Raw genomic sequence first — 56176 nt, 5'->3', positions numbered from 1 at the left:
ACCCTTCGAGCAACGCGCCGATCACGGGAGATGTCTCGGCGATGCGAGGCAGGGCGGAGTTCGCCTCGCCGCTGGCGTTCACGTCACCAGCTCCCCGGGCGCCGTGTTCACGGCATCGAAGAAATACGCGATGCGCGCCCGCGGGTTGAGGTATTCCAGCGCCGCGCGCGGCAACTGCTGGGGCTTCAGGCTGCGCCGGATGCCGAGGTCGGGCATGTCCTCGAGGTTCAGCACCAAGGCATCGTCCTGGTGAATCTTCGGGTCATGCACCATCACACGCGGCTTCAGCGGCCGCGCGGAATTGACCGACACCACCAGCGCGTAGCGGTCGTCGGTGAGCTGCACGGTGGAGCCCGGCGGATACACGCCCATCATGCGGATGAAGGCGTTCAACATCGTCGCGTCGAAACGGTTGCGGCCCTGCGCGAACATCAGCGACAGCGCCTCGTGCGGCGTCATGGCCTTGGAGCTGATCAACGGGTTGCACAGGCCATCGAAGCGGTTCACCAGCGCAACGATGCGGGCGCCGGTGCTCATGCGGTCCATGTTGATGCGCTGCGGGAAGCCGCTGCCGTCGGCGTGCTCATGGTGCTGCGCAATGATGAGCAGCGGCGCCGGCGCCAGCCCCATGTTCTGCCCGATGGCCACGCCCTTGGCCACGTGCTGCTGGTAGGCCTGGGTCTCGGCCGCCGTGAAGCTCTCGTCACGATGCCTCAGCCGCGCGGCGACCTCCAGCTTGCCGACGTCGTGCAGCAGCGAGCCAACGCCCAGGTCCATCATCTCATCGCGGCTCAGCCCGAAGGCTCGGCCGAGCAGCAGCGCGATGATGCAGACATTGAGCGCGTGCGCGGTGCTGCGGTCGCCCGCCGCCTCGTTGAGCAGGCGCATGTTCAGGTCACCCTCGACCAGCATCTTGTCGAGCAGCGCGGCCGTCAGCGCCTCGGCTTCGGCGCGGGCGCGGTGAGGGTCGGTCGGGACGGCATCCATGACGACGCGAAAACCTGCGGCGGCCTCGCCGTACTGCGCCTCGCACAGCCGCAGGGCTTCACGCTGCGCCAGGAGCGCCTGGCGATGGGCTTCGCGGGCGATCTCCTCGGGGCTGGGCCCAGGGCCGGGCTCGGCAGCGGCCGACGTGGCGGCGGGCGCCTCGGCGGCCGGTGCGGGGGGCAGTGACAGGTCGCTTTTGGCGGGGCTCCAACGCACCTGCGTCAGCCCGAGCCGACGCAGGATCAGCAACTGGTCACTGGACGCGATCTTGAAGCTGGACAGCGGAAACGGATGCGACATCCAACCCAGATCCAGGTGGATGAACATCCCCACGGTCAGTTGGCTGACGTCGATCAGCGGATCGGTTGTTCTGTCCTGCATGCACTCAAACCCGCGCCCGGGCACTCTTTGGCATGACTCCTGTTTTCGGCGCGGCGACCGAAGAACCTGAGCCTGCCTTCTGCTCTGTACGTCGTATTGGCCGATAAGACGCCCCCTCCCGTGCGGGAAAAATTCCCCTGGGGCGACACAAGGCAGAGCTTAGCGCCTGAATGCAACCGCTCACTCGAGCCTGAGTCGGGGCAAACGAGGAGGAATGCCGAGCGAGCGCCCGACGCAGCCAGCCCGAGGCGGCTCAGCGGCGCGCGCGGTGGAGGTCGATGAAGTCGCGATACCAACGGGCGCTGTCCTTGGGCAGGCGCGCCAGCGTCTCGTAGTCGACATGGATCAGCCCGAAGCGCTTGTCGTAGCCGGAGTTCCACTCGAAGTTATCGAGCAGGCTCCAATAGAAATAGCCACGCACATCGACACCCATCTGCAGCGCGGTTGCCAGCGCCCGCAAATGAGCCGACAGGTAGCTGATGCGGGCGTGGTCCGGCACGCGGCCGTCGACGACGCGATCGGCGTTGGCCATGCCGTTCTCGGTGATGAACATCGGCGGCGGGTTGTACTCGCGTGCCAGCCGCACGAGATGCGCGGAGAACACCTCCGGCACGATCTCCCAGCCCATGTCGGTGAAGCCTCGTTTGCCGGGCCCCTTGACCGTCGTGCCGTCCGCCGCAAAGAGCGTGCGGGTATAGAAGTTGATGCCCAGAAAATCCAGCGGCTGCCGGATGCGCGCGAGATCGCCGGCCTCGATCTTGGGGGCATCGGCCCCCACATGGTCGATCGCGTCCTGCGGATAGGCGCCGCGGAAGATCGGGTCCATGTACCAGCGCACGTTCAAGCCGTCGTCGATGCGTGCGGCACGGCGGGCGGCCTCGGTCGGTGTCGCGGGGAAGGCCGGCGTGTGGTTAAGGACGATGCCCAGGGGCGTCTTGGTCTCGGCGCGCATGGCCTGGATGGCGTCGCCGTGCGACAGCATCAGGTGGTGAGACACCTGCAGGCTCTCGGCCCGGCTGCGGTGGCCGGGCGCGAACTGCGCGGTCTCATAGCCCAGCGTCGCCGTGCACCAGGGCTCGTTGTGCGTGGCGATGCTGGCCAGGCGGTCGCCGAATCGGCGGGCGATCTCGGCGCCATAGTCGGCGAAGCGGGCCACGACGTCGCGAGACAGCCAGCCACCCAGACCTTCGTCCAGCGCCTGCGGCAGGTCCCAGTGATAGAGCGTGGCATGCGGCTGCAGCCCGGCCTGCAGCAGCTCGTCGATGAGCCGGTCATAGAAGCCGAAGCCGGCCTCGTTCCAGGCGCCCTGGCCGAGCGGCTGCACGCGCGGCCACGCGAAGCTGAAACGGTAGCAGTCCAGGCCCAGGCCTTTCATCAGCGACACGTCTTCACGGTAGCGGTGATAGTGGTCGCAGGCAACGTCGATGTTGGAGCCATCGTTGATGCGGCCAGGCTGGCGGCAGAACTGGTCCCAGATCGACGGCCCCTTGCCGTCCACGGCGCCGGCGCCCTCGATCTGCGCGGCACTGGTGGCCACGCCCCACAGGAAGTCGGGCGGAAATGCCTGCGCGAGGGCGGCGGAATCGACACGGTCGAGATCGGGAAGCGTCATGGCGGCAAAGGGCTTGGGGCGCGCTGGCGATGCAGCTTCGTAGGCCAGCGCGCCGGTTGATGAAGTTGCAGGCCCATGTTGCTCGAGAAAAGACAGCGTTGTCAATCAAAATGACAGCGGTGTCTTTCCGAACTTGGTTTCTGGCTCGGGCTCAGACTCGGGAAGCCTTGCGCGCCCGCTGCGGGGCGAACGGCGGGTCAGCGCGCCCGCGTCGAGTCGCGCACGATCAGTTCGTGCGCCAGCACCTTGTGCAGGTCGGCATCGTCGGCGGGCACCTCGGCGCGATGCCCCTGCACCAGCATTTCCACCGCGGTGCGCGCCATTTCAGCGACGGGCTGACGCACGGTGGTCAGCGGTGGCCAGACGAGCGCCGCGGTCGGGGAGTCGTCGAAACCGACGACCGACAGTTCGGCGGGCACATTCAGCCCCAGGCGATGCGCCGCGGCCAGCACACCCAACGCCATGTCGTCGTTGCTGGCGAACACCGCCGTGGGCGGCTTTGGGCCGCTCAGCAACTGCTGGGCGGCGTCCCGGCCGCTGGCAAAGCTGAAATCACCCGGCTGGACGAGTTCAAGATCGGGCTCGAGGCCGTGGGCGCGCATCGCGCTGACAAAGCCCTGATAACGCGCCGCGCTGGCGGACTGGTCCGGCGGGCCTTTGATGAACGCGATGCGCTCATGCCCGAGCTTGATCAGCAGGCTCGTCAGCTCTTCGGCCGCATGGACGTCATCCATGCGCACCGAGGGCACGCCGCGGATGTCACGCTCCGGGGACATCAGCACGCACGGCGTGCCACTTTCCCGCAGCGCCGCGAGCACCTCGGGGTTGTCGCACAGCGGCGGCGTGAGGATCATGCCGTCGGGCCGCAGGGCCAACACCATGCGGTCGATCTGCTGGCGCAGGTCGGGCGCATCGTTGTGCAAGGACTCGACGACGAGGTGATAACCCAGCTCGCGGCATCGCAGCGTGGCGCCCTGCTGGACGCTGCCGACGAAGATCGCACTGGGGTCGTAATACAGCAGGCCGATCAGGAAAGACCGACCGCCTGCGAGGCTGCGAGCCGACTGCTTGGGTCGGTAGCGCAGCGCCTCCACCACCTTGAGCACCTGTTCCCGGGTGCTCTCGTGCACGCCGGGCTCATGGTTGAGCACGCGCGACACAGTCTTGATGGACACGCCCGCTTCGCGAGCGACATCAACGATGGTGGGGCTGCTGCCGCGCGCGCTCACAGCGGGGTCTTACTTCTTCTTGGCCTTGGCAGCAGGCTTGGCGGCCGGCTTGGCAGCAGCCTTCTTGGCAGCGGCCTTGGGGTCCACGGCAGCCTTGAAGCCGGCACCCGGGGTGAACTTCGGCAGCTTGGCAGCGGCGATCTTGATCTTCGCGCCAGTGCTGGGGTTCACGCCGTTACGGGCGGCGCGGGCGTGCTGCTTGAAGGAGCCGAAGCCCGGGATCGAGACGGCGCCACCCTTCTTGACGGTGGTGACGACGGCGTCCAGCAGGGTCTCGAGGATGCGGCCAGCTTCAGCCTTGCTCAGTTCATGCTCGGCAGCCAGGTGTTCGATCAGATCGGTCTTGTTCATTGCGGGAGGGTCTCGTCGAAAAACTCGCCCGAACGACTCGGGCGGCCGAGATTGTGGCGCATACCGTCGACGCGAAGCCCCGTGTTCATCGCCGATGCATCCGCATGCACGGTTTGTGTGCAGGGCCTAAACCGACATCTGCGGGCATCCCGAAGACCCTGCCACTGAAGAAAACGCGGCAAGTGCCGCCATGGCGCCGAAGTCATGCCTCGGCGCCAGCAAGGCCGTGCGACGAACACTTTGCAGACCGTTACCCACCCGCTGCCTCGCCGGCGCGAGGCACAAAGCAAAAAGGCCAGCACTTGCGTGCTGGCCTTTGCTTGTTTGGTGCCCAGGAGAGGACTCGAACCTCCACGGAGTTACCCGCTAGTACCTGAAACTAGTGCGTCTACCAATTCCGCCACCTGGGCTTTCAGGAGCCTCGCAGTATAGCCTGAATTTTCAGGCCTTCCAAGAAAATTCGCTTAAATATCGAACTTCACGCCTTGGGCCAGCGGCAGTTCGCTGGAGTAGTTCACCGTGTTGGTCGTGCGGCGCATGTAGGCCTTCCAGGCATCCGACCCGCTCTCGCGGCCGCCACCTGTCTCCTTCTCGCCGCCGAACGCGCCGCCGATCTCGGCGCCAGAGGTGCCGATGTTGACGTTGGCGATACCGCAATCGCTGCCCGCGGCACCCATGAAGCGCTCGGCCTCGCGCAGGTCGGTCGTGAAGATCGCGCTCGACAGCCCCTGCGGCACGCCGTTCTGCAGCTCGACGGCCTCCTCCAGCGTGCGGTACTTCAGCGTGTAGAGGATGGGGGCGAAGGTTTCGTGGCAGACGACCGCCGTCTGCGCGGGCATGCGCACCAGCGCGGGCACCGCGTAGAAGGCGCCGGGGAAGCGGTCGGCCAGCGCACGTTCGCCGCCCGACACCTGACCGCCCTGCTCGCGCGCAGCGGCCAGCGCGGCCTGCATCGCCTCGAAGGCCTGGGCGTCGATCAACGGCCCGATCAACGTGCCGGCCTCCAGCGGCGACCCGATGGGCAGCTGCGCGCGGGCGCGGTCAAGCCGCTCGACGAGGGCGTCATGGATGCTCTCGTGCGCGATGACGCGGCGTGTCGTCGTGCAGCGCTGGCCGGCCGTGCCGTAGGCGCCGAACAGGATGCCGCGCACCGCCAGGTCCAGGTCGGCGCTGGGCGTCACGATGATGGCGTTGTTGCCGCCCAGCTCCAGCAGGCAGCGGCCGAAGCGCGCCGCCACGCGCGGGCCCACGGCCCGGCCCATGCGCGTGGAGCCCGTGGCGGACACGAGCGCCACGCGGGCATCGTCCACCAGCGCCTCGCCCACATCAGCACGGCCGATGATCAGCTCGGACAGGCCGTCAGGCGCCGCATGGCCGGCGGCGCGATAGGCCTTCACGGCGCGCTCGAACAGCGCTTGCGTGGCCAGCGCGGTGAGCGGCGTCTTCTCCGACGGCTTCCAGACGCAGGCGTCGCCGGCGACCAGCGCCAGCGCCGAGTTCCAGGCCCACACGGCGACAGGGAAGTTGAACGCCGAGATGATGCCGACGACGCCCAGCGGCAACCACTGCTCCATCATGCGGTGGCCCGGGCGCTCGCTGGCGATGGTCAGGCCGTGCAGCTGCCGGCTCAGGCCGACGGCGAACTCGCAGATGTCGATCATTTCCTGGACTTCACCCAGGCCTTCGCTGGTCACCTTGCCGGCTTCGATCGACACGAGCTGCGCCAGCTGGGCCTTGTGCGCGCGCAGCTCCTCGCCGAACAGGCGCACGAGCTCGCCGCGCTTGGGCGCCGGCACGACGCGCCAGGCCTTGAAGGCCTCATGCGCGCGGCCCACGGCGGCCTGCATGTCAGCGCTGCTGGCGGTGGCGAGTTGCGCGATGACGGCGCCGTCGATGGGCGATCGCACGGCGAGGTCACCGGCGGCCGGCAGGTGGACGCCCAGCGCGTCCAAGAGGGAGAGGGCTTGTTGCTTCATGCGGCCATTCTCCGATCAGGAAATCGACTCGACCTGGCGCGACTGCTGATACGCCTTGCCGAAGCGGTTGGCGAGGAAGTCGGGCAGGTCGACCTGCTCCTGGCGGATGAAGCCGCTGGCCGGGAGCATGCCGTTGCGGAACAGGTCGACCGCAGCGCAGATGCCGGCCGCCGTCGTGATCTGGATGGCCGACAGCGGCTGCTTGCCATCACGCGTCGCAAAGATCTTGCGCGCGAACACCTCCTGCAGCAGCACGCCGTTCTTCATGCCGGAGACGGTGACGAACACCAGCACCACGTCCTGCATCGTCGCCGGCATGCTCTTGCGCATGATGGCCTTCAGGTTTTCCTGGTCGCCCTTGAGGCCCAGGTCGCCGAGCAGGAACTGCATCAGGTCGCGGTGGCCGGGGTAGCGCACGGTCTTGTAGTCGAGGTTGCGCACCTTGCCGGCCCAGGTCTCGCACAGCGTGCCCAGGCCGCCGGAGGTGTTGAAGGCCTCGTACTCGGTGCCGTCCAGGCTGAAGTGCTCCAACCCTTCCAGCGGCAGCGCGGCGATGGTCTCGCCGTCGTGGATGGCCTCGCAGGGGTGGCAGTACTCGTTGATGAGCCCGTCGACCGACCAGGTCAGGTTGTACTTCAGCGCATTGGTCGGGAAGGCCGGCAGCGCGCCGACGCGCATCTGCACGTCGCGCACCGTGTCGAAGCCGCTGGCCAGGTGGTGGGCCACGATGCCGATGAAGCCCGGCGCCAGGCCGCACTGCGGCATGAAGGCCGTCTTGGCGCCCTTGGCCATTTGCTTGATGGCCTGGGTGGCAGCAACGTCCTCGGTCAGGTCGAAGTAGTGGCAACCGCACTCCAGCGCCAGCTCGGCCGCGGTGATGGCCAGGTGGTAGGGCAGCGCGTTGACGACGGCATCCTTGCCACGCAGTTGCGCGGTCAGCGCGCCGCGGTGGTCGCTGTCGACCACGGCAGTCGCAATGCCCTCGGCCGCGAGCACCTGCAAATACCCGGGGTTCTTGTCGAGCACCGTGACCTGGTAGTCGCCGGTGGCGTGCAGCAGGCGGGAGATGGTCTGGCCGATGTGGCCGGCGCCGAGCAGGGCAATCTTCATGGGAGGCTCCCGAGCAAAGTGTGTTCTGGCGGCACTCTAGGGAGCCGTGGCGACGAAAGAAAGCGATGTTTCGACGAAATGGATTGCTTTTTCGCCGTTTCGTCGACATGATTCGTCGGCATGACTGATCTTCGGGAAAGTCCTGGCACCGCGCCCGACGACCTCGACCGCCGCCTGATCCTGCTGCTGCAGGCCAACGCGCGAGAGAGCACGGCCACGCTGGCCCGCAAGCTGGGCGTGGCGCGCACCACCGTCGTCGCCCGGCTGGCCCGGCTGGAAAGCAGTGGCCGCATCGTCGGCTACACGGCCCGGCTGGGCGGCACGGAAGCCGGTCGCAGCGTGCAGGCTTTCGTCGGCATCACCGTCAGCCCCAAGGCCGGGCGCGAGGTGGTGAAGCGCCTATCCGAACTGCCCGAGTTGCGCCAGCTCGCCAGCGTCAGTGGTGAATTCGATTACATGGCGCTGCTGCGCGCCGACACTACGGCCCGGCTCGACGCGCTGCTCGACGAGATCGGCGACATCGACGGCGTGCTGCGCACGAACAGCTCGGTCGTCCTGGCCTTGCGCGTCGATCGCCAAACCTGACGGAGATCTTCAATGACCTGGCTCGCCCTCGGCCTCACCCTGTTCCTCGGCATCCACCTGACGCGTGCGGTCGTGCCCGCCTGGCGCGGCGCGCTGATCACACGCCTCGGCGAGAAAGGCTGGAAGGGCCTCTACAGCGTCGCCGCCGCGATCGGGCTGTGCCTCATCGTCTGGGGCTTCTCGCAGGCTCGCCTGAACACCATCGTGCTGTGGCCGCGCCTGCCGGGCATGAACCACGCGGCGGCCGCGCTGATGCTCGTCGCGATGGTGCTGATGGCGGCCGCCTACGTGCCACGCAACCACTTCAAAGCCAAGCTGCAGCATCCGATGACGCTGTCCGTCAAGGTCTGGGCCTTCGCCCACCTGCTGGCCAACAACACGCTGGCCGACGTGATGCTGTTCGGCAGCTTCCTGGTCTGGTCCATCCTCGTGTTCCGCGCCGCGCGCCGGCGGCCGGCGCCCGCCATGGCCGCACCCACGGCTGCCGGCACCGCAATGACAGTCGTGGTGGGCGCCGTGCTGTGGGCGGTCATCGCGTTCTGGGCCCACGCGGCCTGGCTGGGCATCGCACCGCTGGGCCGTTGAACGGCGCCGTCAGGGGCCGGCGTCGCCTGGCGGCAGCGGATGGCCGAGCGCCGCCAGGCGCGCCAACACCTTGTCGCGCTCGATGACGCCCTGGTGCTTGCCCAGCAATGACCGCTTGAGGAAGGGAAAGCCATCCTCCAGCAGCTCCAGCGGGCGCGCCAGCGTGGGGTCACTCACGTCCTGCACGTCGCCAAACCACAGCGCCCCAACCGACATCGACCGCGCCGCGACCCGGGCGAAACGGGTTTCCTGCAGATCGACGATGTGCCGGAACTGGTTGAACGCCAGCCCCGGCAGCAGCACCGGCGCCAGCCACACCATCGTCGACCGCCGCACGTTGCGCAACAGGAAGGCGTACGACTGGATGTGCGGTGCGCGCTGGTTGGATGCGGTGAAGCCGGTCAGCCCCCAGGGCGCGGTGTCGAACACCTCGCGCAGGTCCGTGAACGGGCCGTACACCGAATCGTTCATCACCAGCACGTCGGCGCCCGGCGACTGGGCAGCCAGGTGCGACAACGCCAGCCGGTAGGCGGAGAAGTCGTAGCCCGGCAAATCCTTCCACAACAGCGCATCACACAGGCCGCCAAGCTCCTGGAGCACGGCCGCGCCGCGCGGGCAGGCACACACCACCAACACGGGCAGCGCCAACGCCTTCAGGCGCTCCAGCGTGAAACGCTGACCCGCCGACAGGCCGGCCTCGGGCACGAAGACGAAGTACACCAGCCAGCGCGCCGCCGGTGATGCCGGCTTCAGCACGGCCGCTGCGGGCGCCCGGCTCGCATACCTCAGCACCCGGTTGGCCGTGCGCAGGCGCTCCGACCACCGCACGGCGGAGGGCCTAAACGTCCAGTTGCGGGTCAACCCCGGGATGGCGGCAGACGCCTCGGGCTCGTTCAGTGTCGGCATGACTGTCATGCTAGACCACGGCGCACATCCTCCAACATGGGGACCTGCCGCGCCCGCCCACCGGCCCCGACACGCGCCGGCGCGCCATCATCCGCCGCTCATCCGGAGAACCTCATGCCCTCCCAACCCCGCAAGCCCGCCGCCAAGGCCACGAAAACCACGAAGGCCGCCAAACCTGCAAAGGCCTCGAAGCCAGCCGCAGCAGACGCCGCGCCCACCCCCAAGCTCGACGCCCGCCCCGACCGGCTGGACCTGCGCGACCTCGTCTACCGCGCACCGCTGCGCTCGCTGCCCGCGCGCTGGCCGGCCGACGCCGACCTCAAGAACCTGCTGCCCGCCTACGTCAAGTCCGGTCGCATCCTGAACCAGGGCAACGAGGGCGCCTGCACCGGTTTCGGCCTGGCCTGCGTCACGAACTATCTGTACTGGCTGCGTCATCTCGCAGCCTCTGACGGCCGCACACCGCCCGAAGCGGTCAGCCCGCGCATGTTCTACGAGCTCGCCAAGCTGTACGACGAATGGCCGGGTCAGGACTACGAGGGCTCGTCGTGCCGGGGCGCGCTCAAGGGCTGGCACAAGCACGGCGTCTGCTCGGCCACGCTGTGGCCCTACCCGCTCGACGCCAGCGGTGCCGGCGTGTTCCAGCGGCCGTTGCCGGGCTGGGACGAGGACGCCACACGGCGGCCGCTGGGCGTGTACTACCGCGTCGACAAGACGAGCATCGTCGACATGCAGGCGGCCATCTACGAGATCGGCGCCATCTATGTGTCCGGCAGCGTGCACGACGGCTGGGGGCTGGACGCCGGCCCACTGCCAATCAGCCACGACAACCTGCCCCGCATCGGCAGCATGACCGCCGCGACCGGCGGCCACGCGTTCGCGCTGGTGGGCTTCAACGAACGAGGCTTCGTCATGCAGAACAGCTGGGGCACCGGCTGGGGCGCGAGCGGCTTCGCGGTGCTGCCCTACGAGGACTGGGTCACCAACGGCACCGACGCCTGGGCCGTCGCGTTGGGCGTGCCGCAGGATCTGGCGGACGTGAAGAGCCACACGGCCCCGGCCAAGGGCGCCAAAAACGCCAAAAGCGCCAAGGCGGCGGCGCGCGCGGCCAGCGGCTTTCGCGTCATGGCCGGCCGCGGCCTCAGCGACGTCGGCGCCACGCTGCGCAACGCCGACAACCCGCGGGACGACCCCTGGCCCTTCAACCACGTCTTCGCGCACAAACCCTACCAGCCGCTGCGCACCGACGCGGCCTACACGCACACCCTGGTCTCCGGCAACGACGGCCAGCTGATGTCCACCGACTTCACCCGCGCCCGCACCGATCGCGACGGCCTGGCGCGCGAAATCGTCGTCGAGCGGCCCCTCGCCTGGGCCAAGGGCAGCAAGGACCAGACCGTCAAGCTCGCGATCTACGCCCACGGCGGGCTGAACAGCGAACTCGAATCCATCCAGCGCATCCGCGTGCTGGCGCCCTACTTCCTGGCCAACGGCATCTACCCGCTGTTCTTCACGTGGAAGACCGGCCCCGGCGAGACGCTGATGGACATGCTGGAAGACCTGGCGCACCGCGTCATCGCCGGTGACCGCAGCGAAGGCTGGCTGGACCGGCTGCGCGAAGCCGCCGCCGAAGCCAAGGACCGCGCGCTCGAAGCCGTGGGCCGGCAGTTCGCCCGCGGCATCTGGAGCGAGATGCGCGAGAACGCCGAGGGCGGCGCCGCGCCCGACCATGTGCTGGACCTCGCCGCGCAGTTGCTGCGCGAGCTGCGCGACGGCCTGGCCAAGAGCGGCAAGACGCTGGAGCTCCACCTCATCGGCCACTCGGCCGGTTCCATCCTGCTGGGCCACCTGCTCGGCCGCCTCGCCGGGCCGGGCGCGGTCCAGGCACACAGTTGCGAGCTCTACGCGCCCGCCTGCTCCAGCGCGTTCGCCGTGCAGCATTACGGCGCCGCCCACCAGGCCGGCGTGCTGGCCCTCCAGTCACTGCGGCTGCATGTGCTGACCGACGCGAACGAGCGGGCCGACGGCCTGCCCTCCGCCGACCGGGACATCTACGGCAAGTCGCTGCTCTACCTCGTGTCGCGCGCGCTGGACGACATCCGCAAGCAACCCCTGCTGGGCATGGAGCGCGCCCTCGTCGCGCCCGACGCCGCCTGGAAGGAGGACCAATGGGCCGCCCAGACCTACGCCGACGTGCTCAAGTGGCAGAAGCTGTGGCCGGCGGGCGAGCTGCTACACCGCGTGGCCACGCCCAAGGTCCGCACCACCCGCACGGGCGACCAGATCGCCGCGACGCACGGCAGCTTCGACAACAACATCGACGTGCTGACCGGCACGCTGGAGCGCATTCGCGGCGCCGCGCTGGCCGCGCCGATGGAGTGGCTGGACTACTAACCCTAGTCAGCGCATGAAAAAACCCCGCCCGGCCTCACGGCCGAGCGGGGTTCAGGCAACAGCCGACGCGGCGATCAGCGCGCGAACTGCTGGCGCGTGGTGTTCAGGCCGTCCGACAGGATCAGCTCGAAGCGGCCACCCGCCGGCAGCTCGGCCGCAGGCACGGCGGCCTGGCCATTGCGCAGGTCCTGGCCCAGCACGATGCGCTGGCCGTCGTTGCCCACCCACACCACGCTGGCGTACGGGTGACGCGCGGCGTTCCAGGTCAGCTGAACCTCGCCGTTCTGCGCACGCACGCTGGCCGACTCCGTCGCCGTCGTGGCGGACAGGATGGTGCGGCGGCCGTCCGACGACGATGTGCCAGCGCCCAGTTGCGTCAGCGTCTTCGTGCCCTGCAGCACGGTCAGGCTTTGCAGCGCGCCGTCGTTCGGGATGACGACGCTGAAGTGCTTGGCCTTGACATGGTGGTCCAGCGACTGCGGCGAGAACGGGAAGTCCACCGTGCTGCCATTGGCCCCCAGCACGCGCAGCGTGTAGGTGCCGCTGGCCGGCACGGACACGCGACCGACCAGGGACTTGACCGGGTTCAGCGTCACGCGACCGTCGTTGTGCAGCTCGCCGCTGACCAGCAGCACTTCGCGCGGCGCGGCACTGGCCGTGCTGGCGGTGCTGCTGATGCCGGCGGCCTTGGCGCTCACCATGGCCTTGTCGGCCGGCGTCACGTGCACCTGCATCAGGCGGTAGTTGTAGTCCGAGAACACGACGCCACCGCAGTAGCTCATGATGTCGTGACGGTTCGTCGGACGCGGGTCGTAGAAGGTGTTGCTGTCCGACAGATAGGACCAGATGTACCGACCGGCCTTGCCGAGGTTGGCGTCCGGGTAGGGGTATTTCGGGTCGGGTGAGCCCGCGCCACCGCAGGCCGCGTGCGGCAGCGAGAAGTTGTGGCCCAGCTCGTGTGCCGTCACGTCTCGCACGGTGTCCGGTGCGGAAGGCATGTCGAAACCGACCGCAGCGCGACCTGGCATGTAGCCCATGCCGCCGAGGCCGTAGGTGCGCTTGGGGATGTAGCCGAAGTAGAAGTCGTTTTCGGCAGCCCCTTCCACGGCGCGCAGGTCAGCCAGCTCGCCCACGATCGTGCCGAAGGCGTCGTCCCAGCCGTCTTCCGTCGTCGGCAGGCTGGTCACGCGGGTCGACGTGTAGACCGGGTGCGACTTCAGCGTCACGGTATTGACCGGGAACAGCGCCTGGATGTGCGCCGTCTGGTCCTTGGGCAGTTGGCCGGTGGTGCCGGCAATGCGAATGGCGATGGGCACGAAGCGCATGGCCACGCCGCCGCCAACGCGGGGCGTGAGAACGGTGGCCGTGCCATTGTCCAGGCGAGCGCTCAGGCGCAGGCCGGGTTTGACCAGCTCGGCCGGCACCGTGGCGGTGTAGCTGTCGGCGAAGCTCGGCACGGCCGGCAGGGCGCGCGGGATGGCGCTCGTCGGCGTGGTCAACAGCAGGTCTCGCGACGTGCCGTCCAGCGTGTTCTCGACGCGCAGCGTACCCGTCGGCTTGGCAGCGGTCGTGTCCGTCGTGATCGCATTGACCTTGACAACGACCTGTTTGCCGCTGACCAGCACCAGGGCGCTGTCGCTGCTGTCAAACAGCATGGACTGCGCGAGCTGCACGCCGGCAATCGTCGTCGCCGCCGCCGGTGCGGGCGAAGGCGCCGGGGTCGGTGCCGGCGTGGGCGCGGGCGTCGGGGCAGGAGTCGGCGCCGGGGTGGGAGCGGGCGTCGGAGCCGGCTTGGGCGCCGGGGTCGGAGCAGGCGTCGGGGCGGGCGTCGGCGCTGGCGTGGGAGCCGGGGTCGGTGCGGGTGTCGGCGCCGGGGTCGGGGCCGGCTTGGGCGCGGGCGTCGGCGCTGGCGTGGGAGCCGGCGTCGGGGCCGGGCTCGGTGCAGGCGGCGCCACGATCAGCTGCAGCGACGACGCACGGTCGTTGAAGCCCCTGCTGACGAGGTTGGCCGTGTCGCCCGTCAACACCAGAGACCGGCCGCGATAGTAGGAGTCCTGGAAGAGGCGAACGGTCACGCCGCTGGGCACGCGGACGGACGAGATGCGGTCGTTCCAGGCGCCGCCAACCCAGGCGACGCTGGTGCTCACGCACTGGCTGCGGCCCTGGTAGTTGATGTGTTCGTAGAAGCAAACCTGGGTCGCGGCGGCCGCCTGGCCGGACCAGCCGGCTGCCAGCAGCGCCGTTGCCAGCAGCGAGCGCCGCGCGTTGAAGCGTCGATGTTCAGACAAGAGGATGTCTCCTGCGCCGGACCGGCGCGGTTGCGGGAGGCGGATCCTCTAGGAATCGCTACCGGGCGCCGTAAGCAAGCGACGCTTGCGTAAGCACTTGTGCGCCCGGAATCGGCCATGTCGCGCGCCGACCCGACGCCAAACGGGGCCAGCCCGACCCCTAGAAAACAGACGCTTACGAGACAGGCATTGCCGCGCAACGTTGCCGCCGGCGCCGGGAGCTGCACGCAGCAACCCCAGCCACGCGACGAACGTCGGGGCGCGGCGAAAATCGGCCCTATGAAATACCTGCACACCATGGTTCGCGTTCACGACCTCGACGCGTCGCTGAAGTTCTACCGCGACGCGCTGGGCCTCGTCGAGGTCAAGCGCTCCGAGCACGAGGCCGGCCGCTTCACGCTCGTCTACCTCGCGGCCCCGGGCGACGAGGACGCGCAAGTCGAGCTGACCTACAACTGGCCCGACGCCAACGGCGAGGTCGAGGTCTACACCGGCGGCCGCAACTTCGGCCACCTGGCCTATGCGGTGGCCGACATCTACGCCGCCTGCCAGAAGCTCGCCGACCACGGCGTGACGATCAACCGCCCGCCGCGCGACGGCCGCATGGCCTTCGTGCGCTCGCCCGACGGCATTTCGGTGGAGCTGCTGCAGCACGGCCCCGCGCTGGCGCCGGCCGAGCCCTGGGTGTCGATGCCCAACGTCGGCAGCTGGTGAGGGTGGCGGCCTGCGGGCCGCTGCCGAACCGCCCGCCGCGGGAGCTGCGGGCTACAGCCTGTGTGACCGATCGCCGCGCTGGAAGCCGATGGCGTCGAGCGGCGCGTGCTGCGGCGCGAAGCCGATGACCTTGAACAGCTCGCCCATCTCGTGCTCGGCCAGCAGCCGGTGGGCCATGGCGCGCTCGCTCAGCGACGCCTCACCCAGCAGCTCGGCGATGCCGCAGTTCAGCAGGAAATTGGCCTGGCTGGTGTAGCCCAGCACGACCAGGCCCGCGTCCTGGCCGGCCAGCGCGATGCCGGTGAAGTTGACGTGGGCGGTGATGTCCTTGTCGCCCACGGCGACGAGCGGATCGGCATCGGCCAGGTGGGCCTGGTGGCACATCAGCGTGCCGCCGCGGCGCTGCGGGTGGTAGTACTCCGCCTCGGGAAAGCCGTAGTCGATGAAGAAGGCCGCGCCGCGCTGCAGCCGCTGGGCGAGCGTGCGCGTGAACGCTTCGGCCTGCGCATGGATCTCGGTGACGGTGCCGGGCACGAAGCCGGTGTCCAGTGGCGGGCGCAGCGGGCTGTCGCGGTCATCGAACGCAAAGCCGGCGCCGGCCGTGACCACGCCGCGCTCACGCCAGACCTGGCCGTCGAAGGCGATCAGCTGCACCGGCATCGCATCGAGCACCTCGTTGCCGACGACGACCGCCTCGATCGCGTCGGGCAGCGTGTCGAGCCACTCGACGCGGTCGCCCGTCTCGCCCATGAACGGCGCGAGGCGCTCACGCTGGCGTTCGCGCAGCTCGGCCGACAACTCGACGATGCGGTAGCGCACGAGGCCGGCGCCGAGCGTGTCGAGTTCGGCGATGAGGTGCGCCGCCAGCGCGCCGGAACCGGCGCCGAACTCCATGACCTCGCGGCAGCCGCTGGCGGCCATCGCCTGCGCCACCTGCCGGGCCAGCGCGCGGCCGAACAGCGCGGACATTTCGGGCGCGGTGACAAAGTCCGACCCCTCGCTGGGCAGCCTGCCGAACTTGCGCCGCCCGCCGGCGTAATAACCCAGCCCGGGCGCGTACAGCGCCAGCGACATGAAGCGGTCGAACGGCAGCCAGCCGCCCGCGTCGGCGATTTCGGCGTGGATCTTGTCGGAAAGTGTCATGTCTGCAGCCTCGCGCTCCCACGGAGCGCTCGGGCGCGCGACGTCATCGCGCGCGCACCCAGGATTCGAATTCGTTCAGCGGCATCGGCAGCCCCACCAGCTCGCCCTGCAGCTGCTGGCAGCCCCAGCCGGCCAGCAGCTGCAGCTGTGCCGACGTGCGCACGCCTTCGGCCGTGACGATCAGGCCCAGCCCGAGGGCCATCTGCACGATGGCCCGCGTGATGGCCTGCGCGCCGACGTCGTCGGGCAGCCGCGCGACGAAGCCCTGGTCGATCTTGAGCTTGTCCAGCGGCAGCTCGGTCAGGTGAGCCAGCGAGGTGTAGCCGGTGCCGAAGTCGTCGACCGACACCGTCAGCCCCAGCGCGCGCAGCTGGGCCAGCGTGGCCGGCGCGTGGGCGATGTCGTCCATCAGCATGCGCTCGGTCAGTTCCAGCTCCAGCCACTCGCCCTGGGCGCCGGCCTCGTCGAGCACGCGCCGCACCGTGTCGGCAAAGCCCTGCAGGTTGAACTGCATGCGCGACAGGTTGACGGCGATGCGCATGGGCTCACGCCCGGCCGTGACGCCCTGCTCGCGCCAGCGGCGCGCCGTGCGGGCCGCCTCGGCGAGCACCCATTCGCCCAGATCGAGCATGAGGCGGTGCCGCTCGGCGACGAAGATGAAGGCGTCCGGGCCCAGCAGGCCGCGCTGCGGGTGGCGCCAGCGCAGCAACGCCTCGGCGCCCGTCAGCTGGCCGGTCACCGCGTCGACCTGGGGCTGGAAGAAGAGCTCGAACTCGCGGCGCGTCAGGCCCTGGGCCAGCTCGGCTTCGAGCACGAGGTCGGCATAGGCCGTCGCGGCCAGCGCCGGCTCGAAGAACTGGTAGGTGGCCCGGCCGCGCGCCTTGGCCTGGTACATGGCCGTGTCGGCGTGCTGGATGAGTTCGTCAGCCTGCCGGCCGTCGTCGGGAAACACGGCCACGCCGATGGACGGCGTGACGGACAGCGCCCGGCCGTCGGCACGCACCGGCACTTCCACGATGTCCAGCAGCGCCTGCAGCACGACGAGGATGTCGGCGCGGCTGTCCAGGTCGTCGAGCAGCACGATGAACTCGTCGCCCCCGAAGCGGCCAATCAGGTCGCTGTCGCGCAGCGCGGCCACCAGGCGCTCGGAGACGGTCGTCAGGACCTTGTCACCCTCCAGATGACCCAGCGAATCGTTGACGCGCTTGAAGTTGTCCAGGTCGATGAACAGCAGCGCCAGCATGCGGCCGCTGTGGCGGGCCTGCTCGAGCTGCGCGTCCATGCGCTCCATGAAGGCCGCCCGGTTGAGCAGGCCGGTCAGCGGATCGTGATGGGCCAGGTGCTGGATGCGCGCCTCGTTGGCGAGGCGGTCGCTGATGTCGCGCACGACGGCCATGCGCAGCTGCTCGCCGTCGCGCTCGACGGTGCGCAGGATCAGCTCGACCGGCACGCGCGCGCCGCTGCGATGCTGGATGACGGTCTGGTAATGCAGCTCGTCGTTCTGCAACATGACGTCGCGCACCTTGGGCAGCTCGTCCTCGGTCACATAAGACAGCACATGCTGGCCGATCAGCTCGGCCGCCGGCCAGCCGGTCATCTCGCACAGCGGCTGGTTCACGTCGGTCATGTAGCCGTCGCGGTGGAAGAGGATGCCCTCCACGGACGCCTGCATGAACTTGTCCAGCCGCGCCTCGGACTCGCGCAGCCGGCGCTCGGCCCGGCGGTGGCGCGTGATGTCGTAGACCAGCACCCAGCTGCCCCGCAGCACCTGCGCATCGTCGAACTGCGGGATCAGGTGGATTTCCAGGCAGGCCTCGTCGCCGCCCGGCTGCAGCAGCGTGCGCTCGTAGACCACGGGCGTGAGCTCGCGCACCAGCTGCTCCACCTGCGGCCGCACCTGCTCGTAGCCGGCCATGCCGACGATCTCGCTGAAATGCTTGCCGACGATGGACGCCTGCGTCAGCCCGAAGGCCTCGGCGTAGCCCCGGTTGGCGAACTGGCAGCGGTGGTCGGCCGCGCCGTACAGCGCGATCCACGCCGGCACATGGTCGGCCAGCATGCGAAAGCGCGCGGCGTCCAGCGCCTGTTGTTCAAGGTCGAGTTCGGTGGGAGCGTTCACGAAGCGGGCATCGTCCGGCGGGCCAGGCAGAGGTCGTCCCAGGCGCCGGCCTTGTCGGCGGGCGAACGCAGGAGATAGGCCGGATGGTAGGTGACCACCACGGGCAGGCCACCCCACGAATGAGCGCGCCCGCGCAGGCGCCCCAGCGGCTCGGTCAGGCCCGTGAGGCGGCGCGCGGCCTGCAGCCCCATGGCCAGCACCAGGCGCGGGCGCAGCAGCTCGACCTGACGGGCCAGCACGGCGCCGCAGGCGTCCAGCTCCGCCGGCTGCGGCGCGCGGCCACGCGGCGGGCGACACTTGACCAGCGGCGTCACGAACACCGTCGGCGCGTCGCCCAGGCGCGACTGACCGGCCGCCGCCAGCATGCGGTCCAGCAGCCGGCCGGCATCGCCGCCCAGCGCCAGCCCCGCCGCGTCGTCGTCGGCATCCGGCGGGTCGGTGACCACCAGCCAGTCGGCCTGCACCTCGGCGCCGCTGCCGTACACCGCATGGCGGCGCTGCTCGCACAGCCCGCACGCCCGGCAGCCCGCCACCGCGGCGCGCAGTGCCGGCGCATCCAGATCGGCGAAGCCGGCGGGCGACGGCATCACCGCGCGCAAGGCCTCGGCCGCGAGCATGGGGGCCGGCGCCGGCGGGGCCACGGGCGCTGGCGAGCGCTCGACCACGCGCTCCATCACCCGTTCCGTCACCCGTTCGGCCACGGCCACCGGGGCCGGCTCGGCATCCGGCAGCGCCAGGGCATCGGGCGCGGCCACCTCGGCCGCCCGCGCGGGCAGCCGATAACCCATCTCGGCCAGCATGGCCCGTTGGCGATCGTCCCAGCTCATATCAGCTATCCGTGACGCAGCGCACCACGCGCGACGCATGAAAGTGTTTTCGGGCCGAGCGCCGGGCCGCCCCAAGCCGGCCCGTTGGGCGATGTGCTTGCGGCTCAATGCCGCAAGCATCGCCGTCCCCTTGGGGGCCGAGGCCGGACACGGCGAGTCCTGAGGACTCGTCGTGCCTGCCGAGGGGCAGCCGCTCTGCCGGCTGCGTGGTCTGCAAGACCGACTGGGCTTGCCGGCGTTCAGCCGGGGCGAGACCGGGCGAGGGGTTCACTTTCACTTCAGACCGCCACACCCAGGCTCATCAGCACGGCGTCTTCACGCGGCCCCTGCTGCACGGGGTAGTAAGCCCGCCGACGCCCCACCTCGGCAAAGCCGTAGCGGCGGTACACCTGGCGCGCGCGCTCGTTGCTGACGCGCACCTCCAGCCACAGCTGCTGCAGCGCGCGGGCCCGGCACAACGCGACGAGCCGGTCCAGCATGGCGACGGCAAGCCCCCGCCCCTGCCAGGCCGGCGCCACGGTGATGTTGAGCAGGTGCATTTCGTCAACGCCGGGCATCGCCACCCAGTAGCCCAGCAGCTCCGGGTGGCCCCAGGGCCGCGCTGCGCCCTGGCCGTCGCCCAAGGGGCTCAAGCCGGCGTGGGCCGGGCCGCGCAGCACCTCGGCCGGGTAGCCGGCGGCCAGCGAGTCGACAAAGTTGCCATGCGTCCAGGGCACCGGGTAGCTCTGGCGCTCGACCGCCATGACCTCGGTCAGGTCGGGCACGCGCATGTCGGCGGCGTCCCAGGGCGGCGGCGTGCGGTCCAGCAAGGCGCTCAAGACGCCACCTTCTGCTCGCGCTCGGCCGTCGTCAGCGCGACCTTGTCGCGCACATAGACGGGCAGCGCCTGCGCTGCGTCGAGCGTTTCACCGCGCTCCCACGCGGCCGAGGCCAGCGCCGCCAGCGCGGCCGCGCGCGAGCGGGCCTGCGGCCAGGCGTTGGCCAGCTCACCCAGGGCGCCGGCATAGGCGGTCAGCGCGGTACCGGCCACGGCGGCCGGCCGGCCCCAGCGGGCGAGCAGCGCGGCGGGCGCATACAGGGCCGGCGCGTCGACGACCGACCACGCGCCGTCGCCCCAGCGGTAATGCGCGGCGTAGATCTCGCCGATGCGGGCGTCCATGGCGACCCAGACGTCGTCGCCGGCACCCTGGCCGCGCGCGTCTTCGGCCACCAGCATCAGGCTGTCGATGGCCAGCACCGGCTTGCCCAGCCCGAAGGCCAGGCCCTGGGCCGCTGCACAGGCGGTGCGCAGGCCGGTGAAGGCACCCGGCCCCTGGCCGAAGGCGATGGCGTCCAGCTGCGCCATGCGCAGGCCGGCACGCGCCAGCAGCGCCTGCACCTCCGGCACCAGCCGCGCCGACGCCTGGGCGCCGCCGGCGGCCTCGAAAACCATCGTCTGCCCGGGCGTCACGAGGGCCAGGGCCATCGTGTCGGTGGAGCTGTCGAGGGCGAGCAAATGCGGCATCTGGGAAGTTTAGGTGACGCCGCCTGTCGGCCAGCCGACCAGCAGGCGCCCGCATCCCCCCGATACCCGTACCGCGCCCGCCCCGTGCGCTACAGCAAGCCTGGGTTGCGCAGCCACAGCACGGCGTTCAGCGCCGTCGCGAAACTGACCCAGGCCAGGTAGGGCAGCAGCAACGCGCCGGCCAGGCGGTTCACGCGCCAGAAGGCGGCGGCCGTCGCGGCGATGAGCGCCCACAGCAGCAGCACGTCGGCCAGCGCCAGCGCGCCGAGATGCCAGCCGAAGAACAACCACGACCACAGCGCATTGACGGCCAGTTGCCCCGCATACAGCGCCAGCACGCGGCGCGGCGCCTGCGCACGCCACGCCAGCCAGGCCGCAATGCCCATCATCAGGTACAGCACCGACCACACCGGCCCGAACACCGACGGTGGCGGCGCCCAGGCCGGCTGGTCGAGTTGCGCGTAGAACGCCGGCGCTGCGGCCGACGCCACCGCGCCCAACGCCGCCGCCGCGAACGTCAGTCCCAGGCAGATCGCCAGCGCGACGGCCTGGGCAGCCATTGATTTGCGGACCATGACCGCCTCCTCCAGGTTCAGCAATGCAGGGCCGCCACGGTAGCCGGGCCCGGCGGCGGCCGGTGACGGCACGCACCGGCGTGTCGGGTCAGCCGGGGCCTACGGCGCGCCACCGCACCGTCCGACCCGGCGGCGCGAACGGGCGACCTAGAGTGACCGACACACCGACTCACCCCGACTTTCTCGGAGACCCCATGTCCTTCGCCCTATACATCTTTGGTCTCGCGGTGCTGCTGGGCGGCGTCGCCTGGGCCCTGCTCGCCGCCGGCCTGGCCGCCACCTATGTGGCCATCGCCTGCCTCATCGTGGCCGGCATCGGCATCATGACCGCCGTGTCGCGCACCCGCCTGAAGGACCCGCCGGCCTGACGCTGGCCGCGCCGGTCAGACCATCGGCAGCAGGTCGAGCAGCATGTGGGCCAGCACCGCGGGCCAGAGCCGCCCCGTGGCGACATAGGAGAGCGTCATCACGAGGCCGGCCGCCGCCACCGACACGACGCCCAGCGGCCCCTGGTAGACGTGATACAGCACGCGCACCAGCAGCGGCAGGCCCACGGCGACCGACAGCCCGAAGCCGCGCAGGCCGCGCACCAGCACGCCTAGCAGGAAGATCTCCTCATAGCTGCCGTTGACCACCGCCAGCGCCACGGCCGATGCCGGGGACACGGCTGCGAACGAGATGTCCACCATCTCCGCCGGCCCCGGCGTGTGGAACAGCGCCATCGCCACCGAGGCCACCACCACGCACAGCGCGCACACGCCCAACCCGAGCAGGCTGCCCGACCAGGTCGGCGCCGGGTAGAGCGCGCCGATGTCGAAGCCGCGGCCGTGCAGGTACAGCAGCGCACAGGCACCCAGCACCAGCTCCAGCCCGACCAGGTTGAAATTACCCGCGTCGGTGAACTGCGCGTCGGGGAAGCCGGCGCCCATCGCCTGGAAAGCCCCGAGGATGAACAGGCCGAAGCAGATCGCCGTGACCACGCCGGCCTCGGCGTACGAAAGCGTTGATTTGCGCAAGCGGTGCCCTTGCCGCCACACGGACGGCTACCTCCCGATGATTGCGAGCATATTGCGACGCAGTGCGATCAGCCGCCAAACAGTGCCACCAGCAACTTGGACACGGCGACTTGGAGAGCCGCGCTGAGAATGCACAGGATGAAGGCGCCGAGGTAGGACAGGTCCAGCACCTTGGCGAACACGACCACCACCGTCGCCAGCATCAACAGGACGCCCCACAAGACGGCGTGAAGCTTGACGCACACCATCACGACGGCCACGGCCGCCGTCGTGGCCAACAACAGAGCCAGCGCGGCCCGCCACAGTTCTTGGTGACCGGCGCCGACGATCTTGGCGGCCATCCAAACCGGAATGGCCGAGATCAGCAGGCCCAGCATCAAAAACGGCAAGCTGATGGCCGCACCAAAGATGGACAACATCTCCACACTCCCTACTTTTTTAAGTGGGCGCATGATGCCTGCACGCCAGCCGCCGCCGCCGGGCACCATTCACCTCGCCGCTTCCGCCATTCGCCGCAGGCCGCCGCTTCCGACGCAGCGGCGGTGACAGCATGGCTGCATGAAGAATCAGGTCCTCAACACCCTCAAGGCCAACCGCGGCTTCCTCGTCTTCATGGCCAGCTTCGCGCTGCTGCGCACCGCCGTGGCCGACTGGAACCCCATTCCCTCCGGCTCCATGCGCCCGACGCTGCTGGAGGGCGACGTCGTGCTCGTCAACCGGCTGGCCTACGACCTCAAGCTGCCCCTGACCGACGTCGTGCTGCTCCACCTGGGTGAACCCCAGCGCGGCGACGTCGTCACGCTCAGCTCGCCCGCCGGTGGCGCGCGGCTCATCAAGCGCATCGTCGGCCTGCCGGGCGACCGCGTCGCGGTGAGGGAAGGCCAGGTCATCCTCAACGGCCAGCCGCTGGCCTACACCGGCGCGCAGACACACGGCGAGACCCTCGCGCCCGGCTGGGTCGTCGACGCCGTGCGCGCCACCGAAGACCTCGCCGGTCACCCGCACGCCGTGCAGTTCCTGCCGGCGGTGACTGCACGCCGCGACTTCGCCGAGCGCGTCGTGCCGGCGGGCCAGTACTTCCTGCTCGGCGACAACCGCGACAACAGCGAGGACTCGCGCTTCATCGGCACGGTGCCACGCGAGAACCTCATCGGTCGCGCCCACCACGTGCTGGTGGCCGCCGACTGGCTGGGCGAGGACGGCTGGCGGCTGGCACCCCGCTTCGGGCGCTGGGTGACGGCGATACGCTGAACGGCGGATGTTGTCCTGCCGCCATCCCCAGCCCGTCGTCGACGGCCGGCCCGTGGCGGCACTCACGGTCCGCTGCGAGCTGCCGGCGCCGCCGCGCTTGCTAATCTCCCGGCCCGGCGCACCGAGGAGTGCGCAGCGGCAGGGAGAAAACAATGATCGTTCCGAGCTACTGGGCCGAGGCCCGCACCACCGCCCGCGTGAAGGGCCGTGACATCACGCTGCGGCGTTTCGGCTGGTCAGACAGCAGCGCGGCGGATGCACAAGCCCAGGCCCAGTTGCGCGTGACCGAGGCGGCGCAGCGCGCGGCCAGTGGCGACACGGTGCCGCGCCGCGAGCGCAAGCTGGCCTACAACGGCGCCGATGGCGTGCCCATCCGCGAGGAGGTGCTGGCCCGCCACGGCGAGGCCGTCATCACGCGCAACGCCTACGGCGCTCGCTGCCTGAATGTGCCGGACCTGCTGATCGCGGATGTGGATTTCGAGACCAAACCCGGTGTTCGCCTGTTCGTGGCCGGCGCCCTCATCACGCTGGCGCTGCTCGGCTACGTGGTTGCCAAGTACAGCGTCTGGCCGGCGCTGCTGGCGGGGCTCGTCGTGATCCCTGTCGGCACAACGCTGCTGGCGTCCATGCTGTTCCGGCTGAAGCGGTTCCGAAGGTCGCCCGCCGACAGCGCCCGCCACCAGATTCGAGCCGTCGTGGCGAAGCAGCCCGGCTGGCGGCTGCGCGTCTATGAAACGCCTGCCGGCTTGCGGTTGATCGCCACCCATGCACGATTCGACCCCGCTGCGCCGGCAGCACAAGACTTCTTCAAGGCGATCGGTGCCGACCCGCTCTACGCCCGCATGTGCCAGAACCAGCGCTGCTTCCGCGCCCGCCTCACGGCCAAGCCCTGGCGCATCGGCATCGCCGGCCGCCTCAAGCCCAGCCCCGGCGTGTGGCCCATCAACCCCGAGCGCCTGCCGGCGCGCGAGGCCTGGGTGCGGCAGTACGAACAACAGGCCGAAGCCTATGCCGCCTGCCGCTACGTCGAGACGTTGGGCGACGGAGCCGACGACGCCGGCCTGCTGACGCTCGTCGCGCTGCACGACGGCGAATCCCGCGCGCTCGACAACCAGCGGCCGATGGCCTGAACCGGTCAGCCGCGCGGCGACGTCGGCTGCCGCTCGCAGGACACGCGCGGGTTCCAGTCGGAGAAGCTGCCGCTGGGGTTCTCCTCCCAGGCCCAGACGTGCAGTTCGTAAAACGCGGGCAGCGCGTAGCGGTTGGGCTCGCCGACGAAGTTGGCGAGGTGGCCGTCCACCGAAGGCGCCGAGCCGGGCGGGTTGCGGCCCGCCCATTCGCTGGCGAGCACGAGGTACTCCACGCCGACGAGGCGGTAGCTGCCGCCGCGCTGTGGCTCGTAGATGAGCAGTTCGGGCTCCTCGGCTTTCAGCATGCCGTCGTGCAGGCGGTCGGGTTTGAGGAAGTGCACGCCCATCGCGCCCTCGCTGGGGCCGCTGACGCAGGGCGTGGCCTGCACCCAGCCCTCGCCGAGCGCGACGTTGATGTCCAGGTAGCGCCGCGTCGCGCTGCGCACCTTGTTGACGAGCGGCGACGAGGGGGCGTCATCGCCGTGGCGATGGCCGTCCGGTGGGGCCAGGTCTGCCGCCGGCGCGGCTGAGGAGAGGGCGATCGGCAGCGCCAGCGCCGTGGCGCGAACGAAGCCGCGAAGGGAGGCACGCCGCAGCGCGCCGACAGGGATCGTGATGTTCATGAAGGTCCTGCGATGGGTTGTCGATGTGCGGCCCGCGCCGAGGCGGGCTCGCCTCGGACAGATCGGAGACACGGCGCAAAACCGGACACACCCCCCACGAATCGCAGCAGCCTGGCGGCTTTGCGGCGGGGTTTGCGATCTCCAGGGGGCCGGATCGGCAATGGCCCGCGCCGCGGTGCCACGGGTCCGGCGCACCTGCAGTCACCGCCATGTCACCCTTCTTCGACTTCACCTGTCTCGTCACCCCCGCTGCCGCACTGACGCTGGCGGCCGTCTACATGACCGCCGCGGTCTTCAGCGGCCTGTCGGGCTTCGGCTTCTCGGCCATCGGCTGCCTGAGCCTGCTGGTGCTGCCGCCGCAGCTGGGCATTGCAGTGCTGATGGCGCTGTCGCTGCTGACGCAGGCCTTCAGCCTCGGCTCGCTGTGGGGCGAACTGCGCCGCCACGCCGGCCCCTGGCACCGGCGCGACGGCGTGCTGCCCTATCTCGTCGGCGGCACCGTCGGCATGCCTCTCGGCCTGCAGATCTTGGCCGTCGCCGGCGCGGCGGAACTGACGGCGTGCCTGGGCGGGCTGCTCGTCGCGTATGCGGCGTGGGCCCTGTTCAAGCCGGCGACGCTGCGGCTGGCCGAGGGCGCCCCCAGCCCGCAGCGCTCCTTTCTCGTCGGCGCAGCGGGCGGCATCGTCGGCGGCTTCTCGGCATTTCCGGGCTCGGCGCTGCTGGTGTGGAACAGCCTGCATGGCGTCGGCAAGCAGCAGGGCCGGGCCCTGACCCAGCCCTTCATCCTGTGGATGCAGCTGGTGGGCCTGGCCGTGCTCGCGCTGGCGCGGCCGCAGCTGTTCAGTCACAGCTTCTGGATGATCCTGGCCGCCGCCGCGCCGGTCGCGTTGCTGGGCAACGGCGCGGGCATCGCCATCTACCGGCGCACGGGCGACGTGGGCTACCGCCAGATCACGCTGGCGGCGCTGGGCCTGGCAGGCGCGGGCCTGCTGCTGAAGGTGGCGCTGGCGCCGTGAGCGGCTCAGCGCATGGCGTGCTGCAGCAGCAGGCGCGCCTTCTCCCACTGGCGCTGCACGGTGCGGCCGGACACGCGCTTCATCACCGCGATCTCCTCCAGCGTGAAGCCGCAGAAGAATTTCAGGTCCACCACGTCGGCCAGCTCGGGCTCGATGGCGGCCAGCTCCTCCATGGCCTCGGCGAGCCGGGCGAGGTCCGGCGGCTCGGCGGGCGGCGCTTCGTCGAGGTGCTGCGTGTCCAGCGAGGTGACGACGACACCGCCGCCACGCTTGTGCGCGCCGCGCGCCCGCAGCCGGTCGATCATCAGGCCGCGCATCGTGCGTGCCGCGTAGGCGAGGAAGGGGCCGGGCGCCTCGAACGCCAGCGGGCTGCGCCGCGCGATGCCCAGCCAGGCCTCGTGCACCAGCGTGCCGGTGCCGACGAGATGCTGCCCGCCGCTGCGGCGCACCTCGCGGCGCGCCAACCGGCACAGCTCGCCGTACAGCGAATCGAACAGCGGATTCATGAGTGGTCGGGCCCCAGGCTGAGGTCGAGCAGCGCGATGACGGCGCCGATGCAGTGGCGGCGCATGGCGCTGGCCCAGCGGTCCACCCGCGCGTCCGGCCGCGCCAGCACCGGCTCGCCCCGCAGGCAGCGCTGCACGTCGGCCGCGAGCGCCGCGATGGACGCGTAGCGCTCGGCGGGCCGGCGGCGCAGGGCCGTCGAGACCACGCGCTGCAGGTCGCCCTGCAACTGCCGCCGCAGCGCTGCGGGTTGGGTGCCACGCGCTGCCGCCACGGCGGTGGCCGGCAGCACGCCGGCCATGCGCGGCGGCTCGCCGTGCAGCAAGCGGCGGATCGCCGAACTTGCCCCGATGGCCTGGCCGCCTGCGCTGCGGCCGCACAGCAGCTCGTGCAGCAGCATGCCGACGGCGTACACATCGGTCGCCACGGTGGCGGGCAGCCCGCGCCACTGCTCGGGCGCGGCGTAGCGCGGCGTCAGCACCGGGCGGCCTTCAGCGGTCAGCGGGTGTGGCGGCCGCGCCGGCCCCTCGCGCCATTGGGCAATGCCGAAGTCCAGCAGCTTCACGTGGCCAGCGCGCGTAACGAGGACATTGCCGGGCTTGATGTCACGGTGCACGACGCCGTGGCCGTGCGCATGCGTCAGCGCGCTCATCAGCTGGCCGGCCAACGCCAGCCGCGCGGCCACGCTCAAGGCGCGCGCGTCGCAGTGCTGGTCGATGGGCAGGCCGTCGACATGCTCCAGCACCAGGTAGGGTTGGCCGTCGGGCGTCTCGCCGGCGTCCAGCAAGCGGGCGACGTGCGGGTGCGCGAGCCGCGTGAGGATGGCCCGCTCCTGACGAAAGCGCAGCGCCGCGGCCTGGCCGAGCAGCGACAGGTGCAGCAGCTTGATCGCCACGGGTGGCTCGCCCGGCCCGTCGACGCGGCGCGCCCGCCACACCGAGCCGCTGCCACCGGCGCCCAGCGGCGCCTCGATGCAGTAAGGGCCGATGCACTGGCCGACCAGCGCCGGCTGCAGCGGCCCGCTCATCAGCGTGCCGCTGAGAAATCCCGACGCGTCCGTGCGCAGCGCTGCGCGCAGTGGCGCCGCCAGCCGTGGCTCGACCTCGCTCAGCCGCCGCTCGCGGCCGGGCTCGTCGAGATCCATGAACTCGTCCAGCAGGCGGCTGAGCTGCGCGAGGTGGCGGCGGTCGGGCTGCGTCATCGCAACGGGCGCGTCAGCATCGATGCCATGCCGCCACGTGATCTTTCACGAACCCGTGGCGCAGGCGGCTGCCGTCTAATCCTTACTCGGCGGTCGACGGGTCGATGACGGTGCGGATCTGAGACACCTTGTCGCACGGGAACCCGCCCTCGCTGGCATGGCGGCGAATGGCGGCCTCGTCCGGCGCCAGGTAGATGCAGTAGAGGCGGTCGTCCGTGACGTAGCTCTGTATCCACTGGATGCCGGGGCCCATGCTGTTGAGCACGGCGCACGAGCGCTGCGACACGGCCTTGAGGTCTTGCGGCGTCAGCTGACCGGCGCCGGGAATGTTTCTCTCGATGACGAACTTGGGCATGAATGCTCCTCGGGTTGAAGAGCCTGCATGCTCGGCGCGACGCCCCCAATGCGTCCTTAAACGGGTATGAATTGCCGATGAAATCCACCGCGCCCCCGCCCCTGTCACTGAAGGCCGAAGCGCCGGACGCGCCGCTGCAGGCCGAGTACCGCTTCGGCGATTTCCTGCTGCGCCCGCAGGAGCGCCAGCTGCTGCGCTTCGGCGAGCCGCTGGCCATCACCGCCCGCGCGTTCGACGTGCTGGCACTGCTGGTGCAGCGCAACGGCCGGCTGGTGAGCAAGGACGAATTGATGCAGCGCGTGTGGGCCGGCGTCGTCGTCGAAGACAACAACATCGCCGTGCAGGTGGCGCAGCTGCGCAAGCTGGTGGGCGCGCGCGCCATCGCCAACATCGCCGGTGTGGGCTACCGCTTCACCGTGCCGCTGGCCGAGGCCGACGACGCCCGCCGCGAAGCCCCGCGCCCCGCCGGCCCCGCTGCGCCGGGCAACCTGCCGGCGCGCGTGCCGGCACTGATCGGCCGGCAGCGCGAGCTGGCCGAGCTGGCGGCGCTGCTGACTGCGCAACCGCTGGTCACGCTGTGCGGCGCCGCGGGCGTGGGCAAGACGCACCTGGCGCTGGCGGCCGCGCGCCAGCTGGCTGCGCGCTTTGTCGACGGCGTGTTCTGGGTGGAGCTGGCGCCGCTGACCGAGCCGATGCAGGTCGCTGCGCTGCTGTCGCGCGTGCTGGGCATCAAGCTCGCAGGCGACGACGCGCCGCTGGACGCCGTCGTGCGCAAGCTGAAGTCGCAGCGCATGCTCGTCGTGCTGGACAACGCCGAGCACCTGCTCGACGAGACGGCACGCATCGCGCAGGCACTGGTGCAGGAGACGGAACAGCTCACACTGCTCGTCACCAGCCAGATCCCGCTGCGCGCGGCGACGCAGCAGGTCTACCGGCTCGGCCCGCTGGCACTGCCGGCCGAGGACGCCAGCGCCGCCGAGGCGCGCGGGTGCGATGCATTGCAACTGCTGGCACAGCGAGCCGCAGGCTCCGGCAGCTCGCTGCAGTGGGACGAGCACAGCACCGCCCTGGCCGCCGGCATCTGCCGCGAGCTGGACGGCAATGCGCTGGCGATCGAGCTGGCCGCCGCTCGCCTGCCGTCGCTGGGCATCGCGGGCCTGGCGGCGCGGCTGCACCAGCGCCTGAGCCTGCTGGCGCCGCCGTCACAGGCCCAGCCGTCGCGGCACAACGCGCTGGCCGCAGCGCTGGACTGGAGCCACAGCCTGCTCAACGAGGCCGAGCAGCGCGTGTTCCGGCGGCTGTCGGTGTTCCCCGGTTCGTTCGACCTGGACTGGGCCGCCGACTGCCTGGCCGACGAGGCGATGACGAGCTGCCGCGTCGTCGAAGTCATCCTTGATCTCGTCGACCGCTCGCTCGTGAGCCTGGACCGCGCCCACGCACCGCGCTACCGACTGCTTGAAACGGGGCGGCTGTTCGCCAAGGACAAGCTGGCGCAGTCCGGCGAGGCCGAGCAGGTGCAGTTGGGCTTCATCCACGGCATGTGCCGGCTGTTCGAGGGCAGCTTCGACGAGCACTGGTGCACACCGCCGACAGCCTGGACGGCGCGCTGGGCGCCGGAGATCGACAACCTGCGCTACGCGGTGGACCTTGCGCTCGGTGCCGCGCCCGGCGCCGCCATCGCGCTCTACGCCAGCGGCTGGCCGCTGTGGCTGGCGTTGCTGCAGCACGCCGAGGCGCGCACGCGCGGCGAGCTGCTCACACAGCACGTCAATCCGCAGACCCCTGACCGCGTGGCGGCGCGGTTCTGGGAGGGCGTGAGCCGCGCCAACAGCACCGAGTACCCGCAGCATGCCCGCGCGACCGCCGAGCGCGCCGCGCACCTGTTCGAGGCGCTGGGCGACGCACGCGGCCAGTACCTGGCGTGGTCGGAGTACGCGTTCAACTGGCGCGTGGACAACCCCGACGCGCGCCGCGCGATGGCGTTGGCCAAGGCCGTGGAGGACCCACGCTGGCCGTCCAACGTGCTGTCACGCGGGCGCACCACCGAGGCCACGCTGGACCTGACCGCCGGCAACACGCGCAGCGCCCGCGCGCTGCTGCTGTCGGTGCTGGCGCTGTGCCAGCGCGACGGCGATGTGGAGGGCGTGCTGCGCGCCGGCACCAACCTGGCCGACGTCGAACGCGCGGCGGGTGACCTGGACCAGTCCGTCGCCCGCAGCGAGGCGCTGCTGCCGCTGGTGCCGAAGGACGGCTCATCGCCGGCCGAGTTCAGCGTGCTGGGCAACCTCATCGGCGCGCTGGTGGCGCAAGGCAACCTGACGCGCGCGCAGGAAATCGTCTCGGAGTGCGCCAGCCGCCAGCGCCGCATCGCCGCCGACAACCTGTGGTGCGCGCTCGACGCGCTGGCGCTGCTGCACGGCCTCGGCGGCGACTGGCGCCGCGCCGGCCAGCTGGCCGGGGCCGCCGACCGCGCCTACCGCGACCGCGGGCAGGAGAGCCGCCAGCCCAACGAGGCGGCCGACCGCGAGCGGCTGGACGCGCTGCTGGCCCGCAACGCAGACGCCGCCATGCTGGCCCGCTGGCACACCGAGGGCGAGGCAATGGACCTCATCCAGACCTGGCAGTGCGCGCTGGACGTGACCGGCCTGCGCTTCACTCCTCCCAACGAAAGCGCCAGATCGCCAGCCCCGCGAACGCTGCGCCGAAACCCAGCATGACGGCGCAGGGCAGCAGCGCCTCGGCCAGCGGCTGGCCCCGCCAGGTCATCGCGTCCAGCGCGTCCACCGCCCAACGCGTGGGCACCGCCAGCGACACCGTCTGCAGCCACTCCGGGAAGATGAACGACGGCACCCAGGCGCCACCCAGCATGACCATCAACAGCGTGGCCAGGATGGCCAGGCCGCGCGTGGCCTCGGGCGTGCGGCCCAACGACGCAACCAGCAGGCCGAAGCTGGCCGTCAGCAACGCAAAGCACACCAGCACCAGCAGCAAGCCGACCGGGCTGCCCAGCACACGCACGCCGAAGCCGACGATGGCAACGGCGTAGATGACGGCGAACACGATCAACGAGATCAGCGCGCTGGCCACCACGCGGCTGCCGAGCAGCTGCAGGCGGCTGAGCGGTGCGGCACGCAGCCGCTTCCACAGCCCCAGCCGGCGCATCAGCAACAGGCCCACGGCCATGTCGATGCCGGCCATCAGGATGAACTGCACGCCCATGCCGGCGAACGAGTGGGCGTAGCTGTTGTAGGCCACGGGCGTGGCGTTGGCGGCAGATTGCACGGCCTCGATCTCGCGCGTGGTGTAGGGCATGGACAGGCCGCCGGCCTGTGAAGCCGACGTGGCCGAGGCAGCCGCATCGGCCTGCTGCACCTTGCCGATGGCGTCGAACATCGTCGCGAACGCCTCGCGCCGCTCGGCCGGCATGCCGGTGGACTCGCGCACACGGCGTTGCATGTCGTCCATGCCTGGGGGGCTGAAGGTCGAACGGCTGACCTCCTGCATCAGCGTCTGCGCCAGCAGCCCGCGCACGACGGCCAACGCACTGGCCTGGGAGGGGTCGTAATGCAGCGCGATCTCGGGCTTGGCGCCAGAGCCGAACAGCGCGCGGCCGGCCTGCGCGCCCAGCCCCGCCGGCAGCACGGCCACGGCGCGCAGCTTGCCGGCGCGCACCTGGGCCAGCAGTTCGGGTTCACTGCCGACGGTCGTCTTCAGCGACGACTCGGCCTGCAGCGCGGCGACGACACGCTGCGACAGCGGGCTGCCGTCCTGGTCGGCCACGCCCACGGCGATGCCCACCATCGGGCTGCCGCCGCCGAAGAGACTGCCAAAGAAGGCCGCGATGAGGATGGGCGCGGCGATGCTGAACAGCACGGCGCGCCGGTTGGAGAAGTGCAGTCGGATCTCTGCACGGACAAGGGCGAGCAAGGCTTGCATGGGTCGGTCCTTCAATCGCGCAGTTGGCGACCGGTCAGGGTCAGGAACACGTCTTCGAGCGTTGCGCGCGCCGACGCCAGGCCGCGCACCTGCACGCCGCGTTCGGCCAGCGCGGCCAGCACGGGGCCGGTGTCGCGGCCGATGTCGGTCACGCGGATGTCCAGCCGCTGGCCGGTACGCGTCACACCCGGCAGCCCGGCCAGTGCGGCGTCGTCCGGCTCGCCGGCGATCTCGACATGCAGCGTCTGGGCGGCCGGCAGCCGCGCGAACAGCTCGGCCTGCGTGCCGCTCGCGACGACGCGGCCGTGGTCGACGATGACCAGCCAGTCGGCAAGCCGCTCGGCCTCTTCCATGTAGTGCGTCGTGTAGATGAGCGCCTTGCCCGCGGCCTTCAGCATCTCCAGGTTGTCGAAGATGGCGTTACGGCTCTGCGGGTCGACGCCGGCCGTCGGTTCGTCGAGCAGCAGGACCTCGGGGTCGTGCACCAGCGCGCAGGCGATGTTCAGCCGCCGCTTCATGCCGCCGGAGAAGGTGGCCGGCCTGTCGTTGGCGCGGTCGCTCAGGCCCACCATGGCCAGCACCTCGTCGGTGCGGCGCTTGAGCTGCTCAGACGCCAGGCCGTAGAGCGCGCCGAACAGCGCCACGTTCATCCGTGCGGGCAGCTCCTCGTACAGCGCGATGTCCTGCGGTACGAGGCCGATGCGGCGCTTGTAGCCGGCTTCGTCGGAGGCCAGGCTCACGCCGCCGGCCAGCGTCACGGTGCCGGCGTCGGGCGTGGTCAGGCCGCAGATCATGCCCACCGTGGTCGACTTGCCGGCGCCATTGGGCCCCAGCAGACCCAACACCTCGCCGGCCCGCAGCGCCAGGCTGACCTCCTGCACCGCCAGCCGGTCTCCGTAAGCCTTGCGTAGCCCCCGGGCCACCAACACCTCGTCGCGCGTCATGTCGCCTCCATGAACAAATCGGGGCGGATGCTAGGCGGGCACCCGCCATGGGCCGATAGGCATTCCGACGAATCGACGGCACAGCCGGCGAATGGCAGGCGAGGGGCAGGCAGCGGGACGCCGCGTGGTAAACAGGCAGCCCCGAACCCGCCAACTGCAGTCACCGCATGGACCCCAAGACCGACCTGGCGCAGTCCCGCAAGATCGCCGCACTTGTCGGCCCCACGCTGCTGGCGCTGGTGTTGGCCGAGCTGCCCTTCGTGCAGGCCGGGCTGTATGAGGGCCAGGTGCCGTCAGGGGTCTATCTGTCTGGCGCGCTGCTGTTCGTGGCGGGGCTGGCCATCGTGCGTGCGCACAACCGCTGGTCGCGCGCCTGGCCCGTGCTGGTCACGCTGACGGGCTGGTTCGCGCTCGCGCTGGGCCTGGTGCGGCTGTTCGCAGCCAGCCACTACCGCGCCGCCACGGCAGGCGCCGGCACGGCGACGCTGCTGCCGCAGGCGCTGCTGATCGGCGTCGCCATCGTCCTCACCTACCAGGGCTATCGCCGCCCGCCGCGGTGACGGCCCCCGGCGCGGCCCCGCCCCACAGCGAGACGAGCACGGCCAGCAGCTGCCCGATGACCAGCGGCTTGCCCAGATGGCCGTTCATGCCGGCGTCCATGCAGGCCGTCACGTCTTCGCCCTGCACATTGGCCGACAGCGCAAACACCGGCACGGCGGCATAGCCCGGCAGCCGGCGCAGACGCCGCGTGGTCTCGATGCCGTCGATGCCGGGCATCTGGATGTCCATCAGCACCAGGTCGAACACACGCTGCGCCGCCAGCTGCAAGGCCTGCGCGCCGTCCTCGGCCTCCGTCACCTGCAGCCCAGCGACGCTCTCGGCCAGCTGGCGGATGACGAGGCGGTTGACCTCGTTGTCCTCCACCAGCAGCACCTGTCTGCCCGCGCACAGCGCCCGAACGCGGGTTGCGTCTGCCCCCTGCGTCGGCGCCACCTCGATGGCCCGGGGCGCTGCCACGGCCAGCTGCACGGAGAACCAGAAGGTGCTGCCGGCTCCCGGCGAGCTGCGCACGCCGCAATCCCCCTGCATCGCGCGCGCCAGCTGGCGGCAGATCGACAGCCCCAGCCCCGTGCCGCCGTACAGGCGGGCGTGGCCTTGCTGAACCTGGCGAAACGGCTTGAACAGCTCGCCCTGATCCTCGGCGGCAATGCCCACGCCGGTGTCGGTCACCTCGACCTTGAGCATGACGCGCCCATCGGGCGCAGGCGCGCTGCTGACGGCCACGAGCACCTCGCCCGCATGGGTGAACTTCACCGCGTTGGACAGGTAGTTCACGAGGATCTGCTCGATGCGCCGCACATCGCCCGCCAGGCGCGCAGGCACACCGGACGCCACCTCGGTGCGCAGCTTCAGATGCTTGAGCTTGGCCTTGTCGGCCACCATGGCGACGCCGCGGTCCAGCAGCTCGCCCACGGTGAAGTCGTCGATCTCCAGGCGCAGGCCGCCGGCCTCCATCTTGGAGTAGTCGAGCACGTCGTTGACGATGCCCAGCAGCAGGTTGCAGGCCTCCTCGATGCGGCGCAGCCGGTCCATCTGCTGGCGCGTGGGCGACTCCAGTTCCAGCAGCTGGGCCATGCCGAGAATGGCATTCAGCGGCGTGCGCATCTCGTGGCTCATCTGCGCCAGGAAGGCGGTGCGCGCCTGCACCGCCAGGTCGAGCCGGTGCAGCGCATGCGGCGACATCGCCACCTCGCGGATGCAGGCAATGACGGCGGGCCGCCCGCCCAGCGGCACGGGACTGATGTCGACCTCCACCTCCACCACCGTGCCATCGGCGCGCAGGAGCGGGAAGGCGCCGGCAGCCCCCATCGCGCGGTGCGCGGGCGCCGCCATGTAGCCACGCCGCAGCATGTCGTGCCGGGCACGACGGTCCGCCGGAACCAGCTGTTCGATGGGCAGCCCGTTCAGGCGGTCCTGCGTGTAGCCCAGCAGGCGCTGGGCCGCCGGGTTCCAGCGCACCAGGCGCCCGCGCTCGTCCACGACGAGCTTGGCCACCGGGCTGACCTTGAACACCTGGTCGGCCAGCAGCCGGGCTTCCTGCACGCGGGTGATGTCGGTCGCGGTGACGACGAAACCCTGCACGACGCCGTCGACCACATGCGGGAAGTACTGCGCCAGCAGATAGCCGGTCGTGCCGTCGGGCTTCTCGATCGTGCGCTCGAAGTTCTGCTCCTGGCCACGCAGCGCGGCCTCCACGAACGGGCGGTTCTTCTCGTAGACCTCGTCGCCCAGCACCTCGCGCAGCGTGGCCCCACGCACCTGCTCGGCCGATTTGCCGAACCATTCCAGGTAATGCCGGTTGGCGAAGCGGTTGCGCTGCTGGCGGTCCCAGTAGCCCACCATGCCATTGACGCTGTCCGCCACCGTCTGCATGAAGCGGTCCCGCTCCTGCAGTGCGTCCTGCAGCAGCTGCACTTCATGGACATCCGTGTTGGAGCCGTACCACTTGACGATCCGGCCCTGCGGGTCGAGCTGCGGGATGCCCTGGGTGTCGAACCAGCGGTAGGCACCGTCCCGCCGCCGGATGCGAAAGCGCGTACGGAAGGGCTGGCCGGTGGCCACCGAGCGATTCCACGCCGTCATCAGGCCGTCGCGGTCGCTCTCATGGATCTGCGCCAGCCAGCCGGTGCCCAACTGCTGCTCGGCGGGCACGCCGGTGTAGGCCACCCACTGCGGGTTCAGGAAGTCGCACTGCCCATCGGCCGTGCAGGTCCACATCAGGTGCGGGACCGATTCGATGATGGCCTGCACCTGCGCCTGGTTGACCAGCCGCAGGGCTTGCTCGCGGTTGCGCACCTGGTCGGTCACCTCCACGTAGGTCAGCACCACGCCGTTCACGCCGCCCAGGTCGGTGCGGTAGGGCGACACGCGGCGGCGCAGGAAGCGCTCGTTCTTCAGCACCAGCTCGCAGTCGCGCGATGCGCCTTCACGCAGGCACGCGCCGATGTCGTCGAACAGCCGGCCATCCACCTCGCGGGGCAGGAAGTCGCGCAGCTCGCGCCCGATGTCCTGGGCACGCAGCGGGAACAGCTCCGTCGCGGGCGGCGTGAACAGGCGCAGCCGGCCATCGACGTCGAGGAAGATGATGGGCAGCTCCGTCGCGCGGATCAGGTTGTTCAGGTCGGCCGAGGTTTCACGCAGCTCCTGGATCTTGAACTCGTGCTCGGCGTTGACGGAATACAGCTCCTCGTTGAGTGCATGCAGTTCCTCGTTGGACGACTGCAGCTCCTCGTTGGCGGCCATCAGCTCCTCGTTGCCGGCCTGCAATTCCTCGTTGGCCGCCTCCAGGTCCTCCACGGTGCGCTGCAAGGCCTCGCGCGTGCGTTGCAACTCCTGCTCGAGCTCGGCCATGTGGGCGGCCGAGGCGTCGTCCAGCGACGTCGCGAAGCCCCCCGCCGGGGCCAGCGCCGCATTCGCCGCGGCGTCCATGCGCACGAGCCGGACCATGAAGTAGGTGCCGGGCAGCGAGCGGTCGACGATGGGGTCGACGTCCACGCGCATCGACGTGCCCTCCTCCTCCGCATCGAGCACCACGTCCGAGACCGAAGCGCTCTCCAGCTTCTGCGCGGCCTTGCGCAGCGCCATGGTGACCGCCGTGCGCAGCCCGCCGCCCAGCAGGCTGAACATGGTGCCGCCGAACCGGCCCGGCGACGCCTGCAGGTAGCGGCCTGCGTCACCGAACACATAGACCAGCTCGTCATGCTGGTTGACGAGAAAGCCCGCCGGCACGTAGCGCTGCGCCAGCACCTCCTGCAGCCGGTAGCTCGCGCGGTTGTCGAGCGCGGCGCTGGCCGACGGCCGCAGCGGCGGCGGCACGCCGAACAACGGCCGCGAGCTGATGGGCAGGCGCACGCCGGGCCGCTTGCGATAGATGTGCGCACTTTCATCCAGCGGCGTGAAGGCCTCGGACTGCTCGCCCGGCATCTCGCTCTGGCCCAGGAACAGCAGCCCTCCGGCATGCAGCGCCGCATGGAAGGACGACAGCATCAGCGCCTGCGCCGGCGGCTTCATGTAGATCATGAGGTTGCGGCAGGTGACCAGGTCGATGCGCTGGAACGGCGCATCGCGCAACACGTTGTGCGCGGAGAACACGACCGCCCGCCGCAGATGGTCGGCCACCTTGTACATGCCCGATGCCTGGGGCACGAAATACTTGTGGCGCAGTCGCTCCGGCACGCCGCCGAGCGCCTCCTCGGGATACAGGCCGATGGAGGCCTTCTGCACCGAGGCGGCATGCAGGTCGGTGGCCAGGATACGCACGCGCGGCGCCACATGGCGACGGTCGAAGGCCTCGATGGCCAGGATGGCCACCGAATAGGCTTCCTCGCCAGTCGAGCAGGCACAGCACCAGAAACGCAATTGCTCCCGCTCGCCCAGCGCGTCGACGAGCGGCTCGATGGCCTTGTCGCGCAGCGCATCGAAGGCCGCCTCGTCGCGGAAGAACCCGGTCACGCCGATCAGCAGATCGCTGAGCAGACGGTCCATCTCGGCGGGGTTGTTCACCACGCGCTCGGCCAGTTCCTGCGGCGACTGCGGCTGGCCGCCGACCGACAGCCAGCGCTCCAGCCGCCGCATGATGGTGCCGGCCTTGTAGTGGCCGAAGTCCACACCGAAGGCATCCTGCAGCACCTTCATCACCGGACCGTAAGGGCCGGAGGTGAGTGCGTCACCGTCGACGGACTCGCTCGTGAACTGCCGCCCACTTTGCGGGTCTTCCACCCAGCGGGCCAACGCGCGCCCCATCTCGGACGGCAGCGCGACGATGTCCGCGCAGTCGGCGTCGATGACGGCGCGCGGCATCGAGTCGAAGCGCGCCGACGTGGGCACCTGGGCCAGCACCAGCCCGCCCGCTGCGCGCAGCGCCTTGGCGCCGGAGGCCCCGTCCTGCCCGGTTCCCGACAACACGATGACCGCCGCCTGCACGCCCAGCGGCACCAGCGACTCGAACAGCAGGTTGATGGGCTGGTACAGCTCGCCGTTCGCGGCCCGCGGATGGGTCAGCAACCGGCCATCGCGCACCGCCAGTGAAATGCCCGGCGCCAGCACATAGACCGTGTTCGGCGCCATGACCAGGTCGTGGTCCGCCGAGACCACCGGCATCGACGTCGCCCGGCCCAGCAGTTCGGGCATCAGGCTCTTGAAGTCAGGCGACAGATGCTGAACCACGACGAAGGCCACGCCGAGGTTCTGCGGTATCTGGGAGAACAGCTGCTGCAGCGCCTCCAGCCCACCGGCCGATGCGCCCACCCCGACGACACGGAGGGGCGCGATGCGCTGCTCGGCCTCGTCGGCGGGGGCGGACGCCGACCCGTCTTCGCTGCCGGCGGGCGCCGTCTCACCCGCGCCCGACATGTCCAGGGACTCCATCGACATAAGGTTCCTCCACCTGATGTCGCCATCCGCGGTGCCCCGGCCGGATGCATGGCATCTGCGGGGCACGCCGACCCTCTCTTGCGGAGGCTTGGGATGCCGAACCGCAAGATGCTACCCAAGATGGCGCCGACGGCAACGTCCACCGCGCAACAGGCGGCCAAACGGCCCGCCCGGCGCAGGGTTTGGCCGGTTTCACGCGCGATTCCCGCGCGCCAACGCTTGGCCGGCCAGCGGCAGCAGCAATACTCACACCATGAAAGCACGCATTGGCATCATCGGAACCGGCTGGGTTGGCACCAGCGTCGCGTTTTCCACCCTGCAGGCCGGCCACGCCGGCGAACTCTGGCTGTACGACCAGCGCAGTGCCGTCGCCGAGGGCGAGGCCATGGACCTGGCCGACGGCGCGGCCTTCTACCCACGCTGCCGCGTGCAGGCCGTGCCGCTGGAGAAGATGCGCGAGGCCGACATCGTCGTGCTGGCGGCCGGGCGCAACGGCCGGCCCGACGAAACCCGGCTGGCGCTGCTGCGCGACAACGCCCGCATCGCCGCCGGCCTGGGCCGCGCGCTGCAGGGGTTCGGCGGCATCCTGATCGTCGTGACCAACCCGGTGGACGTGTTGACGCGCGTCGTGCAGGCGGCCAGCGGGCTGCCGCTGGAGCGGGTCATCGGCACCGGCACGCTGCTGGACACGGCCCGGCTGCGCGAGCGGCTGGCCGTGCGGCTGGGCGTGGCGCCGCAGTCGGTGCATGCCCAGGTGGTGGGCGAGCATGGCGACTCGTCGGTGCCGCTGTGGGCCGGCGCGCGCGTGGGCGGCGTCGCGCTGCGCGACTGGCCGGGCTGGCAGGCCGGCGAGGAGGCGACGATGGCCCAGGCCGTGCGCCGCGCGGCCTACGAAGTCATCCAGCGCAAGGGCGCCACCAACCACGCCATCGGCCTGGTGACGGCCAAGCTGATCGGCTGCATCGTCAACGACGAACGCCAGCTGCTGCCCGTGAGCCGCGTGCAGGACAACGGCGTGGCGCTGTCGCTGCCGGCGCTGGTGGGCGCGAGCGGCGCGCACCAGATCACGGCGCCGGCCATGGACCGGGCCGAGCGCGAGGCGCTGGTCGCGTCCAGCGAGCTGCTGGACCGCGCGTTCCGATCGCTGAGCGAGTGAGTGAGTGAGCGGCGCGTGATCAACGCGTCCGGAAGCGCCCCACCAGCTCGTTGAGGCGCCCGGCCTGCGACTTCAGGCTCTCGGCCGCCGCCGCGCCCTGCTCCACCAGCGCGGCGTTCTGCTGCATGGCCTGGTCCAGCCGGTCCACCGAATCGGCGATGTCGCGCAGGCCCGAGCTCTGCGTGCGCGCGAGCTCCGTCGCATCCTTGATCAGGTGGGCGACGCGCTCCACGCTCGCCACGACGCCCTGCATCTGCGCGCCGGCATCGTTGACGAGCCGGGAGCCGGCATCGACCTGCTCCACGCTGGCGCCGATCAGCGACTTGATCTCCTTGGCCGCCTCGGCGCTGCGCTGCGCGAGCTGGCGCACCTCGGCCGCCACCACCGCAAAACCGCGGCCTTGCTCGCCCGCCCGCGCGGCCTCCACGGCGGCGTTCAGCGCCAGGATGTTGGTCTGGAACGCGATGCCGTCGATGACGCCGATGATGTCGGCGATCTTGCGGCTGCTCTGGCTGACGCCGTTCATCGCCTCCACGGCGTTCAGCACCACGCCGCCGCTCTGGCGCGCCTGGTCCGACGTGCTCTGCGCCAGCGTGCTGGCCTCGCCCATGGCCTCGCTGCTGTGGCGCGCGGCCTCGGTCATCTGGCGCAGCGAGCTGGCGGCCTGCTGCAGGTCCGCGCTGCCCTGCTCGGTGCGCTGCGACAGGTCCAGGTTGCCGGCCGCGATCTCCGAGGCCGCCGTGTTGACCTGGTCGGCACCGTCGCGCAGCGTGCCCATCATGCTGCGCAGCGTGTCCTGCAGCTTCACCAGCGCCAGCATGCCGGCGCGCGCGCTCGAGTTGCCGCGCAGCGGGATGTCCTCGCGCAGGTCGCCGTCGCTCATGCGGTGGGCGCCGCTGAGCAAGTCCTTCAGGAACACCCCGACGCTCTTGGCGCCGTCCAGGTAGACGAAAGCGATCGCCCCGCCCAGCGCCAGGCTGCCGCCGATCAACCAGCCGGCCGACATGCCGTACAGCACGCCGGCGATGACATAGACCTGCAGCGCGATGGACAGCCCCAGATAGAGGGCCAGGCGCTGGGCGATGGAGAGATTGGCAAACATCGGGGCGGTCTCCTTGGCAGTTGCCCGGCCAATTTAGCGCGGCACCCGCTGCTGCGGCGAGAAGGGTTTCACGCAAACGCCCCTGGCGGATCGCATCGTCTCTTCTCGCTTTCCCGCATCAGGCCGCCGGCCCGCGCGGCGCCGCGCCGCGCCTGATGGTCAGCCCGCCCCGAGCGCCCGGCCGATCAGGATCTTCTGTACTTCGCTCGTGCCCTCGTAGATCTGGCACACCCGCACGTCGCGGTAGATGCGCTCGACGGGGAAGTCGGCGAGGTAGCCGTAGCCGCCGTGGATCTGGATGGCGTCGGAACAGACGCGCTCGGCCATCTCGCTGGCGAACAGCTTGGCCATGGCCGCCTCCTTCAGGCAAGGCTTGCCGGCGTCCTTGAGCGACGCGGCATGCCAGATCAGCTGGCGCGCGGCCTCGAGGCGCGTCGCCATGTCGGCCAGTTTGAACTGCACGGCCTGGTGCTCGAAGATGGGCTGGCCGAAGGTGACGCGGTCACGGCTGTAGCGCAGCGCCGCCTCGAAAGCCGCGCGGGCCATGCCCACGCTCTGCGACGCGATGCCGATGCGCCCGCCCTCCAGGCCCGACAGCGCGATCTTCAACCCCTGGCCCTCATCGCCGAGGCGGTTGGCCACCGGCACGCGGCAGTTCTCGAACAGGATCTGCGCCGTGTCGCTGCTGTGCTGGCCCATCTTCTCCTCGATGCGCGCAACGGTGTAGCCAGGTGTCGAGGTCGGCACGAGGAAGGCGCTGATGCCTTTCTTTCCTGCGGCCTTGTCGGTGACGGCCATGACGATGGCGACGTCGCCATGCTTGCCGCTGGTGATGAACTGCTTGACGCCGTTGAGCACGTAGTCATCACCATCGCGGACGGCCGTCGTCTTGAGGCCGCCGGCCTCGGAGCCCACATGCGGCTCGGTCAGGCAGAAGGCGCCCAGCATGTCGCCGCGCGCCAGCGGCTTCAGAAAGCGTTCCTTCTGGTCGGCGTTGCCGAAGCCCATCAGGATGGAACAGACCGGGCAGTTGTTGACGCTGACCACCGTGCTCGTGCCGCCGTCGCCGGCCGCGATCTCCTCCAGGATGACGGCCAGCGCCAGGTAGTCCAGCCCGGCGCCGTCCCACTCGGTGGGCACGGCGACGCCATAGCAGCCCAGGGCGGCGAGGCCCTTCAGCTGCTCGGCGGGAAAGTGGTGGCTCTTGTCCCACGCAGCGGCGTGGGGGGCGATCTCGGCCTGCACATAGGCGCGGATGGCGTCCTGCACGGCGAGGTGGTCTTCGTCCAGAAGCATGGGTGGCGCTTTCCGACTGCGTTGGGGTGGCCGCATTGTGGCGGCGCACCTCCACCGCCAATTCACCCTGTTTTCCCGGCGTTGCCGTAGAAGCAGGGGCGACGTTGAATCACCAGCGCCGCGCTGGCGCGCATCGGCACGCCGCCGACAGGACCGGCCTGGGCACGGTCAGTTCGGCCCCACCCGTGGTTTGCCCTTTCCGGACCTCTTCATGCCTGCTGCCACATCGTTTCGCTCGCTGTTCGCCATGCTCTGCCTTGCCACGGCGGCGACGCTGGCCACCGGCCAATCGCCGCCGGTCGTCAAGCCGGTGCTGCCGCCGGAGATCGCCCAGCCCCGCTTCGTCGTGCCGGACGCGAGCCAGCCACTGGTGCTGCAGCGGGTGAACGTGCAGGCCCAGCTGGCCGGCACGCAGGCGCAGACGAGTGTCGAGATCGTCGTGCACAACCCCAACGCGCGCGTGCTGGAAGCGACGCTGGAGTTCCCGCTCGCCGAGGGCCAGGGCGTGGCCGGTTTCGCGCTGGACATCAACGGCGAGCTGGTCAGCGCCGTGCCGGTGCCCAAGGACAAGGGCCGCCAGGTCTTCGACGACGTGACCCGCCAGCGCGTGGACCCCGCGCTGCTGGAGCGCACCGCCGGCAACAGCTTCAAGCTGCGCATCTACCCGCTGCCTCCCCAGGGCGAGCGCCGCGTGCTGCTGCAGCTGACCGAGACACTGCATGCCGACACCAAGGGCCCCTGGCGCTGGCGGCTGCCGCTGGACTTCGGCCAGCCCATCGCGCGCTTCGACGGCCGCATCGCGCTGCGCGGCGCCACGGCCAAGCTGCTGCCGCAGGGCGCTCTGGCCGGCGCCGAGAGCTTTGCCAATGCCGACGAGGCCGGCCTGCAGATCCAGCGCCAGAACTGGCAGCCGCGCGAGGCGCTGGCGGTCAGCTGGCAGGCCACCCCCGCAGACAGCACGCTGGTCCAGCCCTACGCCGGCAGCGCCTACGGCTACGCCGAACTGGCGGTGGACGCCACCCGTGGCGCCGCAAAACCGCCACGCGAGCTCCACCTCGTCTGGGACGCCTCCGGCTCCGGCGCGCAGCGCGACCACGCCCGCGAGTTCGCGCTGCTGGATGCGCTGTTCGCTGCCGCCCGCGACGTGCGCGTCAACCTCACCGTCGCGCGCGACGCGGCCGAGCCGGCCGCTGCCTTCGACGTGAAGGCCGGCGACTGGCGCGTACTGCGCAACAAGCTGGAGACGCTGGCCTACGACGGCGCCACCAGCGCCGCCGCCTGGAGCGCCGGCTTCGGCCCGGCACGCGACGGCGCCGTGACGCTGCTGTTCAGCGACGGCCTGGTCAACTGGCCCGCCATCACCGCCACGCCGGCCGGCCCGCTGGCCCCGGTGTTCGCCGTGACGGCTGCCGCCCGCATCGACGCGCCCCGCCTGCGCCGCCTGGCCGAAAGCCAGGGCGGCCGCCTCGTCGACCTGAACCGGCTGGATACCCTCACCGCGCTGGACGCGCTCATCCGCCCGGCGCTGCGGCTGGCCGACGTGCGCGCCGACGGCGCCGAGCAGGTCGTCACCGCGTCGCAGCGGCCCGAGGACGGCCGCCTCTTGATCGCCGCACGGCTGACCGCACCCCAGGCCACGCTGCAACTGACGCTGGTGGACGCACAAGGCCGCCGCGTGCCGCGCACGCTGACCTTCAAGACCCCGCCCGCCGCCAAGACGACCGACGACGACGCCGCCGTGCCGCTGGCCGCACGCCGCTGGGCCGAGCTGCGCAGCGCCGAGCTGGAAGCGGACCGGCCACGCCACCGCGCCGAGATCCGCCGCCTGGGCGAGCAGTTCCGCCTCGTCGGCCCCGAGACCTCGCTGATCGTGCTGGACAACCTGGCCGACTATGTGCGCCACGAGATCGTGCCGCCCACCGCCGCAATGCGCGCGGCCTACCAGCAGCAGGCCCGCCTGCGCGACGCCGAGCGCGGCCAGGCCCGCGAGCGCCAGCTCGACAGCCTGGTGCGCCGCTTCGCCGAGCGCCAGGCCTGGTGGGAGCGCGAGTTCCCGAAGGATGCACCGCCGCCGCCCAAGCCGGTGGCGATCGAGTCCGCAGACGTCGGCCGCCTGCGCGACGCGCGCGTGGCCGAGTCGATGCAGCGCGTGGCGCCCGTGTCGGCACCGGCGATGGCCGCTCCGCCACCCCCGCCCGAGCTGATGATTGCGGCGCCCGCGCCCGTGGCGGAGTCGGTGTCGGTGTCGGTCACCGGCACCCGCGCCAGCGCGAAGCGCAGCGACACCGCGCCCGCCCCGTCCGCCACCATCGCTCTGCGCCGCTGGGAACCCGACGCCGCCTACGCCCGCCGCCTGCGCGAGGCCAGCGACGCCGACCGCTACGCCGTCTACCTGGACGAGCGCGCCGGCTACACCAACAGCACCGCCTTCTTCATCGACGCGGCCGAGATCTTCTTCACCAAGGGCCAGCAGGCGCTGGCGCTGCGCGTGCTGTCCAACCTCGCCGAGATGGAGCTGGAGAACCGCCACATCCTGCGCATCCTGGCCTACCGGCTGACGCAGGCCGACGAGCTCAAGCTGGCCATCCCGCTGCTGGAGCGCGTGCGCGAGCTGGCGCCCGACGAGCCGCAGTCGCACCGCGACCTGGCGCTGGCCCTCGCCCAGGCCGGCCAGCCCCAGCGCGCCGTGGAGCTGCTGTGGGACGTGGCCGCCCGGCCCTGGGATGGCCGCTTCGCCGAGATCGACCTGATCGCGCTGACCGAGCTGAACGCCATCGCCGCGCGCACGTCCGCCGTGGACCTGGGCCGCGTGGACCCGCGCCTGCGCCGCAACCTGCCGCTGGACCTGCGCGCCGTGCTGGCCTGGGACGCCGACAACACCGACATCGACCTCTGGGTGACCGACCCCGACGGCGAGAAGGCCTACTACGGCCACCGGCTGACGCGCCAGGGCGGCGCGATGTCGCGCGACTTCACGGGCGGCTACGGCCCGGAGGAGTTCTCGCTGCGCCAGGCCAAGCCCGGCCGCTACGAGGTGCGCGCGCAGTTCTTCGGCCACCGCCAGCAGCTGGTGTCGCCCTACACGACGCTGATGCTGTGGCTGGCCACCGGCTACGGCACGCCCGGCCAGAAGGACGAACGCGTCGTGCTGCGGCTGTCGGGGCGCGGCGAGCAGGTGCTGGTGGGCACCTTCGACGTCGCGCCGCCGGCCGGCGGGGGCGGCAGGTAGCGCCAGCCGGCGCCGACGTCAGAGCAGCGGCACGCGCACGGTCGCGGCCGCTTCGCCAGGATCCAGCGCAGCGCGACAGGCGGAGAACCTGGCTGCCCCGCCCTCGTGACTGAGCCTGACGCCGGCCGGTACGGCCTCCCCGACAACCTGCGCGCGCAAGGTCTGACGCAACAGCTCCAGATCGAGTTGGCGCGCGGCGTAGATGCCCCAGCGGCTTCCCGGCAAGTCGAGCAACATGCGGCCAAACGTGTTGCGCCATGCTGGCCAGGAAGGCCCGGCTTCACGCCAGGCTGACTGCAACAGCAGCTCGCAGGACGCCGGGCCCTGGGCAGGCATGGCGTCCAGCCGGGCGATCCAGCGGGCATCGTTGGACTGAATGCTGAGTTCGGGCAGCAAGCCCAGCCGTGCTCGGCACCACAAGCGCTCGGCTGAGATGCGCTCCGCCGATTCGTCGACTGCGGCGCAGCCGCGCTCGGCATCCAACAGGTCCGTCATCATCTCGCGAAAGAACCGCGCCTCGTACGGCACCCAGGCGCGCGGACTGAGTGCGTGTGCCGGCAAGGGCTCGAACAGGGGCAGCAAGCTCGCACGGTCGGCACCGGGCGTGCTGGCAACCCAGTTCGCCGCCAGCAGCCAATGGTTCTGCAGCATCGACACGCCGATCATTGTCCCGATGAGGCTGCGCGACCCCGCGAGCTGCAGCCTGGCGAGGCGGTTGGCCCGCTCCAGTTCAACCCAAGCCTCACGAGGGCTCGCCGCCAGCGCCGCGCGCACGCCAAACCAGCGCAGGCAGCTCGTGATGCCGGCAAAACGTGGCCAGGGCAACTGCACATACGGCGCAGCGGCCAGCGCACCGCTGGCTGGCCGCTCCGGCAACACTTCCTCGTAGCTCTCAGCCTGGGCGATCACATCGCACCGCTGCCCGAGACCTCGGCTGGCGGCAAGCATCTCGACCATGCGAGCACGCTGGTTGCGCCAGGCCTCGACGCAATTGTTCTCGGCCGACTTGCAATGCCACAGCGGGTCTTTGGGCCACGACAGCTCCCCAGGGCGCGCGTGGGCATCAGGCTGGAGGCTGGCCACGCCCCAAGCATTGGCGTCCTCGCCCAGCGGCGCCGCCATGCCCTGCATGTCGTAGAAGGCATTGCGCGACGGCGGCAAGGTGACCGGCCGCGACTTCAAGGCCTCTGGCACGGGCTGTGGCTGCACATCGGCCCACCGCCCATTGCAGGCGACCCACGCCACAGGAAGCGACACAGCAAGGGCCAGCACGACCCATAACAACCTTTTCAACGCTCGTCGCATCGCACCGATCTCCCTGTCGGTGCAGCATAGGGCTTCACAGGCGCCACAGCTTCCCCCGCCGCCGACCGCTCGGCATACTCGGGCGTGGTGAGCACCGCGCCTGCATCCACCTCGGCCGCCGCCCTGCCGCGCAGCGCGCGGCGCGTGGCGTGGCTGCTGCTTGCGATGGCGGCCGTGCTGGCCGCGCTGGGGCTGTTCGCCGTGACGGCGCTGTCCGCCGGGCGCGCGTACGTGACGGGCGAAAGCCATTGGTCGCGGGCTCAGAAGAGCGCCACGCTGGCGCTGCTGGGCTATCTGCAGACGGGCGACGAGGGCCTGTTCCAGCGCTACGAGCAGGAGATCGCCGTGCCGTTGAATGCGCGCCGCGCCCGCGAGGCGATGGACCGCGGCAGCGCGCATGACGACGAGGCCCGTGACGGCTTCGTCGGCTCACGCAACCCGGCCGCCGACGCGCCCGGCATGATCCGGCTCTACCGTTGCTGCAGCACGCTGCCCCAGCTGTCCGACGCGGTGGAGAGCTGGCGCACCGCCGATGACGCGATTGCCGAGCTGATCCGGCTGGCCGAAGAGGCCCGGCAGCAGCCCGCCGAAGCGCGGGCGGCGCTGCAGCCGCGCCTGCTGGCGCTGGACGCGCGCCTGACCGTGCTGGAGGAGCATTTCGCAGCCAACCTGGGCCGGGCGTCGCGCCTCACGGCTGCGGCGCTGGAGACCATGCTGATCGCCAGCGCGCTGTTGTTCGGCCCGGCCGCCGTGTTCCTGATGGTGAGACGCGCACGCAAGGACCTGGCCGCCACGCAGGCCGTGCAGCGCAGCGAGGCGCTGTTTCGCTCGCTGTGGGACACCAGCATCGACGGCACGCTCATCATCGACACCGACAGCCGCATCCGCCTCGCCAACCCGGCCTTGCACGCGCTGCTGGGGCACGCGCCCGGCAGCCTGGCGGGCCAGCCGCTGGCGGTGCTGCAGCCCGAGAGCCTGCGCGCGGCGCATGACGCCGGCCTGGCCCGCCACCTGGCGACCGGCGAACGGCACCTGAACTGGCGCGGCACCGAGGCCGTCGCGCGCCACACCGACGGGCGCGAGCTGCCGGTGGAGATCCGCTTCGCGCGCTTCGAGCTGGACGGCGAGACACTGTTCGTCGGCTTTCTGCACGACCTCTCCGAGCGCAAGGCCGCCGAGCGCGCCGCGGCCGAACACCGCCGCCTGCAGGCCCAGGACCGCGCCAAGTCCGAGTTCCTCGCCCGCATGAGCCACGAGCTGCGCACGCCGCTGAACGCCATCCTCGGCTTCACCGATCTGCTGGGCAGTGGCCGCAGCGGCCCCGTCACGCCGGAGCAGACCCGCCAGCTCGGCTATGTCGGCAGCGCAGGCCGGCACCTGCTGGCGCTGATCAACGACCTGCTGGACCTGTCGCGCATCGAGGCGGGCCGCGCCGAGCTGAGCATCGCGCCGCTGGACATGGCCGAGCTGGCGGGAGAGGTGGCCCACCAGCTGCGGCCGCTGGCCGAGCAGCGCGGCCTGGCGCTGGTCGTGGACATGCCGACGCCGCTGCCCTGGCCGGGGGACCGCCGCAAGCTGGCGCAGGTGCTGCTGAACCTGGTCGGCAACGCCATCAAGTTCAGCGATCGGGGCGACATCGAGATCACCGCATGGCGCGACGGCGATCGCCTCGTCATGGCGGTGCGCGACCACGGCCCGGGCGTGCCCGAGGCCCAGCGTGGCCTGCTGTTCCAGCCCTTCAGGCAGCTGGACAACGGGCTGGCCGACGGCCAGCAGGGCACGGGGCTGGGCCTGTACCTCAGCGCACAGCTGCTGCGCCTGATGAACGGGCGCATCCGCCATGAAACGCCAACCGAGGGCGGCGGCTCCCGCTTCGTCGTCGAGCTGGACGCACCGCCATGACCGCGCGTGTGCTGCTCGTGGAGGACAACGAGGTCAACGCCTATCTCGCCCGCTTCGTGCTGGAGCAGGCGGGCTTCGACGTCGAATGGGTGACGGACGGCCTGCAGGCGCTGGCCGCTGCGGCCCGGCAACGGCCGGACATCATCCTGATGGACCTGCGCATGCCCGTGCTCGACGGCTACGAGGCCACGCGCCGGCTCAAGGCCGACCCGGCACTGCGCGACGTGCCCGTGCTGGCCCTGAGCGCCCAGGCGCGGCCGGAGGACAAGGCCCGCTCACGTGCGGCCGGCTGCGCGGACCACCTGGACAAGCCCATCGACGTGGCCCGGCTGGCCGACCAGGTGCGGGCCTGGCTGGCGTGAGACCGCAGCGCTCAGCCGCGCCCGCCCCGGACCAGCAGCGTGCCGCGCCCGATGACGCAGGGATGCGCATGGCGCACGGTGGCCCGGCCATCGGCATGGAACAGCCAGCCGCCCAGCGAGGCGCTCCACTCGACGCTGGACACCTGCCAGTGCAGCACCAGCTCCTGCTCGGCGAACACGGGCGCCTTGAACGCGAAGTTGAAGTTCAGGCACAGCAGCTCGCGGGTCTGCCCGTCGTCGCTGCGCGAGAAGTGGCTGGCCACCAGACCGATCATCTGCGCGGTCGTCTGCTGACCGCTGGCGATGATTTCGCCGTGCCGGGCGCGCTGGGCTGCCTGCACATCGTGGTGCAGCGGGTTGGTGTCGCCCGTCAGCCGAGCGAAGGTGGCGATTTCCTCGCGCGTGAAGCGCACGCTGCGCTCACAGGTCTCGCCCGCCTGCACCAACACCGGCGATTCGGTCTCGACAACGGGGGTGTTCATAAGGCGTTCTCCCGGAGGGCTGATGGATCAGAGCATCGCAAACATTGCGGCGGCGCCCAGCACACGGGCCGCGGCCGCAATCCCAAGGTGGTTCACGTTAGCGCAGTCCTTGTCACGGGGTTGCGCGCCCCTGCCGCTACTTTGATGGACACGTCCCCACCGATTCGCGGCGGTCGGTGGGCGGCCATCACCATGCAAGGCGCATGCCGTCGTAGTTGAAGAAGCCGCCGCTGTCGGCCGGCTTCACGCTGGCCAGCACGGTGCGCATGCCGGCGATGCTGGTGGCAGCGTCGATGTCGGCGCCCGCGCCGCCCATGTCGGTGCGCACCCAGCCGGGGTGGAAGCTGACGACGATGGCCCGCCCCGCCAGCGCCAGGGACGCGTCCTTCATGACCGAATTGACCGCCGCCTTGGACGCCCGGTACAGCCAGCCCGTACTGCTGCCACGCCCCGCGATGGCGCCCATCTGCGACGACAGGATGGCCACGCGGGCATCCGGGGCCAGCGCCTCCGCCACCTGGGGCAGCACACGCATGGGGCCCAGCACGTTGGTGTGCATGACGGCATCGAAATCCGCCAGCGTCGGCGTCTCCAGCCCCTGGGTGCGCGGCCCGTAGACGCCGGCATTGATGACGACCACGTCGAAACGCTCGCCGTCGATGAGCCAGGCCAGGCCCGACACGCTGGCCGCATCGGCCACGTCCAGCTTGAGCGCCCGCGCGCCATGCGCGTGCAGCCGCTCCAGCGCGTCGTCGTCGCGCGCGGTGGCTGTGATGCGGGCGCCGGCCGCGCGGTACTGGCGCACGAACTCGAAGCCGAGGCCGCGAGACGCGCCGATGATGAGCACATTCATGGTTTTGTCAGAGCCAGTTTGGCGGCCAGGGCGGTGAACAGCCCGGCGCCGCCCAGATGGAGGCCACGCAACAGCCAGGGCCTCGGCGACGCGCGACGCAGCGGCGTGACCAGCGCGATCAGCGCCAGCAGGAACAGTAGCCCCTGCACGATGAACCAGCCGCCCAGGAACAGGAAGGACAGCGCCTTGTCGGGCGCGCCGGCGTCGATGAACTGCGGCAGCAGCGCCAGGAAGAACAGCGCCACCTTGGGATTCAGCGCGTTCGTGAAGAAGCCCTGCCGCGCAGTGCGCCACAGTGACTGCGGCGCCGCCACGGCGGCGGCTGCAGGCGGCCGAAGCCCGGCACGGGCCATGCCCCACGCGACATACAGCAGGTAGGCCGCGCCCGCCAGCTTGACCACCGTGAACGCCTCGGCCGATGCTGCCAGCAGCGCGGCCAGGCCGAACGCCGCCGCCAGCGTGTGCACCACGCAGCCGGTCATGATGCCCAGCGCCGCCACCACGCCCTGCCGCCAGCCGCCGCGCAAGGTGCTGGCGATCGTGAACGCCATGTCGACGCCCGGTGTCGCATTCAAGACAAAGACGGTGGCAGAGAACAGCAGCAGGTCGTGGGTGCCCAGCATGCGGCTACCTGCCGACGTTGACCAACGGCTGCGCGCCCGTGCCCAGCAGCACCGTGTTGCCGGGCTTGGCGGCGATCGCGAGCGCCGCATCGCGCTGCAGTTCGGCCAGCTTGATTTCCTTCAATGCCGGCGTCAGCGACGCGCTGAGGATCTGGTTGGCGCGGGCCTGGCCTTCGGCCTCGACGATGAGGCGCTCGGCCTCGGCCTTGGCCAGCTCGACCTCCTTGCGCTTGCGCTCGATGGCCTGGTCAGTCTCCGCACGTTGCCGAATGGCGGCCTCGATGGCCGGGTCGGTCAGCAAGTTGCGCACATTGACGGCCGTCACCACGAAAGCGCCCTTGTCGGTGGCATCCAGCTCCTTCTGCAACTCGCCGCGCACGCGCTCGGAGAGCTCGGCGCGCTTGGTGTGCATGGTCGTCGCATCCATCTCGGCGATGGACTTGTAGACCGCCTCGCGGGCCTCGCGCGACACGCGGCTGTAGGCGATGACGAGGTCCTTGCTGCCGTCGCGCACGATGTCGGCGTGACGCACGACGTCGCCCTGGTACTTCGTGAACAGCCCGGGCACGGCCGCCGGCATGACCTTGAAATAGACGTCGATGTCGACGTCCTTCATCGTCAGGTTGTCGCGGCTCTTGGGCGTCATGTCGGCCAGCTGGAAGCTGATTTCCTTGGCCGTGAACTCGTCCACCGACTTGAAGACGGTCAGGTAGATGCCCGGCGGCAACGCCTCGCTGCTGACCTTGCCCAGCGTGCGCTCCACGCCCACATTGCCGGTGTCGATCTGGGTGCACCCGGCGAGCAGCGCGCCCAGGGCCATCAGCAGCGGTGTGAATCTCATAGCAGTTTCAAAGCGTGGGAGTGATAGGCGGCCACCAGGGCCGCCAGCAACAAGGCGAGGATGGCCGCCAGACGCACGCCATGGCGGGCCCAGCGGTGCAGTTGCGGGCGACCGCCCAGCTGCCACAGACCGTAGGCCAGCAGCGCCGCCACCAGGAGCAGGATGAAATGTCTCACGGGCGTGAGTGTCCATCAGGCGCGCAAGCCACCCGCCCCGGGGAAGCACGCACCGGCGGGGCGCGCCCGCAGGCGCGCCACCGACGACGGCGTTACAGCATCTCGACCGCCAGCGCCGTGGCCTCGCCACCACCGATGCACAGCGCCGCCAGGCCGCGCTTCAACCCGCGCGCCCTCAACGCCCCCAGCAGCGTGACGATGATGCGCGCGCCGCTGGCGCCGATCGGGTGACCCAGCGCGACGGCGCCGCCGTTGACGTTGACGATGTCGTGCGGCAGCTTGAACTCGGACATGGCCGTCATGGTCACGGCGGCGAAGGCTTCGTTGACTTCCCACAGGTCGACTTGAGACGCCTGCCAGCCGGCCTTGGCCAGCGCCTTCTGGATGGCGCCAACCGGCGCGGTCGTGAACCAGTCCGGCGCCTGCGCGTGCACGGCGTGGCTGACGATGCGGGCGATGGGCTGCAAACCGCGCGCCTTGGCGGTGCTCTCGCGCATCAGCACCAGCGCGGCGGCGCCGTCGGAGATGCTGGACGACGTGGCGGCGGTGATGGCGCCGTCCTTCTTGAAGGCGGGCTTCAGCGACGGGATCTTGTCGAGCTTGGCCTTGAAGGGCTGCTCGTCGAACTTGACGACGGTGTCGCCCTTGGGCGAGGCCAGCGTGACGGGCGCCATCTCCCAGTCGAACGCGCCGCTCTCGTTGGCGGCCTTGGCGCGCTGCGTGGACGTGATGGCGTACTGGTCCATGGCCTCGCGGCTGAAGGCGTACTTGGCGACGCACTGCTCGGCGAACACGCCCATGGCCTTGCCGCGCTCGTAGGCGTCTTCCAGGCCGTCCAGCGCCATGTGGTCATAGACAGCGGAGGCGCCGTACTTGATGCCCTTGCGCGCGAACATCAGGTGCGGTGCGTTGGTCATGCTCTCCATGCCGCCGGCCACCATGACCTCGGCGGAGCCGGCGGCCAGCATGTCGTGCGCGAACATGACCGTGCGCATGCCGGAGCCGCACATCTTGCTGAGCGTGACGGCGCCGGCCGAGTCGGGCAGGCCCGCCTTGCGCACCGCCTGCCGCGCGGGCGCCTGGCCCTGGCCGGCCATCAGGCAGTTGCCCATCAGCACTTCCTCGACGGCATCCCCCGGCACGCCGGCACGCTCGACGGCCGCCTTGATCGCGACGGCGCCGAGCTCCCAGCCGGCGAGCCCGGCGAAATCACCCAGCAGGCCGCCGATGGGCGTGCGGGCGGCGGACACGATGACGATGGGATCGGACATGTTCAGTCTCCTGTCGTTGAATGGATGCTTCCATTGTGGAACCGCCCGGGTTACGTGAAATCACCTATCGCCACAACCGGTAGGGCCAGAAGGCCTCGTCGGTCCAGGGCCTGTGAACCCCACGGGAGCAGACCTCGCTGCGGTCAGAAAGCCCGAATGGAAGGCGAAACGCTGTCGCCGCAAGAGGTGCATGACCAATGCATGGTCAGCTTCCAGGCCGGCCACGAGACCAGCGCGACGGCGCTGCTGTGGTGGAGCTGGCTGCTCGCGGCCCACCCGGCCATCCAGGCCCGCGTGCGCGACGAGGTCGACGCGGTACTGGCGGGCCGCGTGCCGACGGCCGACGACGCGGGTGCGCTGCCGCTGCTGTCGGCCACGCTGAAGGAGGCGATGCGGCTGCAGCGTTTCGAGCTGCGCCCCGTCAGCACCGAGGCACCGAAGCCGCGCCTGGCGGTCACGTTGCGCCCGGAGGGCGGGTTGACGCTGCGGCTGGCCGCGCGCTCGTGATGTGTTCGGGCCGAGCGCCGGGCCGCCCCAAGCCGACCCGCTTGGGCGATGTGCCTACGGCTCAATGCCGCAAGCATCGCCGTCCGCTCGGTGGCTGAGGCCGTGCGGTCTGCAAGACCGACCAGGCTTGCCCGCTTTCAGCGCGGCAAGCCTGGGCGAGGGGCTCACAGGTAATAGGCTTCGACCACGCCCTTGAGCTTGATGCACAGCGGCCGACCCTTGCGGTCCAGCGTCTTGCCGGCAGGCACCTTGATCCAGCCCTCGCTGATGCAGTACTCCTCGACGTCGGAACGCTCCTTGCCGTTGAAGCGGATGCCGATGTCGTGCTCGAACACGGCGGCGACATGGTGGGGGCTGCGCGGGTCGACGCTCAGGTGGTCGGGCAGTTCGGGGCGGGTGGCGGGAGCTTCGGACATGACGGGGCAACGGGTGAGTGAACGGCGTATTGTCGCGCCCGCTCAGCAGCCGCAGCCATAGGAGAACTGGTCCACCCCCAGCAGCCGCCAGCTGCCGGCGACGTTGGCCAGCAACAGGCGAAGCCAGGCGTCGTCATGCGCCGGTTGCGGCCCCATGTGGCCCGGGCCGCGGCCGGTGGCCTGCAGCCAGGCCAGGTCGGCAATGCCGTCGCCATCCAGGTCCACGGTGCGCAGCTCACCGCTGACAAAGCCCGTCAGGTCCCGGTCGAGCTTGAACGCCTGGCGCGTCCAGTGCGCCGCCCCGGCCGGCAGCGCGCGTGCGCTCCAGAAGCGGAACAGCACCGGCGCCCCACTGGCCTGGCGGGGCGTGAAGTCGTTGCGTTTGAAGGTGTCGGCGTCCGCGTCGCCATGGGCGAAACCTGGCTCCCAGCCCGGGCAGTTGTAGTCGGCCGTCGGGTCCCAGTCGACGCGGTTCTGCGTCGGCACCGCGACGTCGTCGCGCAAGGCCTCGCCGGCCAGCAGGCTGACCCGGTGCAGCGGCTTGGTCAGCCGCTCGATGCGCACGCCCGGCGCGATCGCGCCCCGGCTCTGCGAGCCCGGCTGCAAGGACTCGTGCAGCCACTGCACCTTGGCGCCGAAGCGCGTGGCCAGCGCCGCGATGGACTCGCCCGCCCCCGCCAGCTCGGCCTCGCCGCGCCACCAGGACGACGCCGCCTTGGGCAGCGCCGGCAGCGCCTGCACGAAGGCCGCGATGCGCGCCGATCGGCCGTCAGGCATGCCGTCGTCGAAGCTGCCGCCCCACAGGTTCAGGTCGGCGGCCAGCGACTGAGCCTGCTCGCGCGACGGCGGCGCGGCGGCCTCGGCCAGCAAGGCGTCCCACGGCAGCCAGGCCGCCGGCGGCTCCTTGAGCGTGAGCACCTGCCCGGACAACCTGGCCTTCATGCGCTCCAGCTGCTCGTCCGGCCCCTTGGGCGCGGCGTCACCCAGCGCTTGGCGCTGTTGGGCGACGCGGCGCGCGTAGTGGGCCATCAGCTCCCAGCTGGGCGCGATCCAGAACGCGCGGGCGGGGTCGAAGTCGGGGTTGTCGGCCCCGCCCTGGTGCGGTTCGCTCAGCTGCGCCCAGGCCAGCGGCGAGCGCAGCAGATAGCGGCAGGCGGTGAAGCCCTTCTGAGCATCGCCGCCGACGCGCTGAACGGCGCAGTAGCCGCTGCCCGTGTCCTCGCCCAGTTGCTGCAGCACGGTGTTCAGGGCCAAACGCCCCAGCACGGCGGCATCGGCGCGCGGCTCGGCACGCAGCAGCAGGTTGCTGCCGCCCACCCAGCGCTGGTCGGCGGGCACGCCGCCCTGGCCGGCCTGCGGCGGCGGCACCGGCCGATCACTCAGGTAGCGGCAGGCCACATAACCGCCATCGCCGCCGACCGCCACGTGGCACCAGTCCGCACCCTCGGCGGGCAGCGCCTGCAGCGTGACCGCCCGGCCCTGCTCCAACCGGCCGATGACAGTCGCCGTGGGCGACGGGGCCATGCGCAGCATCAGGCTGCTGGCCTGTACCCAGCGCGCGGTGGATTCGGCCTGCGCCAGCATCGCGACCAGGCCCAGGCAGGTGAACAGCAGTCGTCGTTTCATGCCGCCATGATGGGGCAGCTCGGCGGGGCCGCCGGGCTCCATCCTGGGGGGAGCGTGCGCCTGCGCTCAGGCGTGGCGGGGTCGGTCGGGCGGCCGTTCAGCGCCGGTCAGCGCGTACGGCGCGGCTTGGCGTGGCCGCGCAACTGCGCGCCAGCGCTGGCGCTGCCTCGCGTGGCCGGCTTGTCGGCAGCGGCCTTGGCGGGCTTGACGAGGCCCGTCTCGCCAGACACCGCGATGCTCTCGAACTCCGCCGCATAGTGCTTGCGCATGCGAACGATCTCGCGGCGGTACCTGGCCGCGAGCTGCGCCTTCTTCGCATCCGGCAGCAGACGGC

The 56176-nt window shown here is 70.8% G+C and carries 51 protein-coding genes and 1 tRNA gene (2 of these 52 cut by a window edge); 15 read left to right on the top strand and 37 right to left on the bottom strand.

Going from position 1 to position 56176, the window contains the following annotated elements; all coding sequences use genetic code 11:
- The 8 genes from ACG00X_RS17110 to ACG00X_RS17075 form a co-directional block, all read right to left on the bottom strand.
- Nucleotides 1-82 carry the start of a putative bifunctional diguanylate cyclase/phosphodiesterase gene (locus ACG00X_RS17110; RefSeq protein ID WP_394489647.1) on the bottom strand. Its footprint begins 2057 nt before the window's first position, so only the first 82 of its 2139 coding nucleotides appear in the window; its start codon is at nt 80-82; its stop codon lies beyond the left edge, outside the window.
- Entirely contained in the window at nt 79-1368 is a 1290-nt protein-coding gene (locus ACG00X_RS17105; protein ID WP_394489645.1) for a cyclic di-GMP phosphodiesterase, read from the bottom strand. The genes ACG00X_RS17110 and ACG00X_RS17105 overlap by 4 nt, the downstream gene beginning before the upstream one ends.
- A gap of 253 nt (nt 1369-1621) precedes the next feature.
- Nucleotides 1622-2980 (bottom strand): GH1 family beta-glucosidase, encoded by a 1359-nt coding sequence (locus ACG00X_RS17100; protein WP_394489643.1) that lies wholly within the window; start codon nt 2978-2980, stop codon nt 1622-1624.
- A 197-nt stretch (nt 2981-3177) separates the two neighbouring features.
- Complete coding sequence (locus ACG00X_RS17095; RefSeq protein WP_394489641.1) at nt 3178-4209, bottom strand: LacI family DNA-binding transcriptional regulator; 1032 nt, start codon at nt 4207-4209, stop codon at nt 3178-3180.
- Nucleotides 4210-4218: 9 nt separating this feature from the next.
- Complete coding sequence (locus ACG00X_RS17090; RefSeq protein WP_394489639.1) at nt 4219-4560, bottom strand: HU family DNA-binding protein; 342 nt, start codon at nt 4558-4560, stop codon at nt 4219-4221.
- A gap of 325 nt (nt 4561-4885) precedes the next feature.
- Nucleotides 4886-4970 (bottom strand) — tRNA-Leu (locus ACG00X_RS17085).
- 54 nt (nt 4971-5024) lie between these two features.
- A complete protein-coding gene (gene amaB / locus ACG00X_RS17080) occupies nt 5025-6536 on the bottom strand; it encodes an L-piperidine-6-carboxylate dehydrogenase (protein ID WP_394489637.1) in 1512 nt (503 codons plus the stop codon).
- A gap of 15 nt (nt 6537-6551) precedes the next feature.
- Complete coding sequence (locus tag ACG00X_RS17075) at nt 6552-7646, bottom strand: saccharopine dehydrogenase family protein (RefSeq protein WP_394489635.1); 1095 nt, start codon at nt 7644-7646, stop codon at nt 6552-6554.
- Between the two features lie 120 nt (nt 7647-7766).
- Between ACG00X_RS17075 and ACG00X_RS17070 the strand changes: the two genes are divergently transcribed.
- Entirely contained in the window at nt 7767-8231 is a 465-nt protein-coding gene (locus ACG00X_RS17070; protein ID WP_394489633.1) for an Lrp/AsnC family transcriptional regulator, read from the top strand.
- A 12-nt stretch (nt 8232-8243) separates the two neighbouring features.
- Entirely contained in the window at nt 8244-8816 is a 573-nt protein-coding gene (locus ACG00X_RS17065; RefSeq protein ID WP_394489631.1) for an NnrU family protein, read from the top strand.
- Between the two features lie 9 nt (nt 8817-8825).
- Here the strand turns inward: ACG00X_RS17065 and ACG00X_RS17060 are convergent, their stop codons facing one another.
- Nucleotides 8826-9722 (bottom strand): rhamnan synthesis F family protein, encoded by an 897-nt coding sequence (locus tag ACG00X_RS17060; protein WP_394489629.1) that lies wholly within the window; start codon nt 9720-9722, stop codon nt 8826-8828.
- Nucleotides 9723-9836: 114 nt separating this feature from the next.
- Between ACG00X_RS17060 and ACG00X_RS17055 the strand changes: the two genes are divergently transcribed.
- Entirely contained in the window at nt 9837-12116 is a 2280-nt protein-coding gene (locus ACG00X_RS17055) for a hypothetical protein (RefSeq protein WP_394489627.1), read from the top strand.
- A gap of 74 nt (nt 12117-12190) precedes the next feature.
- On the opposite strand, the gene ACG00X_RS17050 is transcribed toward ACG00X_RS17055, so the two are convergent.
- Nucleotides 12191-14404 carry a peptidase inhibitor family I36 protein gene (locus tag ACG00X_RS17050; protein WP_394489625.1) on the bottom strand — a complete coding sequence of 738 codons (2214 nt, stop codon included), beginning with the start codon at nt 14402-14404 and terminating at the stop codon, nt 12191-12193.
- Between the two features lie 279 nt (nt 14405-14683).
- Here ACG00X_RS17050 and ACG00X_RS17045 point away from each other — a divergent pair, with 279 nt between their 5' ends.
- The gene (locus tag ACG00X_RS17045; RefSeq protein WP_394489623.1) at nt 14684-15118 is read left to right on the top strand and encodes a VOC family protein; all 435 of its coding nucleotides are present in this window, start codon (nt 14684-14686) and stop codon (nt 15116-15118) included.
- 51 nt (nt 15119-15169) lie between these two features.
- On the opposite strand, the gene ACG00X_RS17040 is transcribed toward ACG00X_RS17045, so the two are convergent.
- From ACG00X_RS17040 to ACG00X_RS17015, 6 genes are all read right to left on the bottom strand, one after another.
- Complete coding sequence (locus tag ACG00X_RS17040) at nt 15170-16261, bottom strand: class I SAM-dependent methyltransferase (protein WP_394489621.1); 1092 nt, start codon at nt 16259-16261, stop codon at nt 15170-15172.
- Between the two features lie 43 nt (nt 16262-16304).
- Nucleotides 16305-18380 carry a putative bifunctional diguanylate cyclase/phosphodiesterase gene (locus tag ACG00X_RS17035; RefSeq protein ID WP_394489619.1) on the bottom strand — a complete coding sequence of 692 codons (2076 nt, stop codon included), beginning with the start codon at nt 18378-18380 and terminating at the stop codon, nt 16305-16307.
- Nucleotides 18377-19207, bottom strand: a complete 831-nt coding sequence (locus ACG00X_RS17030) for a uracil-DNA glycosylase (RefSeq protein WP_394489616.1) — start codon at nt 19205-19207, stop codon at nt 18377-18379. Before ACG00X_RS17030 ends, ACG00X_RS17035 begins: the two co-directional genes overlap by 4 nt.
- A 278-nt stretch (nt 19208-19485) precedes the next feature.
- On the bottom strand, nt 19486-20025 hold the full coding sequence (gene rimI / locus ACG00X_RS17025) for a ribosomal protein S18-alanine N-acetyltransferase (RefSeq protein ID WP_394489614.1): 540 nt from the start codon (nt 20023-20025) through the stop codon (nt 19486-19488).
- Nucleotides 20022-20711: a tRNA (adenosine(37)-N6)-threonylcarbamoyltransferase complex dimerization subunit type 1 TsaB gene (tsaB, locus tag ACG00X_RS17020; RefSeq protein WP_394489612.1), complete on the bottom strand. Its 690-nt coding sequence runs from the start codon at nt 20709-20711 to the stop codon at nt 20022-20024. The genes rimI and tsaB overlap by 4 nt, the downstream gene beginning before the upstream one ends.
- 89 nt (nt 20712-20800) lie before the next feature.
- Complete coding sequence (locus ACG00X_RS17015; protein WP_394489610.1) at nt 20801-21286, bottom strand: TspO/MBR family protein; 486 nt, start codon at nt 21284-21286, stop codon at nt 20801-20803.
- Between the two features lie 194 nt (nt 21287-21480).
- Between ACG00X_RS17015 and ACG00X_RS17010 the strand changes: the two genes are divergently transcribed.
- Nucleotides 21481-21654, top strand: a complete 174-nt coding sequence (locus tag ACG00X_RS17010; protein WP_394489608.1) for a hypothetical protein — start codon at nt 21481-21483, stop codon at nt 21652-21654.
- Nucleotides 21655-21669: 15 nt separating this feature from the next.
- On the opposite strand, the gene ACG00X_RS17005 is transcribed toward ACG00X_RS17010, so the two are convergent.
- Nucleotides 21670-22302, bottom strand: a complete 633-nt coding sequence (locus ACG00X_RS17005) for a CPBP family intramembrane glutamic endopeptidase (RefSeq protein ID WP_394489606.1) — start codon at nt 22300-22302, stop codon at nt 21670-21672.
- Between the two features lie 68 nt (nt 22303-22370).
- Nucleotides 22371-22790, bottom strand: a complete 420-nt coding sequence (locus tag ACG00X_RS17000; RefSeq protein ID WP_394489604.1) for a hypothetical protein — start codon at nt 22788-22790, stop codon at nt 22371-22373.
- 70 nt (nt 22791-22860) lie between these two features.
- On the opposite strand from ACG00X_RS17000, the gene lepB reads away from it, so the two are divergent.
- Nucleotides 22861-23553: a signal peptidase I gene (gene lepB, locus ACG00X_RS16995; RefSeq protein WP_394489602.1), complete on the top strand. Its 693-nt coding sequence runs from the start codon at nt 22861-22863 to the stop codon at nt 23551-23553.
- A 152-nt stretch (nt 23554-23705) separates the two neighbouring features.
- Entirely contained in the window at nt 23706-24683 is a 978-nt protein-coding gene (locus tag ACG00X_RS16990) for a hypothetical protein (RefSeq protein ID WP_394489600.1), read from the top strand.
- A gap of 5 nt (nt 24684-24688) precedes the next feature.
- On the opposite strand, the gene ACG00X_RS16985 is transcribed toward ACG00X_RS16990, so the two are convergent.
- Nucleotides 24689-25306 (bottom strand): hypothetical protein, encoded by a 618-nt coding sequence (locus ACG00X_RS16985; protein WP_394489598.1) that lies wholly within the window; start codon nt 25304-25306, stop codon nt 24689-24691.
- Nucleotides 25307-25515: 209 nt separating this feature from the next.
- Between ACG00X_RS16985 and ACG00X_RS16980 the strand changes: the two genes are divergently transcribed.
- Entirely contained in the window at nt 25516-26322 is an 807-nt protein-coding gene (locus ACG00X_RS16980) for a TSUP family transporter (RefSeq protein ID WP_394489596.1), read from the top strand.
- A gap of 5 nt (nt 26323-26327) precedes the next feature.
- Here the strand turns inward: ACG00X_RS16980 and ACG00X_RS16975 are convergent, their stop codons facing one another.
- The 3 genes from ACG00X_RS16975 to ACG00X_RS16965 all read right to left on the bottom strand — a co-directional run bounded on the left by ACG00X_RS16975 (nt 26328) and on the right by ACG00X_RS16965 (nt 28382).
- Nucleotides 26328-26828 carry an ECF-type sigma factor gene (locus tag ACG00X_RS16975; protein WP_394489594.1) on the bottom strand — a complete coding sequence of 167 codons (501 nt, stop codon included), beginning with the start codon at nt 26826-26828 and terminating at the stop codon, nt 26328-26330.
- Complete coding sequence (locus ACG00X_RS16970; protein WP_394489592.1) at nt 26825-28027, bottom strand: serine/threonine-protein kinase; 1203 nt, start codon at nt 28025-28027, stop codon at nt 26825-26827. The genes ACG00X_RS16975 and ACG00X_RS16970 overlap by 4 nt, the downstream gene beginning before the upstream one ends.
- An 82-nt stretch (nt 28028-28109) precedes the next feature.
- A complete protein-coding gene (locus tag ACG00X_RS16965; RefSeq protein ID WP_394489590.1) occupies nt 28110-28382 on the bottom strand; it encodes a DUF4242 domain-containing protein in 273 nt (90 codons plus the stop codon).
- 77 nt (nt 28383-28459) lie between these two features.
- On the opposite strand from ACG00X_RS16965, the gene ACG00X_RS16960 reads away from it, so the two are divergent.
- Nucleotides 28460-31099 carry an ATP-binding protein gene (locus tag ACG00X_RS16960; protein WP_394489588.1) on the top strand — a complete coding sequence of 880 codons (2640 nt, stop codon included), beginning with the start codon at nt 28460-28462 and terminating at the stop codon, nt 31097-31099.
- Here the strand turns inward: ACG00X_RS16960 and ACG00X_RS16955 are convergent.
- Both ACG00X_RS16955 and ACG00X_RS16950 read right to left on the bottom strand, forming a co-directional pair.
- Nucleotides 31035-32318: an ABC transporter permease gene (locus ACG00X_RS16955; protein WP_394489586.1), complete on the bottom strand. Its 1284-nt coding sequence runs from the start codon at nt 32316-32318 to the stop codon at nt 31035-31037. The genes ACG00X_RS16960 and ACG00X_RS16955 overlap by 65 nt on opposite strands.
- Before the next feature lie 11 nt (nt 32319-32329).
- Entirely contained in the window at nt 32330-33262 is a 933-nt protein-coding gene (locus ACG00X_RS16950; protein WP_394489584.1) for an ABC transporter ATP-binding protein, read from the bottom strand.
- Nucleotides 33263-33429: 167 nt separating this feature from the next.
- Here ACG00X_RS16950 and ACG00X_RS16945 point away from each other — a divergent pair, with 167 nt between their 5' ends.
- Nucleotides 33430-33822, top strand: a complete 393-nt coding sequence (locus tag ACG00X_RS16945; RefSeq protein ID WP_394489582.1) for a hypothetical protein — start codon at nt 33430-33432, stop codon at nt 33820-33822.
- Here the strand turns inward: ACG00X_RS16945 and ACG00X_RS16940 are convergent.
- Nucleotides 33788-38695 carry a CheR family methyltransferase gene (locus ACG00X_RS16940; protein ID WP_394489580.1) on the bottom strand — a complete coding sequence of 1636 codons (4908 nt, stop codon included), beginning with the start codon at nt 38693-38695 and terminating at the stop codon, nt 33788-33790. The two genes, ACG00X_RS16945 and ACG00X_RS16940, sit on opposite strands and share 35 nt — an antisense overlap.
- Nucleotides 38696-38948: 253 nt before the next feature.
- On the opposite strand from ACG00X_RS16940, the gene ACG00X_RS16935 reads away from it, so the two are divergent.
- Complete coding sequence (locus ACG00X_RS16935; RefSeq protein ID WP_394489578.1) at nt 38949-39851, top strand: lactate/malate family dehydrogenase; 903 nt, start codon at nt 38949-38951, stop codon at nt 39849-39851.
- Nucleotides 39852-39870: 19 nt separating this feature from the next.
- Here ACG00X_RS16935 and ACG00X_RS16930 read toward each other — a convergent pair whose 3' ends face one another.
- A complete protein-coding gene (locus tag ACG00X_RS16930) occupies nt 39871-40953 on the bottom strand; it encodes a methyl-accepting chemotaxis protein (RefSeq protein WP_394489576.1) in 1083 nt (360 codons plus the stop codon).
- Nucleotides 40954-41112: 159 nt separating this feature from the next.
- Nucleotides 41113-42249, bottom strand: coding sequence for an acyl-CoA dehydrogenase family protein (locus ACG00X_RS16925; RefSeq protein ID WP_394489574.1), 1137 nt, complete (start codon nt 42247-42249; stop codon nt 41113-41115).
- Nucleotides 42250-42460: 211 nt separating this feature from the next.
- Between ACG00X_RS16925 and ACG00X_RS16920 the strand changes: the two genes are divergently transcribed.
- Nucleotides 42461-45478 carry a VIT domain-containing protein gene (locus ACG00X_RS16920; protein ID WP_394489572.1) on the top strand — a complete coding sequence of 1006 codons (3018 nt, stop codon included), beginning with the start codon at nt 42461-42463 and terminating at the stop codon, nt 45476-45478.
- A gap of 18 nt (nt 45479-45496) precedes the next feature.
- Here the strand turns inward: ACG00X_RS16920 and ACG00X_RS16915 are convergent, their stop codons facing one another.
- Nucleotides 45497-46639, bottom strand: coding sequence for a hypothetical protein (locus ACG00X_RS16915; protein ID WP_394489570.1), 1143 nt, complete (start codon nt 46637-46639; stop codon nt 45497-45499).
- A gap of 231 nt (nt 46640-46870) precedes the next feature.
- Here ACG00X_RS16915 and ACG00X_RS16910 point away from each other — a divergent pair, with 231 nt between their 5' ends.
- Complete coding sequence (locus ACG00X_RS16910) at nt 46871-48685, top strand: sensor histidine kinase (protein WP_394489568.1); 1815 nt, start codon at nt 46871-46873, stop codon at nt 48683-48685.
- Nucleotides 48682-49047, top strand: a complete 366-nt coding sequence (locus ACG00X_RS16905; protein ID WP_394489566.1) for a response regulator — start codon at nt 48682-48684, stop codon at nt 49045-49047. The genes ACG00X_RS16910 and ACG00X_RS16905 overlap by 4 nt, the downstream gene beginning before the upstream one ends.
- Before the next feature lie 11 nt (nt 49048-49058).
- On the opposite strand, the gene ACG00X_RS16900 is transcribed toward ACG00X_RS16905, so the two are convergent.
- The 6 genes from ACG00X_RS16900 to ACG00X_RS16875 all read right to left on the bottom strand — a co-directional run bounded on the left by ACG00X_RS16900 (nt 49059) and on the right by ACG00X_RS16875 (nt 53293).
- Nucleotides 49059-49529, bottom strand: coding sequence for a MaoC family dehydratase (locus tag ACG00X_RS16900; protein ID WP_394489564.1), 471 nt, complete (start codon nt 49527-49529; stop codon nt 49059-49061).
- Between the two features lie 187 nt (nt 49530-49716).
- Entirely contained in the window at nt 49717-50382 is a 666-nt protein-coding gene (locus tag ACG00X_RS16895; RefSeq protein WP_394489562.1) for an SDR family oxidoreductase, read from the bottom strand.
- Nucleotides 50379-51005, bottom strand: coding sequence for a LysE family translocator (locus tag ACG00X_RS16890; protein ID WP_394489560.1), 627 nt, complete (start codon nt 51003-51005; stop codon nt 50379-50381). Before ACG00X_RS16890 ends, ACG00X_RS16895 begins: the two co-directional genes overlap by 4 nt.
- Before the next feature lie 4 nt (nt 51006-51009).
- Nucleotides 51010-51846 carry an SPFH domain-containing protein gene (locus ACG00X_RS16885; RefSeq protein ID WP_394489558.1) on the bottom strand — a complete coding sequence of 279 codons (837 nt, stop codon included), beginning with the start codon at nt 51844-51846 and terminating at the stop codon, nt 51010-51012.
- The gene (locus ACG00X_RS16880; protein ID WP_394489556.1) at nt 51843-52022 is read right to left on the bottom strand and encodes a hypothetical protein; all 180 of its coding nucleotides are present in this window, start codon (nt 52020-52022) and stop codon (nt 51843-51845) included. Before ACG00X_RS16880 ends, ACG00X_RS16885 begins: the two co-directional genes overlap by 4 nt.
- A gap of 92 nt (nt 52023-52114) precedes the next feature.
- Nucleotides 52115-53293 carry an acetyl-CoA C-acyltransferase gene (locus tag ACG00X_RS16875; RefSeq protein ID WP_394489554.1) on the bottom strand — a complete coding sequence of 393 codons (1179 nt, stop codon included), beginning with the start codon at nt 53291-53293 and terminating at the stop codon, nt 52115-52117.
- 156 nt (nt 53294-53449) lie between these two features.
- On the opposite strand from ACG00X_RS16875, the gene ACG00X_RS16870 reads away from it, so the two are divergent.
- On the top strand, nt 53450-53800 hold the full coding sequence (locus ACG00X_RS16870; RefSeq protein ID WP_394489552.1) for a cytochrome P450: 351 nt from the start codon (nt 53450-53452) through the stop codon (nt 53798-53800).
- 164 nt (nt 53801-53964) lie between these two features.
- Here ACG00X_RS16870 and ACG00X_RS16865 read toward each other — a convergent pair whose 3' ends face one another.
- From ACG00X_RS16865 to ACG00X_RS16855, 3 genes are all read right to left on the bottom strand, one after another.
- Nucleotides 53965-54216 carry a DUF3297 family protein gene (locus ACG00X_RS16865; protein ID WP_394489550.1) on the bottom strand — a complete coding sequence of 84 codons (252 nt, stop codon included), beginning with the start codon at nt 54214-54216 and terminating at the stop codon, nt 53965-53967.
- A 42-nt stretch (nt 54217-54258) separates the two neighbouring features.
- Nucleotides 54259-55842 carry an SH3 domain-containing protein gene (locus tag ACG00X_RS16860; RefSeq protein WP_394489548.1) on the bottom strand — a complete coding sequence of 528 codons (1584 nt, stop codon included), beginning with the start codon at nt 55840-55842 and terminating at the stop codon, nt 54259-54261.
- Nucleotides 55843-55949: 107 nt separating this feature from the next.
- On the bottom strand, nt 55950-56176 hold the final stretch of the coding sequence (locus ACG00X_RS16855) for a hemerythrin domain-containing protein (protein WP_394489546.1). The gene runs 358 nt beyond the window's last position; the window shows 227 of its 585 coding nt (coding positions 359-585); its start codon lies off the right edge, out of view; it ends in the stop codon at nt 55950-55952.

It is taken from the genome of Pelomonas nitida (genome assembly GCF_043555975.1).
Taxonomy (GTDB): Bacteria; Pseudomonadota; Gammaproteobacteria; order Burkholderiales; family Burkholderiaceae_C; genus Pelomonas; species Pelomonas nitida.
The sequence above is the reverse complement of the archived record's forward strand: the minus strand, read 5'-3'. Positions and strand labels throughout refer to the sequence as shown.

Bases quoted from the DNA above. Each gene is read 5' to 3' on its own strand.
- ACG00X_RS17105 (WP_394489645.1), bottom strand. From the start codon at position 1,368: ATGCAGGACAGAACAACCGATCCGCTGATCGACGTCAGCCAACTGACC.
- ACG00X_RS17100 (WP_394489643.1), bottom strand. From the start codon at position 2,980: ATGACGCTTCCCGATCTCGACCGTGTCGATTCCGCCGCCCTCGCGCAG.
- ACG00X_RS17090 (WP_394489639.1), bottom strand. From the start codon at position 4,560: ATGAACAAGACCGATCTGATCGAACACCTGGCTGCCGAGCATGAACTG.
- amaB (WP_394489637.1), bottom strand. From the start codon at position 6,536: ATGAAGCAACAAGCCCTCTCCCTCTTGGACGCGCTGGGCGTCCACCTG.
- ACG00X_RS17075 (WP_394489635.1), bottom strand. From the start codon at position 7,646: ATGAAGATTGCCCTGCTCGGCGCCGGCCACATCGGCCAGACCATCTCC.
- ACG00X_RS17070 (WP_394489633.1), top strand. From the start codon at position 7,767: ATGACTGATCTTCGGGAAAGTCCTGGCACCGCGCCCGACGACCTCGAC.
- ACG00X_RS17065 (WP_394489631.1), top strand. From the start codon at position 8,244: ATGACCTGGCTCGCCCTCGGCCTCACCCTGTTCCTCGGCATCCACCTG.
- ACG00X_RS17060 (WP_394489629.1), bottom strand. From the start codon at position 9,722: ATGCCGACACTGAACGAGCCCGAGGCGTCTGCCGCCATCCCGGGGTTG.
- ACG00X_RS17055 (WP_394489627.1), top strand. From the start codon at position 9,837: ATGCCCTCCCAACCCCGCAAGCCCGCCGCCAAGGCCACGAAAACCACG.
- ACG00X_RS17045 (WP_394489623.1), top strand. From the start codon at position 14,684: ATGAAATACCTGCACACCATGGTTCGCGTTCACGACCTCGACGCGTCG.
- ACG00X_RS17040 (WP_394489621.1), bottom strand. From the start codon at position 16,261: ATGACACTTTCCGACAAGATCCACGCCGAAATCGCCGACGCGGGCGGC.
- ACG00X_RS17030 (WP_394489616.1), bottom strand. From the start codon at position 19,207: ATGAGCTGGGACGATCGCCAACGGGCCATGCTGGCCGAGATGGGTTAT.
- tsaB (WP_394489612.1), bottom strand. From the start codon at position 20,711: ATGCCGCATTTGCTCGCCCTCGACAGCTCCACCGACACGATGGCCCTG.
- ACG00X_RS17015 (WP_394489610.1), bottom strand. From the start codon at position 21,286: ATGGTCCGCAAATCAATGGCTGCCCAGGCCGTCGCGCTGGCGATCTGC.
- ACG00X_RS17010 (WP_394489608.1), top strand. From the start codon at position 21,481: ATGTCCTTCGCCCTATACATCTTTGGTCTCGCGGTGCTGCTGGGCGGC.
- ACG00X_RS17000 (WP_394489604.1), bottom strand. From the start codon at position 22,790: ATGGTGCCCGGCGGCGGCGGCTGGCGTGCAGGCATCATGCGCCCACTT.
- lepB (WP_394489602.1), top strand. From the start codon at position 22,861: ATGAAGAATCAGGTCCTCAACACCCTCAAGGCCAACCGCGGCTTCCTC.
- ACG00X_RS16990 (WP_394489600.1), top strand. From the start codon at position 23,706: ATGATCGTTCCGAGCTACTGGGCCGAGGCCCGCACCACCGCCCGCGTG.
- ACG00X_RS16985 (WP_394489598.1), bottom strand. From the start codon at position 25,306: ATGAACATCACGATCCCTGTCGGCGCGCTGCGGCGTGCCTCCCTTCGC.
- ACG00X_RS16980 (WP_394489596.1), top strand. From the start codon at position 25,516: ATGTCACCCTTCTTCGACTTCACCTGTCTCGTCACCCCCGCTGCCGCA.
- ACG00X_RS16975 (WP_394489594.1), bottom strand. From the start codon at position 26,828: ATGAATCCGCTGTTCGATTCGCTGTACGGCGAGCTGTGCCGGTTGGCG.
- ACG00X_RS16970 (WP_394489592.1), bottom strand. From the start codon at position 28,027: ATGACGCAGCCCGACCGCCGCCACCTCGCGCAGCTCAGCCGCCTGCTG.
- ACG00X_RS16965 (WP_394489590.1), bottom strand. From the start codon at position 28,382: ATGCCCAAGTTCGTCATCGAGAGAAACATTCCCGGCGCCGGTCAGCTG.
- ACG00X_RS16960 (WP_394489588.1), top strand. From the start codon at position 28,460: ATGAAATCCACCGCGCCCCCGCCCCTGTCACTGAAGGCCGAAGCGCCG.
- ACG00X_RS16955 (WP_394489586.1), bottom strand. From the start codon at position 32,318: ATGCAAGCCTTGCTCGCCCTTGTCCGTGCAGAGATCCGACTGCACTTC.
- ACG00X_RS16950 (WP_394489584.1), bottom strand. From the start codon at position 33,262: ATGACGCGCGACGAGGTGTTGGTGGCCCGGGGGCTACGCAAGGCTTAC.
- ACG00X_RS16945 (WP_394489582.1), top strand. From the start codon at position 33,430: ATGGACCCCAAGACCGACCTGGCGCAGTCCCGCAAGATCGCCGCACTT.
- ACG00X_RS16940 (WP_394489580.1), bottom strand. From the start codon at position 38,695: ATGTCGATGGAGTCCCTGGACATGTCGGGCGCGGGTGAGACGGCGCCC.
- ACG00X_RS16935 (WP_394489578.1), top strand. From the start codon at position 38,949: ATGAAAGCACGCATTGGCATCATCGGAACCGGCTGGGTTGGCACCAGC.
- ACG00X_RS16930 (WP_394489576.1), bottom strand. From the start codon at position 40,953: ATGTTTGCCAATCTCTCCATCGCCCAGCGCCTGGCCCTCTATCTGGGG.
- ACG00X_RS16925 (WP_394489574.1), bottom strand. From the start codon at position 42,249: ATGCTTCTGGACGAAGACCACCTCGCCGTGCAGGACGCCATCCGCGCC.
- ACG00X_RS16920 (WP_394489572.1), top strand. From the start codon at position 42,461: ATGCCTGCTGCCACATCGTTTCGCTCGCTGTTCGCCATGCTCTGCCTT.
- ACG00X_RS16905 (WP_394489566.1), top strand. From the start codon at position 48,682: ATGACCGCGCGTGTGCTGCTCGTGGAGGACAACGAGGTCAACGCCTAT.
- ACG00X_RS16900 (WP_394489564.1), bottom strand. From the start codon at position 49,529: ATGAACACCCCCGTTGTCGAGACCGAATCGCCGGTGTTGGTGCAGGCG.
- ACG00X_RS16895 (WP_394489562.1), bottom strand. From the start codon at position 50,382: ATGAATGTGCTCATCATCGGCGCGTCTCGCGGCCTCGGCTTCGAGTTC.
- ACG00X_RS16890 (WP_394489560.1), bottom strand. From the start codon at position 51,005: ATGCTGGGCACCCACGACCTGCTGCTGTTCTCTGCCACCGTCTTTGTC.
- ACG00X_RS16885 (WP_394489558.1), bottom strand. From the start codon at position 51,846: ATGAGATTCACACCGCTGCTGATGGCCCTGGGCGCGCTGCTCGCCGGG.
- ACG00X_RS16875 (WP_394489554.1), bottom strand. From the start codon at position 53,293: ATGTCCGATCCCATCGTCATCGTGTCCGCCGCCCGCACGCCCATCGGC.
- ACG00X_RS16870 (WP_394489552.1), top strand. From the start codon at position 53,450: ATGGAAGGCGAAACGCTGTCGCCGCAAGAGGTGCATGACCAATGCATG.
- ACG00X_RS16865 (WP_394489550.1), bottom strand. From the start codon at position 54,216: ATGTCCGAAGCTCCCGCCACCCGCCCCGAACTGCCCGACCACCTGAGC.
- ACG00X_RS16860 (WP_394489548.1), bottom strand. From the start codon at position 55,842: ATGAAACGACGACTGCTGTTCACCTGCCTGGGCCTGGTCGCGATGCTG.